General features: G+C 65.1%; 52 protein-coding genes and 1 pseudogene (2 of these 53 running past the window's edge). 32 read left to right on the top strand and 21 right to left on the bottom strand.

Going from position 1 to position 55,972, the window contains the following annotated elements:
* The 5 genes from fliR to VWN43_RS10075 all read left to right on the top strand — a co-directional run.
* On the top strand, nt 1-780 hold the 3' portion of the coding sequence (gene fliR / locus VWN43_RS10095; protein WP_320181842.1) for a flagellar biosynthetic protein FliR. Its footprint begins 6 nt before the window's first position; only the last 780 of its 786 coding nucleotides appear in the window; its start codon lies beyond the left edge, outside the window; its stop codon occupies nt 778-780.
* On the top strand, nt 777-1,937 hold the full coding sequence (locus VWN43_RS10090; RefSeq protein WP_320181843.1) for an EscU/YscU/HrcU family type III secretion system export apparatus switch protein: 1,161 nt from the start codon (nt 777-779) through the stop codon (nt 1,935-1,937). The genes fliR and VWN43_RS10090 overlap by 4 nt, the downstream gene beginning before the upstream one ends.
* The gene (fliD, locus tag VWN43_RS10085; protein WP_320181844.1) at nt 1,934-3,352 is read left to right on the top strand and encodes a flagellar filament capping protein FliD; all 1,419 of its coding nucleotides are present in this window, start codon (nt 1,934-1,936) and stop codon (nt 3,350-3,352) included. Before VWN43_RS10090 ends, fliD begins: the two co-directional genes overlap by 4 nt.
* Nucleotide 3,353: 1 nt before the next feature.
* Nucleotides 3,354-3,746 (top strand): flagellar protein FliS, encoded by a 393-nt coding sequence (locus VWN43_RS10080; RefSeq protein WP_253522533.1) that lies wholly within the window; start codon nt 3,354-3,356, stop codon nt 3,744-3,746.
* Nucleotides 3,747-3,923: 177 nt separating this feature from the next.
* Nucleotides 3,924-4,592: a response regulator transcription factor gene (locus VWN43_RS10075; protein WP_320181845.1), complete on the top strand. Its 669-nt coding sequence runs from the start codon at nt 3,924-3,926 to the stop codon at nt 4,590-4,592.
* Between the two features lie 22 nt (nt 4,593-4,614).
* Here the strand turns inward: VWN43_RS10075 and VWN43_RS10070 are convergent, their stop codons facing one another.
* The 9 genes and pseudogenes from VWN43_RS10070 to VWN43_RS10030 all read right to left on the bottom strand — a co-directional run bounded on the left by VWN43_RS10070 (nt 4,615) and on the right by VWN43_RS10030 (nt 11,278).
* Complete coding sequence (locus VWN43_RS10070; RefSeq protein WP_320181846.1) at nt 4,615-5,019, bottom strand: hypothetical protein; 405 nt, start codon at nt 5,017-5,019, stop codon at nt 4,615-4,617.
* A 138-nt stretch (nt 5,020-5,157) separates the two neighbouring features.
* Nucleotides 5,158-5,883, bottom strand: coding sequence for a sigma-70 family RNA polymerase sigma factor (locus VWN43_RS10065; RefSeq protein ID WP_320181847.1), 726 nt, complete (start codon nt 5,881-5,883; stop codon nt 5,158-5,160).
* Nucleotides 5,880-7,915, bottom strand: a pseudogene (locus VWN43_RS10060) (flagellar biosynthesis protein FlhA). The gene VWN43_RS10065 and the pseudogene VWN43_RS10060 overlap by 4 nt, the downstream one beginning before the upstream one ends.
* 65 nt (nt 7,916-7,980) lie before the next feature.
* On the bottom strand, nt 7,981-8,835 hold the full coding sequence (locus VWN43_RS10055; RefSeq protein WP_320181848.1) for a transglycosylase SLT domain-containing protein: 855 nt from the start codon (nt 8,833-8,835) through the stop codon (nt 7,981-7,983).
* Between the two features lie 77 nt (nt 8,836-8,912).
* Complete coding sequence (locus VWN43_RS10050) at nt 8,913-9,248, bottom strand: hypothetical protein (protein WP_253522547.1); 336 nt, start codon at nt 9,246-9,248, stop codon at nt 8,913-8,915.
* Nucleotides 9,245-9,532: a flagellar biosynthesis anti-sigma factor FlgM gene (locus tag VWN43_RS10045; protein ID WP_320181849.1), complete on the bottom strand. Its 288-nt coding sequence runs from the start codon at nt 9,530-9,532 to the stop codon at nt 9,245-9,247. Before VWN43_RS10045 ends, VWN43_RS10050 begins: the two co-directional genes overlap by 4 nt.
* A gap of 79 nt (nt 9,533-9,611) precedes the next feature.
* Complete coding sequence (locus VWN43_RS10040; RefSeq protein ID WP_320181850.1) at nt 9,612-10,127, bottom strand: flagella basal body P-ring formation protein FlgA; 516 nt, start codon at nt 10,125-10,127, stop codon at nt 9,612-9,614.
* 54 nt (nt 10,128-10,181) lie between these two features.
* Nucleotides 10,182-10,625 carry a hypothetical protein gene (locus VWN43_RS10035; protein WP_320181851.1) on the bottom strand — a complete coding sequence of 148 codons (444 nt, stop codon included), beginning with the start codon at nt 10,623-10,625 and terminating at the stop codon, nt 10,182-10,184.
* Complete coding sequence (locus VWN43_RS10030; RefSeq protein WP_320181852.1) at nt 10,622-11,278, bottom strand: MotA/TolQ/ExbB proton channel family protein; 657 nt, start codon at nt 11,276-11,278, stop codon at nt 10,622-10,624. The genes VWN43_RS10035 and VWN43_RS10030 overlap by 4 nt, the downstream gene beginning before the upstream one ends.
* 184 nt (nt 11,279-11,462) lie before the next feature.
* Between VWN43_RS10030 and flgB the strand changes: the two genes are divergently transcribed.
* From flgB to VWN43_RS09965, 13 genes are read left to right on the top strand one after another with little or no spacing between them, the layout of a single operon-like run.
* On the top strand, nt 11,463-11,810 hold the full coding sequence (gene flgB / locus VWN43_RS10025) for a flagellar basal body rod protein FlgB (protein WP_253522563.1): 348 nt from the start codon (nt 11,463-11,465) through the stop codon (nt 11,808-11,810).
* A 2-nt stretch (nt 11,811-11,812) separates the two neighbouring features.
* On the top strand, nt 11,813-12,217 hold the full coding sequence (flgC, locus tag VWN43_RS10020) for a flagellar basal body rod protein FlgC (protein WP_320181853.1): 405 nt from the start codon (nt 11,813-11,815) through the stop codon (nt 12,215-12,217).
* Nucleotides 12,214-12,495 (top strand): flagellar hook assembly protein FlgD, encoded by a 282-nt coding sequence (locus VWN43_RS10015; protein ID WP_253522568.1) that lies wholly within the window; start codon nt 12,214-12,216, stop codon nt 12,493-12,495. Before flgC ends, VWN43_RS10015 begins: the two co-directional genes overlap by 4 nt.
* A gap of 15 nt (nt 12,496-12,510) precedes the next feature.
* On the top strand, nt 12,511-13,323 hold the full coding sequence (locus VWN43_RS10010) for a flagellar hook-basal body protein (RefSeq protein WP_253522571.1): 813 nt from the start codon (nt 12,511-12,513) through the stop codon (nt 13,321-13,323).
* 5 nt (nt 13,324-13,328) lie between these two features.
* Complete coding sequence (locus tag VWN43_RS10005; RefSeq protein WP_253522574.1) at nt 13,329-14,069, top strand: flagellar basal body rod protein FlgF; 741 nt, start codon at nt 13,329-13,331, stop codon at nt 14,067-14,069.
* Between the two features lie 18 nt (nt 14,070-14,087).
* Nucleotides 14,088-14,876, top strand: a complete 789-nt coding sequence (flgG, locus tag VWN43_RS10000; RefSeq protein ID WP_330767264.1) for a flagellar basal-body rod protein FlgG — start codon at nt 14,088-14,090, stop codon at nt 14,874-14,876.
* Between the two features lie 11 nt (nt 14,877-14,887).
* Nucleotides 14,888-15,541, top strand: a complete 654-nt coding sequence (locus VWN43_RS09995) for a flagellar basal body L-ring protein FlgH (RefSeq protein WP_253522580.1) — start codon at nt 14,888-14,890, stop codon at nt 15,539-15,541.
* A gap of 11 nt (nt 15,542-15,552) precedes the next feature.
* A complete protein-coding gene (locus VWN43_RS09990; protein WP_253522583.1) occupies nt 15,553-16,650 on the top strand; it encodes a flagellar basal body P-ring protein FlgI in 1,098 nt (365 codons plus the stop codon).
* A complete protein-coding gene (locus VWN43_RS09985) occupies nt 16,647-16,952 on the top strand; it encodes a rod-binding protein (protein WP_320181855.1) in 306 nt (101 codons plus the stop codon). The genes VWN43_RS09990 and VWN43_RS09985 overlap by 4 nt, the downstream gene beginning before the upstream one ends.
* Nucleotides 16,952-18,292, top strand: a complete 1,341-nt coding sequence (flgK, locus tag VWN43_RS09980; protein WP_320181856.1) for a flagellar hook-associated protein FlgK — start codon at nt 16,952-16,954, stop codon at nt 18,290-18,292. Before VWN43_RS09985 ends, flgK begins: the two co-directional genes overlap by 1 nt.
* A complete protein-coding gene (flgL, locus tag VWN43_RS09975) occupies nt 18,289-19,206 on the top strand; it encodes a flagellar hook-associated protein FlgL (protein ID WP_320181857.1) in 918 nt (305 codons plus the stop codon). The genes flgK and flgL overlap by 4 nt, the downstream gene beginning before the upstream one ends.
* 26 nt (nt 19,207-19,232) lie before the next feature.
* On the top strand, nt 19,233-20,096 hold the full coding sequence (gene motA / locus VWN43_RS09970) for a flagellar motor stator protein MotA (RefSeq protein WP_320181858.1): 864 nt from the start codon (nt 19,233-19,235) through the stop codon (nt 20,094-20,096).
* A 1-nt stretch (nt 20,097) separates the two neighbouring features.
* Nucleotides 20,098-20,925, top strand: coding sequence for a flagellar motor protein MotB (locus VWN43_RS09965; RefSeq protein ID WP_320181859.1), 828 nt, complete (start codon nt 20,098-20,100; stop codon nt 20,923-20,925).
* Here VWN43_RS09965 and VWN43_RS09960 read toward each other — a convergent pair.
* Entirely contained in the window at nt 20,922-21,575 is a 654-nt protein-coding gene (locus VWN43_RS09960) for a TetR/AcrR family transcriptional regulator (RefSeq protein WP_320181860.1), read from the bottom strand. The genes VWN43_RS09965 and VWN43_RS09960 overlap by 4 nt on opposite strands.
* 71 nt (nt 21,576-21,646) lie before the next feature.
* Here VWN43_RS09960 and VWN43_RS09955 point away from each other — a divergent pair, with 71 nt between their 5' ends.
* Genes VWN43_RS09955 through VWN43_RS09940 form a run of 4 tightly spaced genes read left to right on the top strand, consistent with a single transcriptional unit; the run spans nt 21,647 to nt 25,914 of the window.
* Nucleotides 21,647-22,780: an ABC transporter permease gene (locus VWN43_RS09955; RefSeq protein WP_320181861.1), complete on the top strand. Its 1,134-nt coding sequence runs from the start codon at nt 21,647-21,649 to the stop codon at nt 22,778-22,780.
* Nucleotides 22,780-23,523 carry an ABC transporter ATP-binding protein gene (locus tag VWN43_RS09950; RefSeq protein WP_263605083.1) on the top strand — a complete coding sequence of 248 codons (744 nt, stop codon included), beginning with the start codon at nt 22,780-22,782 and terminating at the stop codon, nt 23,521-23,523. Before VWN43_RS09955 ends, VWN43_RS09950 begins: the two co-directional genes overlap by 1 nt.
* A 1-nt stretch (nt 23,524) precedes the next feature.
* Nucleotides 23,525-24,508, top strand: coding sequence for an efflux RND transporter periplasmic adaptor subunit (locus tag VWN43_RS09945; protein ID WP_320181862.1), 984 nt, complete (start codon nt 23,525-23,527; stop codon nt 24,506-24,508).
* The gene (locus VWN43_RS09940; protein WP_320181863.1) at nt 24,505-25,914 is read left to right on the top strand and encodes an efflux transporter outer membrane subunit; all 1,410 of its coding nucleotides are present in this window, start codon (nt 24,505-24,507) and stop codon (nt 25,912-25,914) included. The genes VWN43_RS09945 and VWN43_RS09940 overlap by 4 nt, the downstream gene beginning before the upstream one ends.
* Before the next feature lie 10 nt (nt 25,915-25,924).
* Here the strand turns inward: VWN43_RS09940 and VWN43_RS09935 are convergent, their stop codons facing one another.
* The 5 genes from VWN43_RS09935 to VWN43_RS09915 all read right to left on the bottom strand — a co-directional run bounded on the left by VWN43_RS09935 (nt 25,925) and on the right by VWN43_RS09915 (nt 36,239).
* Nucleotides 25,925-26,689 (bottom strand): SDR family NAD(P)-dependent oxidoreductase, encoded by a 765-nt coding sequence (locus VWN43_RS09935; RefSeq protein WP_320181864.1) that lies wholly within the window; start codon nt 26,687-26,689, stop codon nt 25,925-25,927.
* Between the two features lie 79 nt (nt 26,690-26,768).
* Nucleotides 26,769-29,741, bottom strand: coding sequence for a TonB-dependent receptor domain-containing protein (locus VWN43_RS09930; protein ID WP_320181865.1), 2,973 nt, complete (start codon nt 29,739-29,741; stop codon nt 26,769-26,771).
* A 276-nt stretch (nt 29,742-30,017) separates the two neighbouring features.
* The gene (locus VWN43_RS09925) at nt 30,018-32,795 is read right to left on the bottom strand and encodes a TonB-dependent receptor (RefSeq protein ID WP_320181866.1); all 2,778 of its coding nucleotides are present in this window, start codon (nt 32,793-32,795) and stop codon (nt 30,018-30,020) included.
* Nucleotides 32,796-32,956: 161 nt separating this feature from the next.
* Nucleotides 32,957-34,993, bottom strand: coding sequence for a 3-hydroxyacyl-CoA dehydrogenase NAD-binding domain-containing protein (locus VWN43_RS09920; protein ID WP_320181867.1), 2,037 nt, complete (start codon nt 34,991-34,993; stop codon nt 32,957-32,959).
* A gap of 10 nt (nt 34,994-35,003) precedes the next feature.
* Nucleotides 35,004-36,239 (bottom strand): serine hydrolase domain-containing protein, encoded by a 1,236-nt coding sequence (locus VWN43_RS09915; protein ID WP_320181868.1) that lies wholly within the window; start codon nt 36,237-36,239, stop codon nt 35,004-35,006.
* Between the two features lie 179 nt (nt 36,240-36,418).
* Here VWN43_RS09915 and VWN43_RS09910 point away from each other — a divergent pair, with 179 nt between their 5' ends.
* Together VWN43_RS09910 and VWN43_RS09905 are read left to right on the top strand one after the other, a co-directional pair.
* A complete protein-coding gene (locus VWN43_RS09910) occupies nt 36,419-38,155 on the top strand; it encodes a class I adenylate-forming enzyme family protein (protein ID WP_320181869.1) in 1,737 nt (578 codons plus the stop codon).
* On the top strand, nt 38,152-39,378 hold the full coding sequence (locus VWN43_RS09905) for a TetR/AcrR family transcriptional regulator (RefSeq protein ID WP_320181870.1): 1,227 nt from the start codon (nt 38,152-38,154) through the stop codon (nt 39,376-39,378). Before VWN43_RS09910 ends, VWN43_RS09905 begins: the two co-directional genes overlap by 4 nt.
* Here the strand turns inward: VWN43_RS09905 and VWN43_RS09900 are convergent.
* The 4 genes from VWN43_RS09900 to VWN43_RS09885 all read right to left on the bottom strand — a co-directional run bounded on the left by VWN43_RS09900 (nt 39,370) and on the right by VWN43_RS09885 (nt 44,493).
* A complete protein-coding gene (locus VWN43_RS09900) occupies nt 39,370-40,590 on the bottom strand; it encodes an MFS transporter (RefSeq protein ID WP_320181871.1) in 1,221 nt (406 codons plus the stop codon). The two genes, VWN43_RS09905 and VWN43_RS09900, sit on opposite strands and share 9 nt — an antisense overlap.
* Nucleotides 40,591-40,667: 77 nt before the next feature.
* Nucleotides 40,668-41,738 (bottom strand): acyl-CoA dehydrogenase family protein, encoded by a 1,071-nt coding sequence (locus VWN43_RS09895; protein ID WP_320181872.1) that lies wholly within the window; start codon nt 41,736-41,738, stop codon nt 40,668-40,670.
* Nucleotides 41,739-41,756: 18 nt separating this feature from the next.
* Entirely contained in the window at nt 41,757-42,968 is a 1,212-nt protein-coding gene (locus VWN43_RS09890) for an acyl-CoA dehydrogenase family protein (protein ID WP_253522636.1), read from the bottom strand.
* 25 nt (nt 42,969-42,993) lie between these two features.
* Nucleotides 42,994-44,493, bottom strand: coding sequence for an MFS transporter (locus VWN43_RS09885; protein ID WP_320181873.1), 1,500 nt, complete (start codon nt 44,491-44,493; stop codon nt 42,994-42,996).
* A 255-nt stretch (nt 44,494-44,748) separates the two neighbouring features.
* Between VWN43_RS09885 and VWN43_RS09880 the strand changes: the two genes are divergently transcribed.
* Nucleotides 44,749-45,642 (top strand): HpcH/HpaI aldolase/citrate lyase family protein, encoded by an 894-nt coding sequence (locus VWN43_RS09880; protein WP_330767257.1) that lies wholly within the window; start codon nt 44,749-44,751, stop codon nt 45,640-45,642.
* Between the two features lie 23 nt (nt 45,643-45,665).
* Here the strand turns inward: VWN43_RS09880 and VWN43_RS09875 are convergent, their stop codons facing one another.
* Nucleotides 45,666-46,397, bottom strand: a complete 732-nt coding sequence (locus VWN43_RS09875; protein ID WP_320181874.1) for a 3'(2'),5'-bisphosphate nucleotidase CysQ — start codon at nt 46,395-46,397, stop codon at nt 45,666-45,668.
* A gap of 198 nt (nt 46,398-46,595) precedes the next feature.
* On the opposite strand from VWN43_RS09875, the gene VWN43_RS09870 reads away from it, so the two are divergent.
* The 7 genes from VWN43_RS09870 (at nt 46,596) to VWN43_RS09840 (ending at nt 53,267) form a co-directional block, all read left to right on the top strand.
* Nucleotides 46,596-47,186, top strand: coding sequence for a flavin reductase family protein (locus tag VWN43_RS09870; protein WP_253522648.1), 591 nt, complete (start codon nt 46,596-46,598; stop codon nt 47,184-47,186).
* Nucleotides 47,187-47,247: 61 nt separating this feature from the next.
* A complete protein-coding gene (locus tag VWN43_RS09865; protein WP_253522651.1) occupies nt 47,248-48,225 on the top strand; it encodes an NAD(P)H-dependent flavin oxidoreductase in 978 nt (325 codons plus the stop codon).
* 14 nt (nt 48,226-48,239) lie between these two features.
* Nucleotides 48,240-49,382, top strand: a complete 1,143-nt coding sequence (locus VWN43_RS09860) for an acyl-CoA dehydrogenase family protein (protein WP_320181875.1) — start codon at nt 48,240-48,242, stop codon at nt 49,380-49,382.
* Between the two features lie 13 nt (nt 49,383-49,395).
* Nucleotides 49,396-50,133, top strand: a complete 738-nt coding sequence (locus VWN43_RS09855; protein ID WP_320181876.1) for an SDR family NAD(P)-dependent oxidoreductase — start codon at nt 49,396-49,398, stop codon at nt 50,131-50,133.
* A 31-nt stretch (nt 50,134-50,164) separates the two neighbouring features.
* Nucleotides 50,165-51,187, top strand: a complete 1,023-nt coding sequence (locus VWN43_RS09850) for an aldo/keto reductase (protein ID WP_320181877.1) — start codon at nt 50,165-50,167, stop codon at nt 51,185-51,187.
* Between the two features lie 104 nt (nt 51,188-51,291).
* Nucleotides 51,292-51,969 (top strand): response regulator transcription factor, encoded by a 678-nt coding sequence (locus VWN43_RS09845; protein ID WP_253522663.1) that lies wholly within the window; start codon nt 51,292-51,294, stop codon nt 51,967-51,969.
* A 113-nt stretch (nt 51,970-52,082) separates the two neighbouring features.
* Nucleotides 52,083-53,267 carry a GAF domain-containing sensor histidine kinase gene (locus tag VWN43_RS09840; RefSeq protein WP_320181878.1) on the top strand — a complete coding sequence of 395 codons (1,185 nt, stop codon included), beginning with the start codon at nt 52,083-52,085 and terminating at the stop codon, nt 53,265-53,267.
* A 132-nt stretch (nt 53,268-53,399) separates the two neighbouring features.
* Here the strand turns inward: VWN43_RS09840 and VWN43_RS09835 are convergent, their stop codons facing one another.
* A protein-coding gene (locus tag VWN43_RS09835) for a TonB-dependent receptor domain-containing protein (protein WP_320181879.1) crosses the window boundary here: on the bottom strand, nt 53,400-55,972 show its 3' portion. It continues 178 nt past the right edge of the window; 2,573 of the gene's 2,751 nt are visible here — the last part of the coding sequence; its start codon lies off the right edge, out of view; the stop codon is at nt 53,400-53,402.

Raw genomic sequence — 55,972 nt, 5'->3', positions numbered from 1 at the left:
GGCCTCGATCTCGGCCTTGGTGCGCTGGAGCAGGACATGTGGCGCGTCGTCTTCCTGATGACGCGGCTGGGTGCTGCGCTGCTTGCCGCACCCTTCTTCGGCGCAACCTCGGTGCCGATGTCGGTGCGCGTCGCGATTACTGGCGCGCTGGCGATCTTCGTGTCCTCCTGGATGCCGGCAGTCGAGACCCCCGAAGCCCTGCTCTCGCTTGAGGGATTGCTCGCAGTGGCGGGTGAGGTCATCATCGGGCTGGCGCTCGGCTTCGTGCTCCAGCTCGCCTTTGCCGCGCCGACCGTGGCCGCCGAACTGATCGGCGGCGGCATGGGTATGAGCATGGCGGTATCGCAGGATGCGATGGGCGGCGGGACCACCACCTCCTTCGGCCAGTACTTCGTCATCGTGCTGACCCTGATCTTCCTGGCGACCGGCGCGCATCTGCACTGGATTGCGCTGGTTACCGAAAGCTACAACGCTTTCCCGCCGGGCCAGACCTGGCTGGGGGCAGAACGGTTCGCGGCAATCGCGGGTTTTGCCAGCTTCATGTTCGAAACCGCGCTGAGGATCGCGCTGCCGGTCACGGTGATCCTGTTGCTGGTGCAGGTGCTGACGGGCATCCTGAGCCGCTCGGCGCCGTCGCTCAATCTCTTCGCGCTCGGCCTGCCCGCTGGCGTGCTTGCCGGACTGGCCGCGCTGATCATTTCCGCACCGCTGATTTACGACCAGTTCACCGGCCTCGTCGGCGACGCGCTCGACCAGACTGAAAGCGTGATCGCGCGATGAGCGAGACTGCCGGCGAAAAGACCTTTGCCCCAACCGAGAAGCGGCTGGCGGACGCGACCAAGAAGGGCGACGTCCTGCGTTCCAAGGACGCGGGCACGGCTGCCGTCATGCTGTTCGGCGGCGCTTGGCTGGCGATTGCGGGGCCGTTGCTGCTCGAAGGGCTCGCACAGCTGACACGCGAAGCCTTCCTGTTCGATGCGCGCGATATTCGCGATTTCAGCGTCGGGGGCCTGCTGATGCAAGGCCTGCTGCTGGGCGTGCCTGCAATCCTCACGCTGGCGGTGCCTGTCATCCTGGTCACGTTGCTTTCGCAGCTGGGCTTCGGCCGCGGGCGCTGGGTGGCGGCCAATCTCAAGGCCAAGGGGCAGCGGATCAATCCCATGTCCGGCCTCAAGCGCATGTTCGGCCCGCAGGGGCTGGTCGAAATGGGCAAGGGCCTGCTCAAGGTCGCGCTGCTGGGCAGCATTGCGGCGTGGTGGTGGTGGACCAGCATGGAAACGGTCATCGGGCTGGGGCGGGGCAATCTGTCGGCCCAGCTGACCGCTGCCTGGCATGCCATCGTTTCGCTGATCTTCGCGCTGGGTGCCGGGCTGGTGGTAATCGCTTTCGTCGATCTGCCGATCCAGTGGCTGCGCCAGCAGAAGCGGCTGAAGATGAGCTATCAGGAGCTGCGCGACGAAAACAAGGAAACCGAAGGCTCACCCGAAATGCGCGCCGCGCGGCGGCAGCGCCAGCGCGATATCGCCACCGGATCGGTTGCCGGGGCAATGCGCGAAGCACAGTTCGTGATCACCAATCCGACCCATTTCGCGGTCGCCATGACCTATGATCCGGACAAGGCCTCGGCCCCCATCGTCCTCGCCAAGGGGCGCGGCGACAAGGCGATGGCGATGAAGGAACTGGCGCGCGAACTCGACCTGCCGACGCTCGAAATCCCGCAGCTGGCCCGCTCGGTCTATTACACCACGCGCGAACGGCAGATCATTTGCGAAGACCTGTATGGCGCAGTCGCCTCGGTGCTGGCCTATGTCTTCTCGCTCAAGCGCGGCGAAGCGCCGCCGCTCCCGGCAATCGAGGTGCCCGCCGCGCTGCGGTTCGACGCCGATGGCCGCGTGCCGGTTAATCCGCCGCGCAATGCGTCGTTATCAGGGCGATGAGTATTTCCAGTTCCTCGATCGCCACCTCGCTCGGTATCGGCAGCGGCGTAGACATGACCGGTTTGGCCGAGCAATTGGCCGAGGCGCAGTTCGCCGGGCGCAACCAGCGGCTGGCCGACAAGTCGGAAACGCTCGAGCGGCGGATCTCGCTTGCGGGATCGATCCGCAGCAGCCTCTCCACCTTTGCCACGGCGCTGGGCGATCGGCTGCGGACCGGCGATCTCGCGCCCCTGCCGACGATCAGCAACACCGCGGTCGCCGCAGTCTCCACCCCGCTGGGGGCGGTGGGCAAGGGCAGCTATTCGCTCGAAGTCACCAAGCTGGCGAACAACCAGATCCTCACCGGGCCTACCTATGCCAGCGCAAGCGACACGGTCGGGGCCGGCACGCTTACCATCCGTTTCGGCACGACGAGCAATGCGAGCTTTACCGAGAATACGGGCAAGACACCGCTGACGATCGACATCGCCGCCGGAGCGACGCTGTCGCAGGTGGCCGCCGCGATCAACGGGAAGAACGCCGGGCTGAACGCCTATGTCGCACAGACCGATGCGGGCGCACAGCTGGTGGTCAAGGGGGCCGACGGTGTGCAGAACGGCTTCACCATCGAAGCCACCGAAGATGGCGCTAATCCGGGGCTGTCGGCACTGGCCTGGCAGCCGGGCGACGACCCCGCGCGGCTGGTCAAGACCTCCGCCGATGCCGAATTCCTCCTCGACGGCCTTGCCCGCCGCAGTGCGTCGAACACGATCGACAGCATTGCGCCGGGCCTGTCGCTGACATTGACGGGCACCAATGTCGGCGCCCCTGCGACGATCGGCTTCAACAGCGCCACCAGCGCGATCTCCGGCATGATGCAGGACATTACCGGCGCGCTCAATGAAATCGCCGCCGAACTGAGCAGCGCGGTCGACCCGCTGACGGGAGAGCTCTCGCGCGACACCGGTGCGCGCGCGCTGCGCCGCGATCTGTCCGCACTCGGCTCCACCGTGATCATGCCCAATGCGGCGGAAGGCGCTCCGAAAACGCTGGCCGAACTGGGCCTGGCGATCGAGCGTGACGGCAGCTTCCGCTTCGACGAGGCCAAGCTGGTCGATGCGCTGGCGCGCGATGCCTCGGGCGTGGCCGCCATGTTTACCACTGGCATCAACGGCATTTATGCCACGATCGACCGGATGGCGCGTGCGAACAGCATGGCGAGCGATCCGGGAACGCTGGCCGGATCGGTGGCGCGCTACCAGTCGCAATCGGACCAGCTTACGCGCGATCTCGAAAAGCTCGCCGAACAGCAGGAAACCTTCCGTTCGAACATGGTCGCGCGTTTCGCCAAGTCCGAAAGCCGGATCACCGCGTCGCAATCCACCCTGTCCTTCCTCCAGTCCCAGATCGACATCTGGAACAACCAGGGGAACTGACATGCTGGCCCGTGCCCGACCCGGCGATGCCTACCGGCAAAGCAATTTCGAAGCCCGGCTGATCGCCAGCGGGCGCGACGACCTCGTCTTGTTCTGCCTCGACGATCTGATCGACAATCTGGGCCTGCTCGAAATCGCCGAATCGCGCCACGACCGCGCCGCGCGCAGCCGCGTGCTGACGCGCTGCGTCACCGCGTTGACCGCTTTGGAGATCGGGATCGACCGCGAAGCCGAAATGGCCGAGAGCCTGGCGCAATTCTACGGTGCGGCGAAAAGCATGCTGCTCGATTCGATCCGCGCCATCGATCTGGAGCAAATCGCGCAGCTACGCGGCGATCTGCGCGAAATTTCCGCTGCCTTCCGGGCTGCGAAACAGGGCACGATGCAGGCCTGACCGGCGTCACGCGCGATCTCCGAAACGGAGAACGTCGCAATCGCAAACCGCGCAGAGCAATTGTATCGTGGCCGCGGTCTCGATGGATTCGCGCACCTTGTGCATCCCAAGCGAACCCCGAGACCCGCGCCAGTTGGGGCTGGCCGGATCGTGCGTTTGTTTCCTGGGACTTCCTGAATGTTGAAGGTTTTCGTGATCGACAGTGCCGCGGCGCGCAGGGCGCAAGTGTGCCGCCTGCTGATGGACTGCCGGATTCACTCAGAACCGTTCGAGACCGTGGCGGAGTTTGCCGAGCACATGCCCTCGCAGGGGCTGGTTCTGTACTGCGACGAGCGCGGCGATATGGCGCAATTGGTCGAGGCGCTGGAGCAGCGTTCGTGGCTGCCGGTGATCGCCTATGCCCACCAGCCGGACATCCAGCGCGTCGTCCGGGCGATGCAGGCGGGAGCCGCCTCCTATGTCGGCTTTCCCATCGACCCGGCGGAGATCATGGCCGAATACGGCAAGCTGCAGGGCAGTTTCGCGGCCCGGCTCGCGCAGCGCAAACGCGCCAGCACGGCGCGGCGGCGGCTCGACACACTCAGCAATCGCGAACGCCAGGTACTCGGTTGCATGCTGGACTATGGCACGAGCAAGGAAATCGCCCGCTATCTGGGTATCAGTCCGCGCACCGTCGAGGCGCATCGCGCCAATCTGATGGTTCGGCTCGACGTGCGTACTGCGACGCAGGCGATCCGGGTGGCGGTCGAAGGCGGCGCTTGCGGAGCAGCGCAGGCCTTTGCGAGCCCATCGGGCCGCGGGGGCGAAGGGGGCAATAGTCCCGCTCCTGCTCGGGTCCTGCAATAGCCCGTCTTCCGATAGGCCAGGATTAGCTGTCGACGTCGCTGGGTATGGTGCCCGAGGTCATGACCGAAACCAGCGCCCGGCCATAGGCCCCAAGCAGCGCCACCGCCGGATCGGCGGCAAAGAAATTGCCTTCCTCGACCTCGTCGACGATCTTCACCAGTCCCGAGGACGAGCCGATCGGCGAGCGGGATACGAGGATTCCGCAGAGCGGGCCGACAAGTTCCATGGCGGCGCAGATATGCGCATCGACCTCGATCAGCTGGATCAAGCGCTCGCGGCTGGCGCGGGGCGAGATGATCGGCGCGACTTCCTCGGGGGCTTCATCGAGAATATCGGCCAGGGCCAGGATCGCTTCGTTAGCGGCTCCGAACCCACCGACCGAACAGGCCTCGACAAAAGTCAGGATCCTGGTTTCCCAGAGTGACATTTCTTGCTTCCCCAACGGACGAGCCCTGAAGAGGGCGCGACGCGGTGTCATTACACCTTCACTAAGACCCATGTCACCGGCTGGACCCCAAATTCCGCACCGATTTCGCGGCGGTAGCCATACACCGTTTAGCAATTGTTAATCGCTGGAGCGTTCGACAATGGCGAGTTGGAGCTTCGCCAGCGCGGATGATTTGAGCTGGTGAACACGCGGAACGCTGACATCGAGCACCGTGGCAATTTCGGTCAGGTTCAGCTCCTCGATGAAATGGAGCTTCACGATCAGCTGCAACCGCTCGGGGAGCTGTGCGATGGCTTCGGCGAGCGCCGTCCGGTCATCGGCTTCGAGCAGCCGCGCCTCGGCATCGGGCTCGGTCGAACCGAAGGCCGGATTGGAGTCCGAATAACAGTCCTCCAGATCCACGACCCGCGTCGCCAGTTGTGTTCGCATATCGTGATATTCCCCCACTGAAACATGCAGTTCCTGCGCCATCTCCTCGGCCGAGGGATCGCGCCCCAAGGCGCTGCGCAGGCGGTCCATGGTCGCATCGATCCGCCGGCGCTGCGCTGCTGCACCGCGCGCATGCGGCGATTGCCCGCGCAACAGGTCGATCATCGCCCCCCGCACGCGCATCTTGGCATAGGCGGCAAAGCCATCTTCGCCCGGCCGGTCGTGGCGCTGCGCGCATTCGGTCAGCGCGATCATTCCCGCCTGGAGCAAATCGTCGACATCGACCGATGCGCCGCAACTGCCTTCGTAATACCAGGCCAGCTTGCGGACCATCGGCAGGAAGTTTCCGATCCGCTCGTTGATCTCGCTCGCATAGGCGCGCTGCGCTTTGAAATGGGAGTGGTCGTACTTCATGCCGCGAGGGCCTCCGTTTCATGGCCGAGTTGGGCAGGTTGGGCGGGTGCTTCGTCGCCGACCACCGCGATCACTTCGATCGGCTGGGCAGCGGGGAGTTCGTTGATCGACAGCACCAGGCAGTGCGGTGCGCGCAGGCGCAGGAGCGCGGTCAGCGCGCGGCGGGCGCGCGGCTGGACGATCAGCGCGGGCCGGGTTGCGGCAGGATCGCGCTGTGCCACGATGGTGGCGATACGCTCGCCGATCGAGCGGGCGAGGTCGGGTTCGATCACGATTTCGCCCGAAGCCGGGTCCTGCAGCCCGCCGACGACCATGTCTTCGAGCTGGGCGGCCAGCGTGATGACCGGCAATTTGGCATCGGGCGGGCAGGCTTCGGCGACGATCATCGCACCCAGGTCGGCACGGACGATATCGATCAGGCGGTCGTGCTCGGTAGTCTGCTGCGCCGCGAGCGAAAGGCTCGAGAGAAGACCCGCAGCGAATGACGCAGCGAAATTCCGTCGGCGAGCAGCGCCTTGAGCAGCCGAGTCACCGCCGCGAGCGACAGCGGCTGCGGGGTGATCGTTTCGATCAGCTGGCCATGGCGGCCACGCAAATGGTCGATCAGGTCGCGGACCTGGTCGGGGCCGAGCAAATCCTGCGCCCTGACGGCGAGCAATTGGTGGATCTGCGTGGCGATGACGCTTTCGGGATCGACCGCGAGATAGCCCTCGGCCACCGCAAGGTCGCGCGAGCCCGCGTCGATCCACAGCGCGGGGCAGCCGAAGCTGGGGTCGATCGTCGCTTCGCCGGGGACCGCCTGCGAGTGCATGACATCGCCCGTATCGATGGCGAGTAGATGGTGCGGCTTGATCTTGCCGCCGCCGATCGCCGCGCCGCCCAGCGTGATCCGGTAGCTGTCGGGATCGACTTCGAAACTATCCTCGATCCGGAACTGCGGCACGATGAAGCCGAAGGTCTGGCACATTTGCTTGCGCAGCCCGGTCAGCCGCGCGATCAGCGTGGCGCCATGTTTCTCGTCGGTCAGATGGATAAGGCCATAGCCAAGCTGGATGGTAACCAGCGTCTGGTCGGTGACCTCGTCGATCGCGATATGCGCCGGATCGGGGATGACCACCGCCTCGGGAACGTTGAATTCCGCCTCTTCCCGCTTGCGCAGGCTGTGCCACAGCCAGAACGCCCCCGCCGCCAGCGGCAGGATGATCGATTGCGGCATCGCGGGAATGCAGCCGATGATGAACAGGATGCAGGCGACCGGCAGCCAGATCTTCGGATCGGACAATTGCCCGCTGATCTGGTCGGTCAGGTTGCGCGCATCGGAAACCCGCGTGACGATAACCGCGGCGGCGATCGACAGCAGCAGTGCCGGGACCGAAGCGACCAGCGCATCGCCGACCGCCAGCGTGATGTAGAAGCTGGCTGCGTCGCCCGCCGAAAGATCGTGGGTGGACATGCCCAGCACCAGGCCTGCGATCACATTGATCAGCAGGATCAGCAGCGCGGCGACCGCATCGCCCTTCACGAATTTGCTGGCACCATCCATCGAACCGTAGAAATCGGCCTCCGTGGCGATTTCGCGGCGGCGGGCCTTGGCTTCGTCGGCGGTGAGCAGCCCGGCGGCGAGATCGGCGTCGATCGCCATCTGCTTGCCGGGCAATGCATCCAGCGTGAAGCGGGCGGAGACTTCGGAGACGCGCCCCGCGCCCTTGGTGACGACCATCAGATTGATGATCATCAGGATCAGGAAGACGAAGATACCGACCGCGAAATTGCCGCCGATGAGAAAGGCGCCGAAGGCCTCGATGACCTTGCCCGCGGCAGCGCCGCCTTCATGCCCGTTGAGCAGCACGATCCGCGTCGATGCCACGTTGAGCGCGAGCCGCAGCAGCGTGGCGAACAGCAGGACCGAGGGGAAGGAGGAGAAATCGAGCGGTTTCTGCGCGTTCATGGCGGCCATCAGGACCGACACCGACAAGGCGATGTTGAGCACGAAGAAGACGTCGAGCAGCATTGCCGGGATCGGGACGACCATCAGCAGGATGATCGTCAGGATCCCGATCGGCAGCGCGAGGCCGGGGTTGATGAAGCGGAGCGGGTTCACAGGCCGAACGCCCTGAACTTGCCGTAGGCGGCGGCGATATGGTCATTCGCGCGGCCTGCGCCGGCGCCTCCTTCGCCAAAGGTCGTGCGCAGCGTGTCGGCCATCGACGGGCGCGGGCCGCCGGGTCCGGGCAGGGCGGGCAGCGCAAGGCTGCCGCGGCTGGGCCGGCTGGTACTGGCGGGCGCATGGGCGGCAAAGCGGGCCGGGTCGAATTCTACGCGATTGCCGCCGGTGGGCATCGGCATGTCGCCATAAGCTGCCGATACCTTGTCGCGCATCAGCGTCATGACTTCGCCGACCGAGCGCGGCGATCCGCCGCTGTAGAAGATCGAGCGGTTGGCACGCGCGGCCTGGGGCATCAGCGCCGCGGCCGACTGGTCGGGATTGCTGCCCAGCGCGCCGAGGAATTTCTGCGCGCCGCCAAGCCCGAGGAAATGCGCGAGATAGAGTTCCGCCGGTTCGGCGTCGCGCCCCAGGCTGGAGCGCAGGCCCGCGGCGTTTTCGCGCGTCAGCTCCGCCGCCATCAGCGACGAGGCATCGGCATCGTAGCGCAGCGAGAGGAGTTGCTGGCGCGTGGCGGTATCGGCCACGCGTCCATTGGGCGCGATCGCCGCATCGGCCCAGTCCATGCCATGTTTGGCGCCATGCCGGTCGAGCGTGCGCAGCCAGGTGGAATCGATAAACTGATAGAGACCCGACGCGCTCGAGGTCTGGGCCTTGGCGCTGGGGTCGAGCCCGGATTCGAGCCGCGCCTGCGCCAGCAGGTAATCGAAATCGACACCCGTCCGCGTCGCGGCGCGGGCGATGGCACCCTGCACATCGGCATTCTGGACTGGACTGACTGTAGGCACGAAACCTCCGGGAATTGCGTTCCCGGTTGTTCAGCAAGGTCCGTGCCAAATTTCCTGGCTAGGAATTGGCGCCGCTATCAGGCGAGCGCGACGCTGATGCCCTGGCGGGGCAGCGCGGCGTAGGGTTCGCTACTGCCGGCCAGTGCGCCGAGGCGATTCTGGACATTGCTGGCGATCAGGTTGCGCAGGCGGCGGTTGATCTCGTTGAGGCGGCGCACCGCGTCGAGCACACCGAGGCATTCTTCATCCAGGCTGTCCTGCTCGACCACGTCCAGTTTGGCGCACAGGTCGAGCTTGCCATTGGTGCAGGCGACGATGCGATCGAGGTCGAGAGCGGCAAGCGCCTGCCGCTCACCCTGCAAAAGTGCGAGCATCTGTTGCAGGGTAGCCAGTGTCTGCTGTTTGCGGGTCATTTCCCGACCTTTCCGTACATGCCCGCAGCGATGATCGCATCGGCGATCTCGGTCGGGATCAGCGGGTAGGAATTGCTTTCCAGCGCCTTGCGGATATCGGCCACGCGGTCGTGGTCGACAGGGCCCTCGAGGCCGGCGGAAACGCGCGATGTCGCTATGGGGGCTTCGGTCTGTTGCGCTTCGGTGGCCACCTTCTGCGCGGGAGAGACCTTTCCGGCAGGGGTAATGGCTGCGCCTGGACGCACCACTGCTCCCGAGAATTCCGGCAATCCGACAATACGCATCGTTTCGCTCCATAAGCTGGTTGACCAACAGAACGGCGATCGATGCGCGGGTTTAACTCCCCGGCAATAATTTTGCCGCTTACGGCAAATCGATGCCGACCTGGCCCGGGCGGATCACCATGGCGCGCAGCGTTTCGGTGCGCTGCCCAGTGGCGCGGACCTTGATCCATTCGCCGCGCGCGCCGTCCTCGACGGCAGCCCCCTGCCGGGTGAGGGTGAACCCCTTGCCGCGCACGAGGATGCTGACGTTCTCGCCGCGCGAGATGATCGTTTCGCCATATTCGGGGGCGGCGGCGTAGCGGCCGCTGCCCGAACCGCCATCGACCGCTACATAGATGCGCCAGCCGGCAGTCGGACAAGCGATCTGGACCGAGCGCTGGTCACGGCCGAACCATTGCAGGTCGAGCGGCGCCTGGCAGGCGGTCAGCCGAAGGCGGCGGTCGACGGGCAGCTTGGCGCCTCCTGGCTGGCCGACATCGGCGCCAGTGAAATCGGTGACCGCGCGGTCGATGATCGACAGGTCCATCGGCGCTGCGGCGGCGGCGGCGCTTGCAAAAAGCGCGGCGGCGAGTGTTAGGGGCAATGTGTGACGCATGGTCGATCCTGACTCCGGTTCGCGAAACCACCCCCGGCATGGGGGTCTTCGCGGTTATGGAGCAAGGTTCGTGCCATCCGGCGCCGGACGGAGGTAATCGACCGACACCAGGATGTCGTCGGAGCTGTTCGGCATGGCAATCAGCCGGGCGGCGACGCCTGCGGCCTCGGCTTCGGCCAGCAGACGCTCGCCCTCGGCAAGGGCCTCTTCACGCTGCCCGGGTGCATAGCCGATCGAAATCGTCGCCACCTGCCGCTCGTCGGTGACCGCGGCGAGCAGCCATTCCTCTACGCTTTCGCCCTTGGCAGGCTTGTGCAGCGCAAGCGCGGAGGATGCCACCGGCGCGGGTTCCGCGGTATCGGCCTCAGCCTCGACCTCGGTCTCCTCCTGCGGCGACGGAGCGGCAGGCTCGCGCACCGCCTGTGCCGTGATCAGAAACAGGATCAGCGCGAGGTCCGCAGTTACCGTCTGCCAGCCCGAAGCCGCGCGCAGGATCATGCCGCTTCGCGTTCGCTGTGCGGGGTGCCGCCGGCCACGCCGGTCTGGCGGATCCCGCGGGCGAGCCATTCGAGAACCGCATCGCGGTCGCGCTCTTCCTGCCGCGACTTGCGCGCAACTGCGGCGCCCAGCGGGGCGAAAAGGAAATTCGCGGCGAGGAGGCCGTACAGCGTGGTGACGACCGCCATGGCGATGGCGCCGACCAGGCCGGTATCCTGCGCTGCCGCGCCCTGCGCCTGGCCCAGCGCAATCAGCGTGCCCGCGAGACCCAGCACCGGCGCCAGTTCCGCCGCACAGTCGAATACGCGCACTGCGGTCTGCGCATTGGCCAGCCGCGCTTCCTTGAATTTCTGGTGTTCGCCGTGAAGCGACTGGATCGAGCGCTGGCTGATGATCAGATCGGACAGGCTGTCGAATTCGCTATCGCCGAAATGATGCGGTTCGGCACGGATAAAGCCGTCATCGGCAATCTCGCGGATCTGCAGGGCCAGTTCGCTCTTGGCGCGCGTCACGTCGAACGCCCGTTCGAACAATCCGCGCAGTGCGGCGATGGCGATGCGGCTGTCCGCCACACCGCAACGCAGCAGCGTGGCGACGAGCGTGCCGACGAGGACGATGGCGATCGCTGCGGGATCGAACCAGGTTTCCAACATGGGGTAGCTACTCCTTGCCGACCCAGAACGGCGCGAACCGGGCAGGATTTATGCGGCAGCCGAACTTTGCCGCTTTCCGGCAAGGCCTTGCCACATCCTGCCGGTTTCGCCTGCCGGGGCCCGGCAATCGGGTTTTGGCACGCCCCTTGCTGAACATCTCCCGTATATTTTTGCGGAGGCTCACATGAGCGAAGGTTTGTTCGGCATTCACGGGGCGGCACTGGAGATCCGGTCGCAGCGCATGGGTGTGCTCGGTTCGAATATCGCCAATGCGGCGACACCGGGATACAAGGCCCGCGACGTGGACTTTGCGGCCGCGCTGCAGGCACGCCTTGGCGGCGCGCAGGCCGACCGCGCGACCGATGGCGCGATCCAGTACCGTATCCCGACCATGGCCAGCCTCGACGGCAACACCGTCGAGATGTCGACCGAACAGGCGGCCTTCGCCGAAAACGCGGTGGCCTATACCGCCACGCTCAACTTCCTGCGCGGACGGGTCGAAACCGTCACTCGCGCGATCCGGGGCGAATGACGATGGCGGGCCCCACATCCTTCTTCGAGGTTGGCCACCGCGCCATGTCCGCGCAGCTCGTGCGGATGAACACCGCGGCGTCGAACCTGGCCAATGCGGGTTCGGTCTCGGGCAGCGAGGAAGAAGCCTATCGCCCGATGCGCACCGTGTTCGAGCAGGAGCTCGACCGTGCTTCGGGCCTGTCGTCGGTCCGCGTCGGCGGGGTGGTGCGCGAAGATGTCGCGCCGATCCGCCGCCACGATCCGGGCCACCCGCTCGCCGACGAGAACGGCGATGTCTGGGAAGCCCCCGTCGATGAGAACGCCGAGATGGTCGAGATGCTCGAAGCCTCGCGCCAGTACCGCAACATGGTCGAGGCCATGTCGACCGCCAAGCAGCTCATGCTCGAAACGATGAGAATGAAATGACCACCATAACCACCCAGACGACCTCGCCGGTCGCTTCCACCACTTCCACATCCGGCCGCGGCATGGACGCGCTGGGGCAGGGCGATTTCCTGCGCCTGCTGACCGTCCAGATGCAGCAGCAGGACCCGTTCGATCCGGTCGATAACAAGGAAATGCTCGCCCAGATGGCGCAGTTCTCCTCGCTCGCCGGCGTGTCGGAAACCAATGCCATGCTCGAGCAGATCGCGGACAAGCTCGACCAGCTGATCGTCACCACCCAGACCGCCACCGAAATCTGACCAGGGAGACATTCGATGTCCTTCTATACCTCGCTCAACGGCATGAAGAATGCGCAGACCTCGCTTGGCGTGATCGCGCATAATATCTCCAACTCGGAAACCTACGGCTTCAAGCGCAGCCGCACCGAATTTTCCGAAATCGTCGCCGGTTCGGCGCTGACCAACCCGCGCATGATCCAGGGGATCGGCGCCTCGGTGGAATCGATCACGCAGAACTTCTCGCTCGGCCCGGTCGAACAGACCGGTTCGGCGCTCGATCTCGCGCTGACCGGCGATGGCTTCTTCACCATGCGCTCGCCCGCCGACGGCTCGACGCTCTATACCCGCGCAGGCTCGTTCACGATGACCGAGACCGGGCATATCGCCGACAGTGCGGGCAACCGGCTGCAGCTGTTCGCGGTCGACGCCAATGGCGCAGTGACGGGCAACGCGATCAGCGATGCCGCGGTCCCGCAGACCAATGCCGCGGGCGCCGAATTCGCCGGGGTTACCATCTCCAGCACGGGCGTGGTCCAGGCCTCCTATACCGACGGTTCGGTCGAGCCGGTCGGCGGGGTCGCGCTGGCCAACTTCATTTCGCCTACCGGCCTCAAGAAGGTCGGCTCGGCCAACTGGGAAGGCACCGGCCTGTCGGGTCCGGCAAGCTACGGCTCGCCCGGCTCGGGCGCCAATGGCTCGCTGCTCTCGGGCGCGCTCGAGCGTTCGAACGTCGACATCGCCGAGGAACTCGTCGGGCTGATTACCGCCCAGCGTAACTTCCAGGCAAATGCCAAGGCGATCGACACCGCGACCCAGATCTCGCAGACCGTCATCAACCTGCGGACCTGATCGCGATGGACCGCCTCATCCATACCGCGCTTTCGGGCATGCGGGCGTCGATGGACAGCCAGCGCGTCATCGCGAGCAATATGGCGAATGCCAACACGCTCGGGTTCCGTGCCGAAATGCTCGACCAGCGCGCCGTCACCATCGAGGGCCAGCCCAACGAGGCGCGCGCGATGCAGACCGCCCGCGTGCGCGGCGCGAATATGGCCGCAGGCGAAATCGTCCAGACCGGGCGCGATCTCGATATCGCGATGGCGACCGATGCCTTGATGGCGGTGCAGGCGACCGACGGGACCGAAGCCTATACAAGGCGCGGTGACCTGTCGGTTTCGGCCACCGGCCTGCTCGTCAATGGCGAGGGGCTGCCGGTGCTCGGCGATACCGGCCCGATCACCATTCCGCCGACCGGCTTTCCCGCGATCGCGCCCGACGGCACGATTACGCTGGCCGATCCCGCCACGCCCGACCAGCCACCCGCCGAAATCGGCCGGATCAAGCTGGCGGCGTGGCAGGGCTCACCGATCAGCAAGGGGCTCGACGGCCTCTTCCGGGTCGAAGGCGGCGGCATCCTGCCGACCGACGAAGCGGCCACCGTCACAGTCGGCGCGGTCGAAGGCTCCAATGTCAAAACCACCGAAGTGCTGGTCGAGATGATCGATGCCCAGCGCCTCTTCGCCATGCGCAGCAAGGTCATCGCGACCGCACGCGAAATCGACGAAAGCGGCGCGCAGCTCATGCGCCTCGGCTAATCAGGGAAAGGATAGACCATGCCCACTTCAGCCCTTCAGGTCGCCCGCACCGGGCTCGAGGCCCAGGATCTGCGCATGCGCGTCATCGCCAACAACCTCGCCAATGTCGGCACCACCGGCTTCAAGCGCGACCGCGCCAATTTCGCCACGCTCGCCTATCAGGATGCGCGGGTCGCGGGCCAGCGCTCGTCGGGCGAAACCGCCTATGCCGCCGGGCTCAACCTCGGTACCGGCGTGGCGGTCCAGTCGACCAGCCAGATCATGACGCAGGGCGCGCTCAGCACCACCGGAAACGCCTATGACCTCGCGCTCGACGGCGATGGCTATTTCCAGGTCGAACTGCCCGGTGGCCGCATTGGCTACACCCGCGCAGGCAACTTTACCCAGTCCGCCGAAGGGCAGCTGGTCACCCAGCAGGGCTATGCCGTCCAGCCGGCGATCACCATCCCCGAAGGCGCGACCGCGGTCGCGGTTTCGCCCGACGGCACCGTGTCGGCAGCGATCCCCGGCGAGGCCGAACCTGCCGAGCTCGGCCAGATCCAGGTGGCCCGCTTTACCAATCCCGCAGGCCTGCAGGCGATCGGCGACAACTTCCTCGTCGAAACCGCTGCCAGCGGCGCAGCCGAACTGGCGCCGGGCGGCGAGAACGGTCGCGGCAATTTACGCCAGGGCATGCTCGAAGCCTCGAACGTCAATATCGTCGAGGAGCTGGTCGAGATGATCGAATGCCAGCGCGCCTATGAAATCAGCTCGAAGATGGTTTCCGCCGTCGACGAAATGCTGCGCAACGCCAACCAGACGCTGTGAGGACGTTCGCCATGAAATCCGCTTTCTGTCTTGCCCCGCTGACACTCGCCCTGGCCGCCTGCGGCGGCGGCGCCTCGCGCCCCGAAGGGTTCGCTGCGGTCCTTCCGCCCGCACCCCAGGCCGCGCCGGCGCGCCATCACGACGGGGCCATCTACCAGGCCAGCCACGGCTATGCGCCGCTCTATTACGGCAACCGCGCAGCGCGGGTTGGCGACATCGTCACCATCGTGTTGGTCGAGCGGACGCAGACGTCCAAATCGACCAGCGGTTCGACCAAGCGCGATGGCAGTATCGGCCTGTCGCTGCCCGAATTCGTCGGCATCGACGACAGCGACCTTAATGCCTCGGGCCGCGCGTCGTTCAAGGGATCGGGCGATGCCTCTCAGGCCAGTTCGATCCGGGCCGACCTGACCGTCACCATTGCCGAGGTCCGTCCCAACGGAACGGCATTGGTGCGCGGAGAAAAGGTCATGCAGCTGAGCCAGGGCGAGGAATGGGTGCAGCTTTCGGGCATCATCCGCCTCTCCGATATCGATCAGGACAACCGGATCCCGTCGATCCGCGTGGCCGATGCGCGGATTTCCTATTCGGGCGCCGGTTCGGTCCAGCGCGCCAGCCGCGAAGGCTGGCTGTCGCGCTTCTTCGGCGCGATTTCGCCCTTCTGAGGATAGTCACCATGATCCGCCGTTTCGCTCTCTTCTTCGTCGCCCTGCTCGCGCTGCTGCCGGTTCCGGCAGCTGCCGAGCGCGTGCGCGACCTCGGCCAGTTCCAGTCGGTCCGTTCGAACCAGCTCACCGGCTATGGCATCGTCGTCGGGCTCGACGGGTCGGGCGATGACAATTTCGCCTATGCGACCCAGGCCATGCGCGGCGTGTCGGGCCGTCTCGGCCTGCAGCTTCCGCCAGGGGTCAATCCGGCGCTCAAGAACGCGGCCGCGGTGATCATCACTGCCGAATTGCCTGCCTTCGCCAAGCCCGGCCAGCGGATCGATGTGACCGTTTCGACCATGGGCAAGGCCAAGTCGCTGCGCGGCGGCGCGCTGGTGATGACCCCGCTCTATGGGGCCGACGGACAGATCTACGCGATGGCGCAGGGCAACCTCGCGGTCGGCGGTCTGGGTGTATCGGGGCAGGACGGATCGAAGCTGACGGTCAATGTCCCGACCGTGGGCCGCATTGCCGACGGCGCGAGCGTCGAACAGGCGGTGGCGAGCAATTTCGATTTCACCGAAGTGCTGCGCTGGAACCTCTACCAAGCCGATTTCCTCACCATCTCGCGTGTGCGCGATGCGATCAACGCCGTCTATCCCGGGATGGCGCTGGTCGAGGACGGCGTCACGCTGGCGCTGATGTTGCCCCCGGGCGCCAACACGCGCGCGCAAATCATGGCCGATATCGAAATGCTCGACATCAACCCGGCCGAACGCGCGGCCAAGGTGGTGATCAACAGCCGGACCGGCACCATCGTCATCTCCAGCGCGGTACGGCTGGCGCCGGCGGCGATCAGCCATGGCAGCCTGGTGGTGCGGATCGACGAGAACCCGCTCGTGGTCCAGCCCGAACCCTTTACCCGCGGCCAGACCGCGCTCGAACCCGACAGCACGATCACCGCGCGCCAGGAGGGCAGCGTCGTGTCGCGCGTCGGCCCCGGTGCCTCGCTCGCCGAAGTGGTCGATGCGCTCAACGCGCTCGGGGCCAGCCCGGCCGATCTGGTCGCCATTCTCGAAGGCCTCAAACAGGCCGGGTCGCTGACCGCGGAGCTCGTGATCATATGACGACTTACCCCATCAATCTGGCCGGTGCGACGCCGCTGCCCGAACGCGAAGCCTCGCCGATCCGCGAGGAATTGCGGCAGGCCGCGCAGCAGTTCGAAGCGATCCTGCTGCGGCAGATGCTGTCGAGCGCGCGCAGCACCGATTTCGGCGGCAACGATCTGTTCGGCGGCGAAGGCGAGGAAACCTTCCGCGAGATGCGCGATGCGCGCTTCGCCGAAGTCACGGCCGAATCCGGCCAGCTTGGCTTCGCCCATGCGATCGAACAGCAATTGGCGCATTTCCTCCCGCAGGGTGACCGCTGATGGCCTCCGATCTCCTCTCTATCGCCGCCAGCGGCGCGCGCGCGGCGCGTGGGGCGCTAGACGTTACCGCTCAGAACATCGCCAATGCGTCGAGCGACGGCTATGTCCGGCGCAGCCTGCGGATCGAGGAAGTCTCGGCCTCGGGCGGGGCGGGGCGGATCGGCGATATCTCGCTGTCGGGTGCGCGTGTCGCGGAAATCCGCCGCAATGCCGATGCCTTCCTCCAGGGCGAAGTGCGCCGCACCTCGGGCGATCTCGCGCGCGCCAATGTCGAGCTAACGGGCCTGAGCAATATGGAAAGCGCGCTCGAACAATCGGGCGTGTTCACCTCGATCGTTGAATTCGAAGCCGCGCTCCAGCAGCTTGCCGGCGATCCGGTCGATCCCTCGCGGCGTGCCGCAGTGGTCGCCGAAGCCTCGACGCTGGCGAACAAGTTCAACATCACCGCCTCGGGCTTCGATGCGGTGGGCGATGGCCTGCGCTTCGATGCCGAAGCGCAGATATCCGATGCCAACATCATCGGCGGCGAACTGGCGCGGGTGAACCTGCGGCTGACGCGCGCCGGCAGCGGCAGCAGCGACCGCGCGGCACTGCTCGACCAACGCGACCAGTTGCTCGAACGCCTGTCGGGCTTCACCGCGCTCACGACGAGTTTCGCTGCAGACGGAACCGTCGCGGTTTCGCTGGGCACCAATCCCCCGCGCAGTTTCGTCCAGGGCGGCAATGCGGGGACCTTGTCTTCGGCCACGGCTGCCGACGGAACGCTCAGCTTCGCAGTCGACGGCCAGGCGGTGAGCCCGGGTTCGGGCAGCCTCGCGGGCGCATCGCTCGCGCTGACCGAACTGGCGGCGGTCCGCACCCGTCTCGATACGGTCGCGGCGACCATTGCCGATGCAGTGAACAATGCGCAGGCCGCGGGCGTCGCGCTCGACGGCACGCAGGGGCAACCGATCTTCTCTGGTAGTACCGCCGGAACGCTGCGCGTCGTCATGAGCGAGGGCCGCGGTCTGGCGACGGCGCCCGCAGGGGCGGGGGCCTCCAGCCGCGATGATGCCAATCTCAACGCGCTGCGCCAGTCGCTGGCCGCGCTCGATCCGGCGCAGGAGCTCAGCGGGATCCTGTTCGACGTGTCGAGCAAGGTCGCGGGGCGCAATGTCACGCAGAGCGCGCTCGAAACGATCGCGTCCTCCGCGCGCATCTCGCTCGAACAGCAATCGGGCGTCGATCTCGACTCCGAAGCCGCCAATCTGATCCGCTTCCAGCAGGCCTTCCAGGCCTCGGGGCGGGCGATGCAGGCGGCCAGCGATATCTTCGACACTCTCCTGGGGATCGGGCGATGATCAATCTCAGCACCGGGGCGTTCTACGAACGCAGCACCCGCCAGATCGGCAGCCTGCGCGCGCAGGCCGAAACGCTGCAGCAGCAGATCGGGACAGGCGAACGGCTCGAACGCTCGTCGGACGATCCGGTGGCCGCTGCGCGGTTGCGGATGCTCGCGCGCACCGAACGCATTACCAGCGTCGACACGCGCAATTCGGAGCTCGCCGAGGCCGATCTCGCGCTTACCGACCAGACACTCAGCTCGATTGCCGATATCGTCATGCGGGTGCGGGAACTGGCCGTGCAGGCGACAGTGAGCACGCTCAACGATGACCAGCGCGCCGCCATCGGCGTGGAAGTGGCGAGCCTGCGCGAAAACCTCGTGCTGCTCGGCAACAGCCGCAACATCACGGGGCACGCGCTCTTCGGGGGGCAGGCTGCGGGCCAGGCCTATGTCGACAATGGCAGCGGCAATGGCGTGCAATTCGTCGGCACCGCCGCCGTCACGCCGCTTGAAATCGGCGAAGGGCAATCGGTGATCCCCGGATTGACCGGGCCGGAAATCTTCCAGTTCGACGCCGCCTCCGGGCCGACCGATCTGTTCGCAGTGCTCGATGGCCTCGCGATTGCGCTGGCAGGCGGCGGCCAGGCGGCAGCCGATGCCAGTTCGGCGGCGCTCGCCGATCTCGACCGGGGGCTTGAAAAGGTGACTACGGCGCAGACCGTCGTCGGCTCGCGGCTCAACTGGATCGACCTCATGACCGAGCGCCGCGAAATCAACACCGAACGCATTGCCGACGAACGCACGAGCGTCGGCGGCGCGGATATCGCGGTGACCATGAGCCGGCTGCAGGAAACGCTGACGGTTCTCGAGGCGACCCAGGCCAGCTTCGTGCGCCTCGCCAATCTCTCGCTGTTCTCAATGCTGCGCTGATCGCGCCTTCGGAAGGAATTTTTCAAATGTACGCGATTATCGGCATCGTTGTTCTGCTCGTCATGGTGTTTGGCGGCTTCATGCTCAGCGGCGGCGCGCTCGGCCCGGTGATGGCCGCCATGCCCTATGAAATGCTGATCATCGGCGGCGCCGCGATCGGCGCGATGGTCGCGGGCAATTCGCTCGACGGGCTCAAGGCGATCGGCCGTGCTTTCGGGAAGATCTTCAAGGGGCCCCAGCACGACAAGCAGGACCATATCGATGCGATCGCCCTGACCACGCAGCTGATGCGCATGCTCAAGAACGATGGGCCCGTGGCGCTCGAAAGCCATCTCGAGGAACCCGAAAATTCCACCGTGTTCAGCGCCTATCCCAATTTGCTCAAGAATACCGCGCTCATCGCGCTGATCTGCGACACGCTGACGCTGCTGGTGGTGTCGTCGGGCACGCTGGAAACTCATGCGGTCGAAGAGGTGATGGACAATGCGATGAAGACGCATTTCCACGAATTGCGCGAACCGCAGCACAATCTTGAAACGCTGTCGGATGCGCTCCCCGCGCTGGGCATCGTCGCGGCGGTGCTGGGCGTGGTGAAAACCATGGGCTCGATCGACAAGCCGCCTGAAATCCTCGGCAAGATGATCGGCGCGGCGCTGGTGGGCACCTTCCTCGGCGTGTTGCTTGCCTATGGTATCGTCGGCCCGCTCGCCGGCCGGCTCAAGCAGGTGCTCGAGCAGGACGAACAGATCTTCCACGCGGTCAAGCAGGTGATCATCGCCTCGCTCTACGGCCATCCGCAGCCGCTGGTGGTGGAAAGCGCGCGGTCGGGTCTGGGCCATACGGTGCGGCCGGGGCTGAACGAACTCCTCGACGCGCTGCGGGGTAGGTAGGATGGCCAGCTCCGCCGCGGGTCGCAACGATCCGGCCCCGATCATCGTCAAGAAGGTGACCGTCGTCGAGGCGGGTCATCATGGCGGCGCCTGGAAGGTCGCCTATGCCGATTTCGTCACCGCGATGATGGCGTTCTTCCTGCTGCTCTGGCTGCTCGGTGCAACCACCGAGGACCAGCGCAAGGGGCTGGCGGACTATTTCACTCCGACGCTGGTGAAGACCAAGGAACAAAGCGCGGGCGCCGACGGCGTGTTGGGCGGGTCGTCGCTCGTCGACGTCGATAACTACCCGCATGCCGCGGGGCAGACGGGGACCCAGACGCTGACCGTTCCGCGCGATGCCACGGGTGGGCCCAAGGAAGGCGCGGCGAGCATCAAGCGTATCCAGCAGCGCGTGACCGAAGCGGTCGCCGACCGCGAACGGCTCAAGCGGCTGATGCGCCAGGTGCGGATGATCAACACCACCACCGGCATTAGGATCGACCTGGTCGATGATGCCGATTTCTCGATGTTCTCGCTCGGCACGACGGTCCTCACCACCGATGCGCGCGACCTGCTCGATCTCGTCGCCGAAGCGATCGCGCCCGAAGGCGGCAAGATCACCGTGCGCGGCCATACCGATGCGCTCAAATATCGCGATCCGACGCGGGTCAACAATTGGTCGCTGTCGGCCGGGCGCGCGGAAACGACGCGGCAGGATCTCATCCGTCACGGGATTGCGCGCGAGCGCTTCCGCCGGATCGAAGGGGTCGCGGATACCGAACCGCTGATCGCGGGCGATCCCACCGATCCGCGCAACCGCCGGATCTCGATCTCGCTGGAGAACTAGCTCCCCGCCTCGGTCTCGCAGGACGGGTCGCGGGCATAGGCGCGGCAGAATACCTCGACTGCGCCGGCGATCCGCTCGCGATTGCGCTGCGGGTCGGCGGGCGCGCCGAAGCGGCGTTCGAGATCGCCCATTCCCTTGCACATGCCGGCGAACTGCTCGGCGGCGAGCGCGGGGTCGGCGACATCGACTTCCCCCGTTTCGTGCATCGCGGCGATCAGCGCCGCGAAAGACTCCTTCATGCGATGCGGGCCGGCCTCGAGGAAGGCTGCGCCAACCGCCGGGTCATGCTCGGTCTCGGCCGCGATGCGCCGTTCGAACTGGACCATCTTGGGCCGCGACGTGAACGCGACCATCGCCTCGCCCACCGCGGTCAGCCGATCGCGCAGACTGCCCGAGGCGACCTCGGGGACTTGCAGGCTGCCCCGGATCTGTTCGCATTCGACCTCGACTGCCGCCGCAAACAGCGCGCGCTTGTCGCCGAACCGGTTGTAGATCGTGACTTTCGAAACGCCCGCATCAGCTGCGATCTGCTCGATCGAACTGGCGGCAAACCCGTGCTCGAAGAAGCTGGCGGCCGCGGCGGCCAGGATCGCCTCGCGTTTGGCCTCGTCGGCCGGACGCCCGGTGCGCTTCGGTTCGTTACTTGACAATCTGAACGCCTCCGTTCAATTGAACGTCCTCGTTCAATAATGGACGAATGGTCAGGCGAAGGCAAGCGAACGTGCTCTGGATCGCGATCAGGATGCTCACCGGAGATGCCCAGAAGTTCTATGGGCTGGTCTTCGGAATCGCTTTTTCGACGCTGCTGATCACCCAGCAGCTGACCATTTTCGTCAATCTGATCGAGCGCGGCGCCAGCGGCGTCTACAATGTCTCCAGCGCCGATATCTGGGTCATGGACCCGGTCAGCCGGACGACCGACGTCGCCTATGCCATGCCTTCCACTGCGCTCGACAAGGTGCGCAGCGTGCCCGGGGTGGGCTGGGCAGTGCCGCATATCCGCGCGCAGGCCAGCGTACGCACTAAGGATGGCGATCTCGAAGGGGTCGCGGTGATCGGGGTCGATGATGCCACGCTGATCGGCCTGCCCAAGCGCATGATCGAAGGCTCGCCCGATGTCCTGTCGCAGCCCGACAGCGTCATCATCGACGATGTCGGCACCACTCGCATGTTCCCCGGCCAGTCGCCGATCGGCGAACGGCTCGAACTCAACGACCAGCGCGCGGTGATCCGCGGGATCGCCGATGCCACGCCCAGCTTCACCAGCACGGTGGTGCTTTACACAAAATACAGCCAGGCGCTGAATTACGTCCCCGGAACGCGCAACCGCCTGTCCTTCGTGCTGGTGGGCGCCGAAGATCCGCTGCAGGCCAAAGCCCTGTCCGAACGGATCGAACGCGAAACCGGGCTGAAAGCGCAGACGCGCGACGAATTCGCGCAGGACGGGATCGACTTCATAATCGAGAATACGGGCATCCCGCTCAATTTCGGGATCACCGTCCTGCTTGGCTTTATTGTCGGCGTGGCCATTGTCGGGCTGACCTTCAGCCTGTTCATCCGCGACAATATCAAGCAGTTCGGCGCGCTCAAGGCGATCGGGGTGACCAACCGCAAGATCCGCCGGATGGTGGCGGTACAGGCGGGGCTGGTCGGGCTGATCGGCTATGGGCTGGGCGTGCTCGGTACGGTGTTCTTCATCTGGGGCTTTTCCGCCAATCCGACCTTCAAGGGATTCTATATTCCCTGGCAGATTCCGCTGATCAGCATGGTCGCGGTGTTCCTGATCCTTGCGCTGACCGGCTGGCTGGCGCTGCGCAATGTGCTGCGCACCGAACCCGCTTCGGTGTTCCGCTGATGGGGACGATCTTGGACACCAGCGCCATCGGCGGCTGCAAGCCCGACGCGGCAATCTGCACGCGCGGCGTCACGCGCGATTTCCAGGCGGGGCAGCAGACGATTACCGTGCTGCACGGCATCGACCTCGATATCCGCGCGGGCGAGCTGACTTTCCTGGTGGGGGAAAGCGGGTCGGGCAAGACCACGCTGATCTCGATCATGTGCGGCATTCTGTGGCCGACACTGGGCGAGGTGAAGGTCTTCGGCACCGACATTTACGAACTCGACGACACCGCGCTCGTCGAATTTCGCCTGCAGAACATCGGCTTCATCTTCCAGCAGTACAATCTCATCCCCTCCATCGATGCCGCCAGCAACGCGGCCGTCCCGCTGATCGCGCAGGGAATGGACCGGCTGGAGGCGCGGGCACGGGCGGTCGCCATGCTCGAGAAGCTCAACATCGGCGATCAGGCTGACAAGCTGCCGCGCCAGCTTTCAGGCGGCCAGCAGCAGCGCGTCGCGATCGCCCGCGCGCTGGTGCACGAACCGCGGCTGGTGGTGTGCGACGAACCCACCGCCGCGCTCGATGCCTCTTCGGGGCGCCGGGTGATGGACCTGCTGCGCGAAGTTGCCGTCGCGCCCGATCGCGCCTGCATCATCGTCACCCACGACAACCGCATTTTCGACCTCGCCGACCGCATCCTCGTGCTCGAAGACGGGCGGATCACCCACGACGGCAGCGATATGCCCGAAGGACACTGACATGGCTCTCGACTGGAACAACCTCAGCTTCTCGCGCCAGACCCTGCCGGTGGTCGCCTTGGTCGGCCTGGTTGCCGCAGTGATCTTCATCCTGGTCGGCCTGCCCGACCGCGAGCTGTCCGAACCGGGCCGCGAACCGCCGCATGCACCGGCAAACCTCGCCGCCGAGGCCCGTGTCGCAGGCGCCGGGGTGGTCGAGCCGTCGAGCGAAACCATCCAGATCGGCTCGGCGCTGTCGGGACTGATCACCGGACTGCTGGTCGAGCCGGGTGACCGCGTCGAAGAAGGCGACGTGCTGTTCACGGTCGACGACCGGGCGGTCCGCGCGCAATTGCGCGAAGCCAATGCCGCGATTGCCGAAGCCCGCGCGGCGATTTCCGAAGCGCAAAGCGCACGCGCCACCGCCGCGCGCCAGCTTGCGCTGTATCGCAATGTCGAGGATCCCGCCGCGGTCAGCCGCGCCGAAGTCATCCGCGCAGAGGGGGAGGCAGCGTCGGCCAATGAACGCGCCCGGCTGGCGCAGGCACGCTTGCAGGCCGCGCAGGCGCGTGCGGGTTCGGCGCAGACCGAAATCGCGCGGCTGACCGTTCGCGCACCGATCGCGGGCGAAATTCTCGCGGTGAATATCCGCAAGGGCGAATATGTCAGCACAATGGGCGGCGGCGGCTCGCAGCCCTTTATCGAGATGGGCCAGACCCAGCCGCTGCATGTGCGCATCGACATCGATGAGGAACAGGCCCCGCGGCTCCAGCTTGGCGCCCCTGCCACGGTCAGCCCGCGCGGCGCTGCGGACCGGCAGGTCGAGGCCGAGTTCGTCCGCGCCGAACCGCGGGTGGTGCCCAAGCGCTCGCTCACCAACAGCGCGGCCGAACGCGTCGATGTTCGCGTGTTGCAAGTGATCTACGAACTGCCGGAGGCGGACGGGCTGTTCCGCGTGGGCCAGCAGGTTGATGCCTATATCGCCGCGCGGGGAGCCGAAGAATGAAACCCCGCGCGCTCCTGATGGTCGCCAGTGCGTTGTCGCTGGCCGCCTGCGTCGGCGGGCCGCCGCGCGAAGTCGCAACTCCCGTTCCGGTCCTGCCCGACAGCTTCCTGTTCGCTCCCGAGGCGCCTGTCGGCACCGCGCTGGCCCAGCTTTTGCCCGTCGGCGATCCGGCGTTCGATACGCTGGCGGCGCAGGCGCTCGCGTCGTCTCCCACGCTCGCCGAAGCCGCGGCTCGCGTCGAGCAGGCCCGCGCCGGGGCCGACCGCGCGGGAGCCGAGCGCCTGCCCGCCGTGGGCGTAGAAGCTTCGGTCACCGGTACGCGGACCAATCCCAATTCCTTCGGCGGAAGCCTGCCGACCGGGGTGAGTTTGGAGACCGAACGCGTGTCCTATGCGGCCAATCTGACCACGCGCTGGGATCTCGACCTGTTCGGCCGCCTACGCGCGCAGGAGCGCGCCGCACTGGCACGGGTCGATGCCGCCGATGCCAGCGCACGCGCTGTGCGCAGCGCGCTGCTCGCCGAAATTGCCGCGACGGTGATCGACTGGCGCACGCTGCAGGCGCGCGAGGCGGAAGTGCGCAACGATCTGGACTCGGCGGAGGAACTGGCGCGGCTCGCCGGTGTGCGCGAGCGTGCGGGCATTGCGCCCGGTTTCGACCGGGTCCGCGCGGAAAGCTCTGCCGCCAGTTCGCGGAGCCGTCTCGCCGCGCTGGAAAGCGAACGCGCGCGGCTGCTGGGCCGGTTGGTGACACTGACCGCGCAGGGCGGGGCGCAGGTCCGCAGCGCATTGGCGCTGGGTGAGCCTGTCACCGATGTGCCCGCACCGCCTGCAACCTTGCCTTCCGCGCTGCTCGCCAATCGGCCCGACGTGCTCGCCGCCGCCGCCACGCTGGTGGCGCAGGATGCCGAACTGGCTGCGACCGCGCGCCGCCGCTTCCCGGTGTTCGACCTCTCGGGCGCGATCGGCCTGCTCGCCTTCGGAATCGGCGATGTTTTCGACAGCGAATCGGTCGTCGGCTCGCTGGCCGCGACGATCGCCGGACCCTTGCTCGACTTCGGGCGGGTGCAGGCCGAGATCGACGGCGCTGCAGCGGAAAAGCGCTTGGCCTTCGAGAGCTATCGCGGCGCGGTCTTTACCGCCTTCGGCGATGCCGAGGCGGGATATGGGCTGGTCGCGGCAGCCGATGGCGAAGCCGCAGCGGTGGCGCAGGAAGCGGCCAATCTGCAACGCGCCGCGCGTCTCGCGAATACCCGCTACGAAGCCGGGCTCGCCGATTTCCTGACAGTGCTCGAGGCGCGCCGCGCCGCTGATGCCAGCGGCGAGCGTGCGGCGGCAGCGCGGGGCCGGGCGCAGCGGGCGCGGGTGGTGCTGTGGCAGGCGCTCGGCGGCAGCGAACTACCCTGATGCCACCGCGCTAGATCGTCGCCCCGCCATCGACAACGATGGTTTGGCCGGTGGTCCACCGGGCGGCGGGCGAGGACAGGTAGACCGCGGCGCCGGCAATATCGCCCGGCTCCCCAATCCGGCGCATCGGCAATGCCTTTTCAGTCGCGGCCAATGCCTGCGGATTTTCCCATAGCGCCTTGGCAAAATCGGTTTTGACCAGCCCCGGTGCGATGCCGTTGACGCGGATGCCGTGCTTGCCGTTCTCGGCGGCGTAATTGCGCACCAGCTGGAAGTCGGCCGCCTTGGAGATGCAATAGGCGCCGATCTCGGTCGAGGCGCGCAAGCCGCCGATCGAACTGATGATCACGATCGCCCCGTCGCCCTTTTCGCGCATATGGGGCAGCGCAAGCTGGATCAGCCAGTGGTTCGACAGGACATTGTTGTCGAGGATCTTGCGGAACTGCTCGTCGGCGATCCCGTCCATCGACCCGTAATAGGGATTGCTCGCGGCATTGCAGACGAGGATATCGGCCGGGCCGAGCTGGGCGGCGGTCTGCACGAACAGATCCTCGAGCTGTGCCTTTTCCGAAATGCTGGCTGCGATCGCGACGGCGCTGCCATCGCCATGCGCGGCGTTGATTTCGGCGGCGACCGCCTCGCAGGCATCCTGCTTGCGGCTCGAGATGACCACGCGCGCGCCCTGCGCCGCGAGGCCCTCGGCAATGGCGCGGCCGATCCCGCGGCTCGATCCGGTGACGATGGCGACTTTCCCGGTCAGGTCGAATGGCGACATGGTGGTTTCCTTTGTGAGCAATGGGAAGGGCCCGAAGCTTGCGCCCCGGGCCCTTCGTAACTGGTGGTGCCGGAACCGCCTAGAAGCGGGTCCGGATACCAAGACGATAGTTGCGGCCGATGGCATTGCCGATGAACGGGTTGTAGCCCAGCGGCAGCTGCGCCTCGGCCGGTTCGGCATCGGTGAAGTTGTCGACCGATGCCTGCATTTGCACATCCGCACCTGCAAGCTGGAGGTCGTAGGTGACCGAGAAATCGTGCTGCGTGTACGAGCCGCTCTCGACACCGAAGTTGGTCCCCACACCGCCGGCCGTGCTGAAGCAGGGATCGCGGGTAAGGCAGCGATCGTCGGTCACGCCGTCGATATGCTGGACCGAATAGCGCGCATTGAAATCGCCGAAACCAAGCCGGACAAAGGCATTCGCGCGCCATTCCGGCACCGTGTTCGGATCGCGGAAGTAATTGCCGAAACCGACCGCATCATAGGCCGGCTGGACGTTGACATCCTGCACGATGAAATCGTCGAAGCTGTAATCGAGATTCCACACCGCATTGGCACCGAAGCCCAGCTCGGCATTGTCGCCCAACGGGAATTCCGCATCGAAGGCGAAATCGAGACCGGCGATCTTGACGTCCGGACCATTGACGAAATCGGTCCGCACGCGGCTGATGTCGATCCCCAGCGTGGTGCCCTGGATACACTGATTGTTAGAGAAGGTAACCAGATTGACCAGCGGGCTCGAACAGTCGACCTCTTCCTGACCGGTGGTCTGGAAATTGCCCACATAGCTCGCGATCGCATTGCCCGGCGTGATCGTGATGCGGTCTTTTAGATCGATCGACCAGTAGTCGACCGAGAGGGTCAGATCGCCGCCGCCGACTGGCGCCGAGAAGATTGCGCCGATGTTGTAGGTGAAGGCGGTTTCGGGATCGAGGTCGGTCGGATTACCGTAGATGTCCTTCGACTTGTAATTGCCGCCTGCCGCAGTGAAGCCTTCGAGTGCGGTTACGAAGTTGGGCGACACGTTCGATGCCAGCGGGCCGCGGAAGGTGGTGCCTACCGAACCGCGCAGGGTCAGCCAGTCGGTCACTTCGAAGCGCGCCGAGCCCTTGGGATTGATCGTCGAACCGATCGGGCTGCCGTAATCCTCGAAGCGGACGGCCGCCGACAGTTCGAGCCGGTCGGTAATCGGCGCGTTTACTTCGGCGAAGAACGCATAGACGTCCTGCTTGAGCTTCACCGGGCGCGAACCGCCGAGGAAGATGAACGGGCCGACCCCTTCGGTGGTGGTGCCGACACAGCTCTGGTCGCCCTCGACGAAGCACGGATTGATGTCGAGATTCGATTCCGGGATGATCGGATCGCTGGAATAGCGCGTATCGCGGAACTGGGTGCCGACGGCGAAGGCCAGCGGACCGCCGCCCAGCTGGATTCCGGTTTCGCCCGCGAGGACCATGTCGAACACGAATTGCGATTCCTGTTCGCGGGTGCCGTTGGGTACCTGCAGCCAGCCGACCAGCTCCTGGCTGTTCTCGTTACCCGGGACGTAGAACGGATTGTCGATGTTGAACGTCCCGTTGCCGGGGCCGGCATTGGCAAAGGGATTGAACCACAGGCAGCCATTCTCGCCCGCTGTGCTCCCGGTACAATCGGGACCGCCGAAGCCGTTCAGCGCGGCCTGCAGGCGCGAGCCGATGATGCCGGGGGCATAGGCTTCGCGATCCGATTCCCAGAACGTGCCATCCACGTTCAAAGTGAGCGTATCACTGAGCGCGAATTCGAAGCCGCCGCTGAAGCGGAAGGCATCGTTGACCGCACCACCGGTGCCGGCACCGCGATCCGGGTCGAGCGGATTGCCGAGAAAGCCGAACGGGCGATAGAGCACGTTGGTGACGGCGACGATCGGGGCCGTGGGCGAGCTCTGCGGCAGGCCGACCTGGTCGAGGAAGGCCGCCACGCCCGGGTTCGCGGGCGAGGTCGTGAACGCGCTGACGAAGCCCGACCCGCGCGGCCCCTGCGTCGGTGGGAATGCCGGCGAATAGTTGAGCGAGGTAAGCTCGCTCCGCGAATAGAGCGCGTCGGCCTGGAAGCGGATCGTATCGCTGAGGTCGATCGTGAGTTCGCCGAAGACCTGATAGCGGTCCTCGTCCTCGGTAATGTTGTCGAACGGGACATAGGTGAAATAGCAACGACCGATGTCGACCGTCCCGCCGAGGTCTTCGCACCCGACGTCGGGCCTGACCTGCGTGTTCACCGTGCCGGTGCCGGTATCGAAATAGCTGACCGCGAACAGCCCCGGAGTAGCCAGCGCCGAATAGGCCGAGGGATTGGTCTCGTAGCCGACATTGGCGAAGTCGCGCTCGATCGAGCCCAATTCGCTGCGGTGCTGCCAGCCTGCGCCAATCACGAAATTCGCTGAATCGGCGAACTCGAAGCCGGCCAGCGCGCTGAGGCTGTAATTGTTGTCCGAACCGTCGATGAAATTGTAATCCCCCTGCAGTTCGAAGCCGGTGAAGGTCGAGCGGGTGATGAAGTTTGCGACGCCGGCGATCGCATCCGAACCATAGGTCGACCCGGCACCGTCCTTGAGCAGTTCGATCCGTTCGAGCGCGAACAGCGGCATCAGCTGCGTATCGACGAACCCGGCGCCCGGCGTCAGGATCGTCCGCTTGCCATTGAGCAGCACCAGCGTGCGCTGCGGGCCGAGGCCGCGCAAATTGAGCGAACCGACGCCCTGGAAGCCCTGCGCGTCGGTGGAGAACTGGTTGGTGTCGCCCAGCGAGGCGCCGACCGAGGGCAGTTCCTTGATGAATTCGAGCGGGCTGTCGACGCCCTGCTCGGCCAGATCGTCGGCGGTAAAGACGTCCACCGGCAGCGCCGCATCCTCGGGCGTGCCGCGGATATAGGAGCCGGTAACGATGATGCGGTTGTCGTTCTGGTTCGCCGCTCCGGCAGTTTCGACCTCCGCCTGGGCGAGGGCAGGGCCCGCCGACAGAGCCGAAATCGCAAGTGCGCCGAGCGCGCAACTGTGGCGTAAAGTGAATCTGGTCATTGGTCTCTCCCTCGGGGGTACGTCTTTTGTCCGCGTACCTTCCAATCGAAATTCAATGCCCTCTTTGCCTTTATGTCAAGGGATAGGGGTAAATATTAGGAAATCTGTCGCGCGTGCTCGTACCGCTTTTTCGAAATTGCTCAATGATATCGGTGCCGTAGCGGAAACCGGAAAATCCATTGTTTTCCAGCCTCGTCAGACGCTTAGGTGGCATCCACGCAAAAGGGGCCCGGCATCGCGTGATGCCGGGCCCCTGCTTGTCGCGATGAACGCGGTTTAGAAGCCTGCGCGCACCGTGATCCCGTAGGTCCGCGGCTCGGCGAGGAAGGCCGAATAGGTCTGCTGCGGTGCCACGAACGGCGTGTTGAACGCGACCTGGGTGTAATCGACGTCGAACAGATTGTTCGCCCACAGCTCGAGACCCCAGCGACGGTCCGGCCCGGTGATCCCGATACGACCGTTCACGATCGTATAGGCATCCTGTTCCTTGCCATGCAGCAGGTCCGACCCGGTGTTGTAATCGTCGGTCGTGCGGGCATTGATGAAGAACAGGCCCGAGAGACCCGAATTGCCGATCGGCGGGGTCCAGCTCAGCGACGCGGTGGCGGTCACTTCGGGGGCGTTCGACAGATTGTCGCCCGGAAGCAGCCGCAGCGCGGGATCGAGCGGCGACCCATTGTCCTGGCCCACGAGATTGTCCTCGTAGCTGGTGTCCGAATAGGTGACGCCCATGGTCATGGTCAGGTCGCGGATCGGGCTGAGCGAAGCCTCGAACTCGAAACCCTGGGCGATGACGCCCGGGGCAACGTTGTCCGCGGCGCAGGCGCCGGTGGTGCCATCCGCATCGCGGTCGGCCCCGCCAAGGTCGCTGTCGCAGCCATTGATGTTCTGCACCAGGAAGACCGAACCATTGAACGTGTTCAGCTGGAAGTTCGAGAACTCCTGGCGGAACCCGGCAATGCTGAAGCCCCAGTCGCGGGCGGCATATTTCACGCCCACTTCGAAGGCATCGACGGTTTCGGCGTCGAACTGCAGCGCGGTCGGGTTGAGCGTGGCGGCATCGAAAGCCACCGGCACGGCGAGCGCCGACCGATCGAGGTTGAAGCCGCCGGCCTTGTAGCCCTTCGAGAAGGAGCCATAGACCAACCAGTCGGGATCGGGCTTCCAGCTGAGGATGGCCGTGCCGGTGAACTCGTCTTCGTCACGTGTATCGGCCAGCGTCACACCGTCGAGCTCGGCGGTCGAATTGCCCTGGCAGGACAGCGAGATCAGGCCGCCTGCGAGCCCGCCAAGCGGAGCAAGGTCGGCCACACCGTCACCGTCGGTATCGACCGACGGTACGAGCAACGGGTTGAGGATCGCACGGCTCTGCGGGCAGAACACGTTGTCATTGCTGAATGCGGCGCGGAAATCCTTGGTTTCGTTGGTGTAACGAAGGCCAAGCGTCAGATCGACCGTGTCGGTGACATGCACGATATTATGCGTGAAGACGGCGAAGTTCTCACTTGTCTGGTTGTACCGATCGCCCGTGCTGCCGATGTCGCGGACCTGTGCGAGATTGTTCATTCCCGCGATGATCAGCGGCGTCGCCGCACCGAACGCGCCAGCGCCGCCATTGGCACCCGTCAGTGCAGCGACATTGGCGCCCAAACAATTGTCTGCCGACGGATTGGCCAGTGCCGGATTGATCGCCAGCACGATCCGGCAATTGGCGAAGGTGCCGTAATCATTGCCGAAGCGCAGATTGTCGCGCGTTTCCAGCTTCTCATTGGCGTAATAGGCGCCGACGAGCCAATCGAGCGTATCGTTGAAGGCCGTGCCGTTCAGGCGCAGCTCCTGCGTGAAGGTCTTGAATTCACGTGCGCCGGCATCGGGTCCGGGGGCGCGATACAACAGGTCGACCTGCGTGTAGTCGGTGTCGGAGGCCTGCGTGTTCGAATACTGGCGATAGCCGGTGATCGAAGTCAGCGTGACATCGCCGAAGTCCCAGTTGACCTCACCCGAGATACCCCAGTCCTCGGTTTCGCCCTGATAGGTCCGGCCCGGCGTGACGTAGATATCGCGGTTGAACGTCGACTGCGTCAGCGCACGCGGATCCTGGCCCAGACCCAGAAGGATCGGGACGATCGGATTGTCGGTGCTGGTCAGTGCGGGCCCGCCATTGGGACGCGCGAAGGAATCGAGCCCGGGCGATACGCGCGCCAGCGGCGCGAATTCGGGCTGGACGAAGGTTGCGGCGCAGCAGGCCTCGTCCTTCTTCGAATAGTCGCCGACGAGGCGGATGCTGAGATCGCTGGTCGGTTCGAACAGCAGCTGGCCGCGCACCAGATAGCGGTCGCGGTCATTGATCCGCACATCGTTGACGACATCGTTGTAGAAACCGTCGCGCTCGAAATAGACGCCGTCGATCCGCGCGGCGACCGTATCGCCGAGCGGTGCGTTGATCCCGCCCTCGACCTTGATCGCGTCGTAATTGCCATAGGTGAAGGCGCCGTAGCCCGAGAATTCGAACTCGGGCGGGGCGGTGTAGATGTTGATCAGACCGGCCGAGGAGTTGCGGCCGCCCAGCGTACCCTGCGGGCCGCGGAGGATTTCGACCCGGTCGAGCGGTCCGAGTTCGGACAATGCGTTACCCGAGCGCGAGCGATAAACCCCGTCGACGAAGACCGCGACAGAGCTTTCGAGGCCGGGGTTGTCGCCGACCGTACCAATGCCACGAATACGCGCGGAGCCATTGGCTTCGTTACCGGTCGAGGAGACCAGCAGCGACGGGGCCACCTGGTTGAGGTCGCGAATGTCGGAGACGCCCGATTTTTCGAGCATTTCGCCGGATACCGCGGAGACCGCCACCGGGACATCGGACAGCGCCTGGTCGCGGCCCTGCGCGCGGACGATGATGACATTGCCGCTATCGATATCGGCATTGTCGATTAGGTCCGCTTCTTCGGAACTTGCGGTCGTCGTATCCTGCGCCTGGGCAATGGCCGGGGTGAGGGCCAGTGCGCAGGCGAGCGCGCCGAAGGCGCATTGGTGGCGTAAACCGAACTGTCTCATATTTTCTCCTCTCACCGGACCCGGCCCCTGCCGCGCCCATTTATGTTTTTTTCGTTTCAAACCCGCCATCCGTGCGCTGTCAAGACGCAGCGGACGAACGACTTGCCCGTTCGACGGATTTGCATACCGGCGTTTCTAAATTGTCGCAGATTCCTGGTTAATCAGGCGAACTTTCCGCTGCCTCCCGCGGCCGACCGCAGATGGGCGCTGACCGGCAGGTCATAGCGCTCCAGCCCTGCCACCACCGTGTCCAGGCCGATCGTCTGCGCCCAGAACATCGGCCCGCCGGTATAGAGCGGCCAGCCGTAGCCGTTGATCCACACGACATCGATATCGCTGGCGCGCTGCGCCATGCCTTCTTCGAGGATTTTCGCGCCCTCGTTGACCATCGGATAGAGCAGCCGCTCGCGGATCTCGTCCTTCGAGATGTCGCGCTGCTCCTTGCCTTCGCGCGCGGCGAAATCGGCAATGATCTGCTTGACCTCGTCCGACGGGGTGCGGTTGCGCGCCTCGTCGTAATCGTAAAAGCCCTTGCCGTTCTTCTGCCCGAAACGGCCTGCCGCGCACAGCGCCTCGCGGATCGTGGTGACCTTGCTCGGGTCGCGGTGCCAGCCGATGTCGATCCCTGCGAGGTCGCCCATCTGGAACGGCCCCATGGGAAAGCCGAAATCGAGCAGCACGTCATCGACGTCCCAGTAATTGGCGCCTTCCATGATCAGCGCATTGGCCTGTTCCTGCCGTTTCGAGAGCATGCGATTGCCGATGAAGCCCGGGCACACGCCCGACACGGCGGCGACCTTGCCGATCTTCTTGGCCAGCTTCATCACCGTGGCGAGCACATCGTGCCGGGTTTCCTTGCCGCGCACGACCTCGAGCAGCTTCATGATGTTCGCGGGCGAGAAGAAATGCAGGCCGACCACATAGCCCGGCCGCTTGGTCGCGGTGGCGATCTCGTCGACATCGAGATAGCTGGTGTTCGACGCCAGGATCGCGCCCTGCTTCACCACGCTGTCGAGCTTGGCGAAGACCTCTTTCTTGACGTCCATGTTCTCGAACACGGCTTCGATCACGAGGTCGCAATCGGCAAGGTCGTCATAGGACAGCGTCGGGGTCAGCAGGCCCATCGCCTGTTCGACCTGCTCGCCGGTCATGCGGCCCTTCTTGGCGGTGTTTTCGTAATTCTTGCGCATCACGCCGGTACCGCGGTCGAGCGCGTCCTGCGCCATCTCGATTATGGTTACCGGGATGCCGGCGGACAGGAAATTCATCGCGATCCCGCCGCCCATCGTGCCCGCACCGATAACGCCGACCTTCTTGATCGGGATCAGCGGGGTATCCTTGGGCACGTCATCGATCTTGTTCGCCGCGCGTTCGGCGAAGAAATAATGGCGCATGGCGGCGCTTTGCGTGCCGCTCATCAGCTCCATGAACAGCTCGCGCTCTTTCTTGACGCCGTCCTCATAGGACAGCTCACCCGCCGCCTTGACCGCGGCGATCGCGGCATTGGGGGCATCGAAGCCGCGGATCTTGCGCGCCTGCGAGGCGCGGAAGCGGTCGAACAGGTCGGGATCGCGCACGCCGTCTTCATTGGCCTTGCCTTCCGACGAGCGCGGGACCGGCTGGCCGATCTTCGACTTGGCGAAGGCGATCGCATCGGCTTCGAGGCTGTCCGCGCCGACGAGCGCATCCACCAGCCCGATCGCTTCGGCTTTCTTGGCCGGGATCGGATTGCCGCCCACGACCAGCGGCAGCGCGGCTTCGGCGCCGACCAGCCGGGGCAGGCGCTGGGTGCCCGCCGCGCCCGGGATCAGGCCGAGCTTGATCTCGGGCAGGCCGAGCTTCGCGCTCGGCACGGCGACACGGTAGTGACAGGCCAGTGCGACTTCGCAGCCGCCCCCCAGTGCAGTGCCGTGGATTGCCGCGACCACCGGCTTGTCGCTGGCTTCCATCGCGTCGAGCGTTTCGGGCAGATTGGGCCCGACCGGCGGCTTGCCGAATTCGGTGATATCGGCGCCGGCAAAGAAGGTCTGCCCGTCGCAGCGGATCACCACCGCCTCGACGGCGTCGTCCGACAGCGCTTCCTCGATTGCGTCTTTTAGTCCGGCGCGGACGGCCTGGCCCAGCGCGTTGACCGGCGGATTGTCGGAAATGACGACCAGGACATTGTCATGGCGTTCGGTGCGGATGGGGGAGGTCATGGGGTTCTCCTCAGGCGTGGGTTTGGGTGAGGGCGGAATAGATCAGCGTCTTGAGCTGCCGCCGGATGGGATAGGTCGACGAGGGGTAAACCTGCGTCATGAAAACCATGGTGATACGTTCCACCGGATCGACGAAGAAGGCGGTCGAATGCGCGCCGCCCCAGTAGAATTCGCCGAGGCTGGAGGGCATCAGCGTCTTTGCCGGATCGATCACCATCGCAAAGCCAAGGCCGAACCCGGTGCCGGCATTGTTGGCTTCGGAAAACAGGCTGCTCGACATTTCGGTAAGGTCGGCATTGCCCGGCAAATGGTTAGTCCGCATCAGCCGCAATGTCTTGGGGCTGATGATACGCGCGCCGCCCAGTTCGCCGCCATTGAGCAGCATGGTCGCGAAACGGTGGTAATCGGCAATGGTGCTGATCAGCCCGCCGCCGCCGCTGTCGAACGTGCCCGCTCGGTTGAGCTTGCTGGTTGCGCCTGCATTGATCATCTTGGGCGCCTGCCCGGGGCGATAGGCATAGGCATCGACCAGTCGCTCGCTCTGCCCCTCGGCAACACCGAAATGCGTATCGACCATGCCCAGCGGGGCGAAGATGTGCTTGGCGAAATAGTCGCCCAGCCGCATCCCGCTGATCCGTTCGACCGCTATGCCGAGGACATCGGTCGACACCGAATAATTCCACCCTTCGCCGGGGGCGAATTCGAGCGGGAGCTTGGCCAGTTTCGCAATGAAGCCGTCGCTGTCGAGATGGTCGCGGGCGAAGTCGAAATTATGCTCGCGGTAGACCGCATCGATATTGTTGCGGTTCTGCAATCCGTAGGTGAAGCCCGACATATGCGTCAGCAGATCGACGAAGCGCATCGCATGCGTCGGCGTGCCGGGCGCAAAGGGGATCGACCCGCCGCCGCCGGCATAGACCGCGAGGTCGGCGAATTCGGGAAACACCTTGGTGACCGGTTCCTCGAGCGCGACGAGGCCCTGTTCGACCAGCTGCATGAAGGCGATGGAAGTGACCGGCTTGGTCATGCTGGCGATGCGGAACAGCGCATCGTCGCGCAGTTCGCGCTGGTCGTCGCCCATCACGCCAAGCCTGGTGTAATGCACCGGCTGCCCGTCGCGCGCGACCAGCAGCTGCGCATTGGGCAAGCGGCCATTGTCGATATAGGTCTTGGCCAGGAAGGGCGCGATTCGGCCCAGCCTGTCGGCGTCGAAACCCAGCGCCCCGGCATCTGCCAGATCGAACATCCTGCTCTCCTCTCCGCGCATACCTATGCTTCGGTTTTGCACGAATAGCGAATTCATCTGTTCTTGCCACCCTCATACCTTAACTTCGAAGGCGGCTTGCGTGGCAGGGGCAAGCGGGGTTAGACCGATGCGAGAGAGAAAAGAGTCGCCCGTGGAGGCGAGAAACGAGGGGGAGTGCAATGAGCGATCTCGCGCGCGCGATCGGGTTCGTGCCGCCGGCTGACTGGCCGGCAAGGACCAGGGCCGAATGTCACGACTACCTCACCGCTCCGGGTGCCCGGTTCGAAATGGATACGGTCGACATCCGCGGCGTCCCCACGAGGGTATGGAAGAACGCGCCCGCCAACCTGCGGCAGGTCGCCATGGTGGGCCGCGCGCATGGAGAGCGCCTGTTCGCGATCTACGAGGACGAGCGGGTCACTTATGACGCGTGGTTCCGCGCGGTTGCGCAGCTGGCGGGCGAATTGCGCGCCCGCGGGGTGGAGAAGGGCGACCGTGTCGCGCTGGCGATGCGCAATCTGCCCGAATGGCCGGTGGCCTTTTTCGCCGCGACGACGATCGGGGCGATCTGCGTGCCGCTCAATGCCTGGTGGACCGGACCCGAGCTCGCCTTCGGCCTGGCCAATTCGGGCGCCAAGCTGCTGGTGTGCGATGCCGAGCGCTGGGACCGGATTGCGCCGCACCGGGCCGAGCTGCCCGATCTCGCGACCGTACTGGTGTCACGTAGCGATGCCGCGCCCGATGGGGCGGAGCGGCTCGAGGATGTCCTCGGCACGCCGCATGATTACGCCTCTCTGCCGCAGGCCGAACTGCCCGAGGTCGAAATCGAGCCCGAGGACGAGGCGACGATCTTCTACACCAGCGGCACCACCGGCCAGCCGAAGGGCGCATTGGGCACGCATCGCAATCTGTGCACCAATATCCTGTCGAGCGGCTACAATGGCGCGATGGCCGCCTTGCGGCGCGGTGAGGAACTGCCTGCACCGGTGCAGAAGGTCGGCCTGACCGTCATCCCGTTGTTCCACGTCACCGCCTGTTCGGCGGGGCTGATGGGCTATGTCGCGGCGGGTCATACGATGGTGTTCATGCACAAATGGGACCCGGTGAAGGCCTTCCAGCTGATCGAGCGCGAGCAGGTCAATCTGACCGGCGGCGTGCCGACCATCGCCTGGCAATTGCTCGAACATCCCGAGCGCGCGAATTACGATCTCTCCAGCCTCGAGGCGATTGCCTATGGCGGGGCGCCCGCCGCGCCCGAGCTGGTGCGCAAGATCCACGAGGTCTTCGGCGCGCTGCCCGGCAATGGCTGGGGCATGACCGAGACCATGGCGACGGTGACCGGCCATTCGTCCGAGGATTATCTCAACCGGCCCGACAGCTGCGGCCCCCCGGTGGGGGTGGCCGACCTCAAGATCGTGGGCGACGACGGCGAGACCGAGCTTCCCGTGGGCGAGGTTGGCGAACTGTGGGCGCGCGGGCCGATGGTGGTGAAGGGCTATTGGAACCGCCCCGAGGCGACCGCGGAAACCTTCGTCGACGGCTGGGTCCGCACGGGCGACCTCGCCAAGCTCGACGAGGAAGGCTGGTGCTATATCGTCGACCGCGCCAAGGACATGATCATCCGCGGCGGCGAGAACATCTATTCGTCGGAAATCGAGAACGTGCTCTACGACCACCCGGCGGTGACCGACGCGGCGCTGATCGGACTGGCGCATCCCACTCTGGGCGAAGAACCGGCAGCCGTCGTCCACCTCGCCCCCGGAATGTCCGCCACCGAAGACGAATTGCGCGAATGGGTCGCGGCGCGGCTGGCCAAGTTCAAGGTGCCCGTGCGCGTGGTGTTCGTCGAGGACACGCTGCCGCGCAACGCCAATGGCAAGATCCTCAAGAAGGATCTCGGGGCGTTCTTCGCATGAGCCGCCCGACAGCGACCCGCAAGTTCGGCGAAAAGCGCGAGGCGATCGTCCATGCCGCGGCAGTGCTGATCAACGAGGTGGGGGTGCAGGCGACCACCTTGGCCGAAGTCGCGCGTGCGATCGGTCTCAACGCCACCAGCGTGACCTATTATTTCCCGCGCAAGGAACAGCTGGTCGTCGCTGTCTACGACCAGACGCTGTCGCTGATGGAGGAGATGGCGAGCGAGGCGCTGGCGCAGCCCGATCCGGCGGCGCGATTGCGGCATCTGATCGGCGCGCATGTCGCGCTGCGGAAGCGGATCCGCGCGGGCGAGCGCGGGCTGACGGTCGCGCTGTCCGAAATCCGCACGCTCGATCCCGAAGTGCAGGATCCGCTGATGGCGCATTACCTGCGCGTGGTCGATCTGGTGCGCCGTTTCTTCGGCGAATGGCAGGATAGCGACGAGCGAGCGGTGTTTTCGGCGCGCGCGCATATCCTGCTCGAGGCGGTGATGTGGTGGCCGGTGTGGTCACTGCGCTATTCGGTGCTCGACTTCCCGCGCATCGAGGAACGCCTGTTCGATGTGCTCGCCAACGGCTTGCCCGCGCAGCAGGGGACCTTCGCGCCGCAGCCGCTGGCGGGCAACTGGCGTACCCCCGAAAGTGACGAGACCAACCAGAACGAGGCGTTCCTGCGCGCCGCGACAGTGACCATCAACGAGCGCGGCTATCGCGGTGCCTCGGTCAATCGCATCGCCGAAAGCCTCAATGTCACCAAGGGCAGTTTCTACCACCACCACGAAGCCAAGGACGACCTCGTGCTCGCCTGCTTCCAGCAGAGCTACGACCGCATGTCGTCGGTGCAGATGGCGGGGCAGGCGATCGAAGCCGATTACTGGACCCGCCTGACCAGCGTGCTGGCCGAGCTGGTCGATGTTCAGTTCTTCGACCGCACCCCGCTATTGCGCACCACCGCGCTGCAGGCGCTCGATGCCGGGCAAAAGGTCGATGTGGTCACGCGCTCGAACCGGCTGGCGCGGCGGTTTGCGGGGATGTTGATCGACGGTATTGCCGATGGTTCGGTGCGCGCGATCGATCCGCTGATTGCGGGGCAGGTGATGATGTCGACGGTCAATTCGGCCTATGAAGCGCGGCACTGGGCGGCACGGTTCGAGCGGCCCGAACAGGCGATCGCGACCTATCTGTCGGTCATGTCCGCGGGAATGCTGGCGCCGTCACGCTAGGCTGCGCGGTTCGCGCACGCGCCAGATCATCAGCGCGAGGCTGGCGATCAGCGAGGCGAAGGCCGCAACGATCAAGGGCGCATAGCCCAGCGCCGCGATGCTCAGCCCGACGAGCACCGGCCCGATCGAGGACACGCCGCCCTCGACCGTGGTGGTCAGCGCCAGCCGCATCGGAATATCCTCATGCTCGCCGAATTCGAGCACCAGCGTCACCGCGGCCATCATCCAGCCGGAAAAGCCAAACCCCAGCGCAGCGAAGCTGGCGTAGAGCAGCCAGCCATCACCGAACACCATCAGCGCCATGCCCGCGATGCTACAGGTCAGCGCGCCGAGATAGACCGCGCGGAAGCCGACCCGGTCACCCAGCGCGCCCCAGACCAGATTGGATAGGGTATCGGCGGCAAGGAAGGCGAGGCTGAGCGAACCGATCAGCGCCCCGTCGAGCCCCAGCCGGTCCCCCACATACAGCGTCCAGAACGGCAGCCCGACTCGGGCGATCGCGGCCAGCCCGTGCGCGACGAGGAAGGCGCGGAAATCGCGGTGCTGGAGCAGTTCGCCGAACTGCCCGATCCGCTCGCGCCATGGCAGTAGCGGGCGTAGCCGCGGCGCATCGGGTTCGCGAATGCCCAGCCGCAGCACCACGAGACCGATCGAGGTCAGGATGAAGGCCAGCAGGAAGGTCGTGGCATAGCCATTGCCGAGCCATTCCTGTTCGATGAAATAATGCCCCGCGACCCACGCGAGCCCGGCGGCGATCAGCCCGCCGGCCATGTTGCGGATCCCCTGCAACCGCCCGCGCCGATCGAGCGGGATGAGCTTGGCCATCAGCATCTGGAACGCCACCCGCTGCGCACCGCTGAAGAAGCCCAGCAGGAGGAACGCGGCGAGCGTGACGACCAGCAGCGCCGTGCCTTCGAGCATCCATGCGGCGATAGCGAGCACCAGCACCATCACGCGCATCATCGAACCGACGGTGATCGCATAGGGCAGGATGCGCTTGCGGCTCTCGACCTTGGCACCCGACAGGATCGGCGACACCGTACCGCCCAATTGCAGCAGCGCGGTGCCGAGGCCGACCGCGGCGGCGCTGCCGGTCAACAAATAGAGATAGGCGGGGATGATCGTGGGCGCATAGATCAGGCGGAAGCCGGTCATCCCGAACACGCCATGCGTCAGATTGGTCGCGTAATTGCGCCGGAGGTTGTCCTCCATGAAAGCACGATGGCGCCCCCAGACATCCGTGTCCGGGAGCGCCTCCGTTGTTTCGCCTGAAGGGTCGAAGGTCTTGCTCAATAGCTACCCAGCTTGGCGAACCGGTCCTTGAGGTAGCTCGTCGAACCCCAGCTTGCCTCGAGCACGCGCGCGCGTTTGACGTAGAAGCCGATGTCGTATTCATCGGTCATGCCGATGCCGCCATGCAGCTGGATGCCCTGGTTGCTGATCACGTGCAGCACGCGATTGGCCTCGGCCTTGGCGACCGTGGCCGCGCGGGCCACGCCAAAGCCGCCATCGACCGCCTGGAGGCCAGCTTCCACCGCCGAGCGCATCTGCGCGAGGTCGGCGAACAGATCGGCCATGCGGTGCTGGAGCGACTGGAAGGTGGCGAGCACTTGGTTGAACTGCACGCGCTGCTTCAGATAATCGAGCGTGGTGTCGAACACCTGCTGCGCCATGCCGAGCATTTCGGCAGCCGCCAGCACGCGCGCCCGGTCGAGCACATCGTCGAGCAGCGTGTCGCCGCCGCCTTCGAGTTTCTCCGCCGCGGCGCCGTCGAACGCCACATCGGCATGGCTGCGCTGGTCGGTCAGCTTGCGCGTCGTCAGCGAAACGCCGTCACCCTTTTCGACCAGATAGAGCCCGTCCTTGGCGGCGACCACGAACAGATCGGCGCCATGCGCTTCGTGGACGAACGCCTTCTTGCCCGACAGCTTGCCGCCCGACACGCTGGCTTCGATCGCGGAAGGATCGTGGTGGGCGCCTTCATCGACGGCGAGCGTCGCCACGGTTTCGCCGCTGGCGAGCTTGGGCAGCCATTTGGCCTTCTGTTCGTCACTGCCGCCGAGGATGATCGCGCTCGCGGCGATCGTCGTTGCGACCAGCGGGCTGGCGGTCAGCGTCTTGCCCAGTTCCTCGACCACGAGGCCTGCCGACATGAAGCCGAAGTCGGAGCCGCCCTGCGCTTCGGGGATGATCACCCCGGCCCAGCCCATTTCCGCCATCGTGGCATAGGCATCGGTATTATAGGCCTGCGGCTCGCCGGCCGCACGGACCTTGCGAAATTCGGCCACCGGGCTTTCATTGGTCGCCCAGTCGCGCGCCATGTCGCGCAGCATTTCCTGTTCTTCGTTGAGAACTGCCATTGTCTGTGCTCCCCTCTCTTACTGGTGATCGAGCATGCCGAGCACACGCTTGGCGATGATGTTGTTCTGGATTTCGGTCGAGCCGCCGTAGATCGTGGTGGCCTTGCCGAAGAGCCAGCCGCGCACGGCTTCGAGTTCACCCTTGGTGAATTCGTCGCCTTCCCAGCCGAGCCCCTGCAGGCCGCGGATTTCGATCAGCAGCTCGCTGCGTTCCTGGCTCAGTTTGGTGCCGAGCTTCTTGAGCACCGAGCTGATTTCGGACACGCCGCCTTGCGCCTTGCTTTCCTCCACCGCGCGGCGCGCAGTGAGCAGGAAGCTGTTCCAGCGGATTTCGAAATCGGCGATCCGGTCGCGCAGGACCTTGTCGGCCAGTTCGCCCTGGGCGTCGGTTTCGCCGTATTTCTTGGCGATATCGCCAAGGCTCTGGCCCATCATGCTGGCGAGGCGTCCGCCGCCCGAAATATTGGTCCGCTCGTGCTGGAGCAGGCGCTTGCCGATGGTCCAGCCCTGGCCTTCCTCGCCGACGAGGTTTTCCTTCGGCACCTTAACATCGGTGAAGAAGGTCTCGCAGAACGGACTGGTGCCGCTGATCATGGTGATCGGGCGGACTTCGACGCCGGGGGCATCCATGTCGATCAGCATGAAGCTGATGCCGCGGTGCTTGTCGCTCTTGTCGGTGCGGACGATGGCGAAGCACTTGTCCGCCCACTGGCCGCCGCTGGTCCAGGTCTTCTGGCCATTGACGATGTAATGGTCGCCCTTGTCTTCGGCGAAGGTCTGCAGATTGGCGAGGTCGGACCCGGCATTGGGTTCGCTGTAGCCCTGGCACCAGCGGATTTCCCCGCGGCAGATCGGCGGGATATGCTCCTGCTTCTGCTTCTCGCTGCCATATTCGAGCAGCGTCGGGCCGAACATCATCACGCCCATGCCGCCGATCGGGTTGTAGGCGCCGGCCTTGGCGAATTCCTGGTCGACGATCTTCGCCTGCGCCTTGGTCAGGCCGCCGCCGCCATATTCCTTGGGCCAGGTCGGGGTGCCCCAGCCGCGTTCGCCCACCGCTTCCCGCCATTTGGTCTGCGCAGGCGTTTCGTCGGTCGGGCCGTCGACCCCGGCCAGCGCATTGGCGCTGCCCTTGAGCTCGTCGGTGAAATGGGCGGCGAGGAATTGCTGCACTTCGGTGCGAAACGCCTCCTCGTCGGCGTGGACATCGGGTTCTAGCTGGGTTGCCATGGGCCTCTCCTTTTCTTGTGTCATCCTACCGGGCAGGGCCGCCCAGCGGGGTATTGCTTTGCACCTGGTCGCGCGCTTCGGCTTCGCGGGCGCGCAGGATTTCGACATTGCGCTCGTGGCGGGCGCGGCTGATCGGATAGAACAGCAGGATCAGCGCGCCGACAATCCACAGGCAAAGGATCGTGGGAATGTAAAGGACAAGCAGCCTGTCCACCAGCCCTTCGGCAATCGTTGCGGGGTCAGCGCGTTCGGGAAACTCCGCCGCCGCCAGTAGCCAGCCGGCAAAGAACAGGCCGAGCGCGGTGGAACATTGCTGCATGAAGCTGGATGCGGCGAAGAACGTGCCCGCGGTATGCTTGCCGGTTTCGATCGCGCTGTCCTCGACCACATCGGCCAGCATGGCGCTGGTGTTGATCAGGCTGATCGCGATCATCGCCATATAGATCGCCCCGATGGTGAACAGGACGGGCACCAGCAGCGCGTCGCCGGGCACCCAGAACAGGTCGAAATAGGACAGGTACAGCGGTGACAGGCCGATGGTGATGCCGGTGATGGCGAAGATGATGCTGGAGTTGCGCTTGCCCATCCGCCTCGAGAACCAGGGCGCCAGCGGGGCGGCAATGGTCGCTGCCAGAAAGCTGTCGAGCGTCAGCAGCGCCAATTGTCCTGCGTTGAGCTTGAACAGATAGGTCCCCCAATAGAGGTTCATCGCGCTGTAGAGGCCGACCGCGGTGTATTTGAGGACGCCGAAACCGAAGATGATCAGGAACGCCCGGTTGCGGAATGCCGCGAACATTTCGCGCAAGTGCTGGCTGGCGGGCATCGGCGCGCTGTCTTCGGCCTGCCGCAGATAGGGGACGCGGTTGTGCGTCCCCAGCGTGCTGAGCGTCATCGCGAGGAAGATCAGCACGGCGCCCAGCAACGCGAAATTCTCGTAGCTTGCCGGATTGAGCTGGCCGCGCGGGAAAGCCTCGCTTTCGACGAAGATGAAGGCGAGCGAAAAGGCGGTGAAGCCATAGGCGCCCGAATAGCCGAACCAGTAGCGCAGCGAAAACAGCCGGGTGCGCTCGGCATAATCGGTGCTCAGTTCGGGGGCCATGGCGGAAGAATTGATCTCGAACGCGCTGATCGCGGCGCGCGTCCCCGCAGCGAAGGCGAAGATCCACAGGCCCAGCTGCATGTGACTCATCCCGTCGGGCGGAAACCAGGCACAATAGAACAGCAGGACGGTGGGCACGATCGCGGCATACATGAATGGGTGGCGGCGCCCCCACCGCGTCCGCGTGACATCCGCCCAGCGGCCGAGGAAGGGATCGACGATCGCATCGACCAGCAGCGTGCAAGCGAGCGCGGTACCGACGATCCCTGCGGGCACGCCGATCACCTGGTTGAAATAGAGCATCAGATAGCTGGAGAAGGCCGCGCTCTTGACCCCGTTGGCCATCGCCCCCGTGCCATAGGCCAGGCGGGTCGCCGCCGAGAGGCGCGGCACGGCAGGCGCGGCTACGGGATCGGCGCGGTTCACTGCCGCGGACCCGATGCAGGATACCCGATATTCGGAAAATGCGCCGTATAAACGCAATCCCTGTGGCGGGGCTGGTGCCGCACCTCTTGCTCTCCTCTCCACACCCCGCGCGTTCGCCAATCTGTGGGAATCGCGCGCTCTCCGGGTGGTTGCAGCATACCGGACAACCGAAAGCGGGCAAGCACTACCGCATGGACGCTACGGCACGGCGCTTTGCGCTTGACGCAGCGGGCGGGTTTCGCCTCAAGCACGCGGATGACTGAAGCATCCCAACCGCAAATCCGCATGCGCAGCTGGCTGTTCGCCCCGGGCGACAGCGTGAAGAAAATGACCAAGGCCGCCGAGGGCGACGCCGACATCGTCCTGTTCGATCTGGAAGATGCGGTGGTCGAGAGCGGCAAGGCCAGCGCGCGCGCCGCAATCGCCGAATTCCTCGCCGGCAAGAGCGCGGAAGAGCGCGCGCGGCTTTGGGTGCGGATCAATCCGCTCGACGGCGGATGGACGGCGGACGACCTCGCCGCGATCATGCCCGCGCGGCCCGGCGGGATCATGCTGCCCAAATCGCGCGGGCGCGGCGATGTCGAGGAACTCGACCGGCAGATGACCGCGCTCGAGGTGGAAAACGGCATCGCGCCCGGATCGACCCCGGTGATCGCGCTGGTCACCGAAACCGCCGCCGCCATGTTTACCACCGGCGATTACGGCGGTGCACCGCGGCTTGCCGCAATGACCTGGGGCGCGGAAGACCTCGCCGATTCGCTCGGTGCGCAGAGCAATAAGGATTTCGACGGCGATTTCGCCTTCACCTACAAGCTGGCGCGCAGTCTGTGCCTGCTGGGCGCGGCGGCGGCCGAAGTGGTCCCGGTTGAAACCATCGACACCAATTTCCGCGACCTCGAAGCGCTGCGCAAGCGCGCGATCGAGGTGCGCCGCCAGGGCTATCGCGGCATGCTTGCGATCCACCCCGCGCAGGTGCCGGTGATCAACGAAGCCTTCACTCCGAGCGAAGAAGAGATCGCCGAAGCGCGCGAGATCGTCGAGCTGTTCGAAGCCGATCCCTCAGCGGGGACAATCGGCTGGAAGGGCGGCATGCTCGACCGTCCGCATCTGTCGCGCGCCCGCCAGCTGCTGGCGCAGGTCGAGGACTGACACCCCGGCAGGTCGGCAATCGTTCAGCCGAGCTTGCCGACCTCTTCCAGTACCCGCTCGGCCCATTCGGGGCGGCAGATCAGCAGGTCGGGCATGTAGGTGTCGGCATTGTTGTAGACCAGCGGGCTGCCGTCGATGCGGCTGGCGTGCAGGCCGTGCGCGAGCGCGACCGCGGCCGGGGCGGCGCTGTCCCATTCGTACTGGCCGCCGGTGTGGAGGTAGATTTCCGCTTCGCCGCGCACCACTGCCATCGACTTGGCGCCCGCCGAACCCATGCCGACCAGTTCTGCGCCGATGGCTTCCGACACCGCGACCGCTTCGGCAGCGGGGCGCGTGCGGCTGACGACCATGCGCGGCGTTTCCGCCGCTGCGGGCACCTTGACCGGCGCATCGGTGCGCAGGACCACGTCGAGACCGGGCAGCGCGACCGCGCCGATTTCGGGCTTGCCGTTCACGCATAGCGCGACATGCACCGCCCAGTCGGTCCGCGCCTCGCCATATTCGCGCGTGCCATCGACTGGGTCGACGATCCAGACGCGCTCTTTCGACAGGCGTTCGTCGGTGTCCTTGCTTTCCTCGCTCAGCAAGCCGTCCTCGGGCCGCTGTTCGCGCAGTGCATGGACGAGGAACTGATTGGCGGTCTCGTCGCCGGCCTTGCCCAGCGCCTTGCCCGCGAACATCCCGCTCTCGCGTACCTCGATCAGGATCTTGCCCGCCACGTTGGCGAGGTGGGCGGCGAGTTCGGCGTCGGTCATCGTGGTAAATTCCCCAGGTCCAAAAATCTGGCGCCCGACATGGCAGAGACGGGCAGCCTTGCGAAGCCCCGATATGTTGCAGTTGCGAAATCGGCCGACAGCAATGCTGCAGGGATGCGTTCCCGAGCGACAAAAGTCTGCGCAATGACGCGTGCCGATGCTTGCCCAAAGCGCGGGGCGGGACTAGCTGGGTCGGGCATGTTCGATCCTCAGGCATTCCGCGATGCGCTCGGCAGCTTTGTCACCGGCGTCACCATCGTGACCGCACGCGACGCAGAAGGGCGCCCGTTCGGGCTGACCGCGAACAGCTTCAATTCGGTGAGCCTCGATCCCCCGATGGTGCTGTGGAGCCTGTCGCTGCGCTCGGGGACGCTGCCGGTGTTCCGCGACGCATCCAGCTGGGCGGTCCATGTGCTGGCCGCCGACCAGCAACCCATGTCCGATCTGTTCGCCCGCCCCGGCGAGGACAAGTTTGCCGGGATCGATTGCCCCGACGGGCCCGAGGGCGCCCCGCAACTGGATGGCTATGCCGCCCGCTTCGGCTGCACCGCACGGTTCGAATATGAAGGCGGCGACCATGCGATCTTCCTCGGCGAAGTGGTCGATTTCGACCGCCGCGAGGTCGAGCCGCTGATCTATCACGGCGGGCGCTATGGCCGCGTCATGCGCGCGCCCACCGGTGACGACCTCGAGCGCGAGGGCCTGGCCGAGCGCAGCGGCGAGGAACTTTCCCTTACGGCGAGCGGTGCCCAATTGCTGGCCGCGCTCGAAGCCTTGGCGAAGCGCTAGAACTCAGCGCGCTCGCGCCGATACCCGTTGCGAAAAGCAACCAAGGGAAGAGGCACAGCGCATGAAAACCCGCATCACCGAAATGTTCGGTATCGAGCATCCGATCATCCAGGGCGGCATGCACTATGTCGGCTTTGCAGAAATGGCCGCGGCGGTCTCCAATGCGGGCGGACTGGGCATCATCACCGGGCTGACGCTCGGCACGCCCGAAAAGCTCGCCAACGAAATCGCGCGCTGCAAGGACATGACCGACAAGCCCTTTGGCGTGAACCTGACCTTCCTGCCGACGGTCAACGCGCCCGATTATCCCGGCCTGGTCAAGGCGATCATCGACGGCGGCGTCAAGGCGGTCGAAACCGCGGGCAACAATCCCGCGCAGGTGCTGCCTTTCTTCAAGGACGCCGGGGTCAAGGTGATCCACAAATGCACCAGCGTGCGGCACAGCCTCAAGGCGCAGTCGATCGGCTGCGATGCGGTCAGCGTCGACGGCTTCGAATGCGGCGGGCATCCGGGCGAAGACGATATTCCCAACATGATCCTGCTGCCGCGCGCGGCGGATGAACTCGACATTCCTTTTGTCGCCAGCGGCGGCATGGCCGATGCGCGCAGCCTCGTCGCCAGCCTCGCGATGGGCGCCGAAGGCATGAACATGGGCACGCGTTTCATCGCCACCCAGGAAGCGCCGGTGCACGAGAATGTGAAGAAGGCGATCGTCGCGGCGAGCGAACTCGACACGCGGCTCGTCATGCGTCCGCTGCGCAATACCGAACGCGTGATGACCAATGACGCCGTCGAACGGCTGCTGGAAAAGGAACGCAAGCTGGGCGCCGACCTCAAGTTCGAGGACATCATCGAGGAAGTCGCGGGCGTCTATCCGCGGATCATGACCGAAGGCGATATGGATGCCGGTGCGTGGTCGTGCGGCATGGTGGCCGGGCTCATCAACGACATCCCGACCTGCAAGGAACTGATCGACGGCATCATGGCCGAGGCCGAAAGCCTCATCCGTCAGCGTCTCACCGGTTTCCTGGATAGCTGAGGAGGGAGATGGACATGCTCGATACCAGCCATCGCACTGCCTATAACGACGATCACGAGGCGTTCCGCGACACCGTGCGCAAGGTCTTTGCCGAGCACATGACGCCCTATCTCGACCAGCACGAGGAAGAGGGGATCGTCCCGCGCAGCGCATGGAAAGCGCTCGGCGAAGCGGGCATGCTGTGCCCCACGGTAAAGGAAGAGAACGGCGGGCTCGGCCTCGATTTCGGCTTCAATTGCGTGTTGTGCGAGGAGCTGTCCTATCTTGGCAGCTCCGCCGGTTTCACGCTGCAGAACGATATCACTGCGAATTATATCGAGCGTCTCGGCACCGAGGAACAGCGCGCCAAATACCTGCCCGGCATGGTTTCGGGCGATGTGATTTCGGCGATCGCGATGACCGAACCCGGCGCGGGCAGCGATCTGCAGGGCATCCGCACCACTGCGATCAAGGACGGCAATCACCTCGTGGTGAACGGGTCCAAGACCTACATCACCAATGGCCAGAACGCCGATGTCGTCATCGTGGTGGCCAAGACCGATCCCGCGCAGGGCGCCAAGGGCACCTCGCTGGTGCTGGTCGATGCAGGCACCGAAGGGTTCGAGCGCGGGCGCAATCTCGACAAGATCGGCCAGCATTCGGCCGACACGTCCGAACTGTTCTTCAACGATGTGCGTGTGCCGATGACCAATATCCTCGGCGGCGAGGGGCGCGGCTTCATCCATCTCATGGAAGAACTGCCGCAGGAACGGCTGGGTATCGCGGTGGGCGCGCAGGCCGCGGCGCAGCGCGCTTTCGACGAAGCGGTCAAGTTCACCAAGGACCGCAAGGCATTCGGCAAGACGGTGTTCGAGTTCCAGAACACCAAATTCGTCCTCGCCGATCTCAAGGCGAAGATCCAGGTCGGCTGGGCTCATCTCGACTGGGCGATCAGGAAGCACCTTGCGGGCGAGCTCACCACCGACGAGGCAAGCGCGGCCAAGCTGTGGCATACCGACCTGCAATGGGAAGCCTGCGACATGGCGCTGCAACTGCATGGCGGCGCGGGTTACATGAACGAATATGCGATCGCCCGGCTGTGGCGCGATGCGCGTGTCACGCGCATCTTCGGCGGCACCAACGAGATCATGAAGGAAGTGATCAGCCGTTCGATCTGAGGAGCAATACCGCATGACCGATCCGCTCGACTTCTCCGGTAAGACCGTCCTCGTCATTGGCGGGACGAGCGGGATCGGCAACGGCATTGCGCATGGTTTCCGCCAGCACGGGGCGCTGGTCCATGTCACCGGAACCCGCGCTGCGGCATCCGATTATGCGGCCTCCGAAGGCAGCGATCTGGCGGGGCTGACCTTCCACCGGCTCGACGTGTCGGACGCCTCCGCCACTGCCAGCTTTGCACTGCCCGAGCGGCTCGATGTGGTCGTGCTGTGCCAGGGCACTGTCCGCTATCGCCGCGAGGAGTTCGAGCGCGAGGGCTGGGACGCGGTGATGGAGGTCAATCTCAACTCGCTGATGGATTGCGCGCGGATCGTCCGCCCCCGGCTGGCCGAGCAGGGCGGATCGCTGATCGTGGTCAGTTCGGTGGGCGGCTATCACGCCATGCTGGGCAACCCGGCCTATGCGGCGAGCAAGGCGGGCGCGGTCAGCCTGGTGGGCAGTCTCGCGCAGGCCTGGGCGGGGGAGGGCATCCGCGTCAATGGCATCGCGCCGGGCCTCGTTCCGACCAAGCTGACCAAGGTCACGACCGAGAACGAGCAGCGCGCGGCAGGCGCGGTGGCGCGTATACCGGCCGGCCGGATGGGCACCCCGCAGGACATGGCCGGGGCGGCGCTGTTCCTTGCCTCGCCGCTGGCCGATTATATCGTCGGGCAGACCATACGGGTCGATGGCGGAATGACGCTCGCCTGAAACCGGCCTGCTCCTGAAAGGGGATACGATCATGGACTATGTCAATCTCGGCCCGTCGGGCCTCAAGGTGTCGCGGCTGTGTCTTGGCTGCATGAGTTATGGCGACACCAGCAAGGGCTGGCACGGCGACTGGGTGCTGTCCGAGGATGAAAGCCGTCCCTTCATCCGCGAAGCGGTGGAGGCGGGGATCAACTTCTTCGATACGGCAAACATGTATTCGCGCGGCGCCTCGGAAGAGGTGATCGGGCGCCTGCTGCCCGAATTCGCGCGGCGCGACGAGATCGTGGTCGCGACCAAGGCCTTCCTGCCCTGGCAGCAGGCCCCCAATGCGGGCGGTCTGTCGCGCAAGGCGCTGATGCAGGCGGTGGACGACAGCCTGACGCGGCTGGGGATGGACTATGTCGATCTCTACCAGATCCACCGCTGGGACGATGCCACGCCGATCGAGGAAACGATGGAGGCGCTGCACGACATCGTGAAGGCGGGCAAGGCGCGCTATATCGGCGCCTCGTCGATGTTCGCCTGGCAGTTCGCCAAGGCGCAGGAAGTGGCCCGCGCGAATGGCTGGACGCGGTTCATCTCGATGCAGAACCACGTCAACCTGCTCTATCGCGAGGAAGAGCGCGAAATGCTGCCGCTCTGCGCCGATCAGGGCGTGGGGGTCATCCCCTGGAGCCCGCTGGCGCGCGGCAAGCTTGCCCGCGCATGGGACGAAACCACCGTGCGCAGCGAGACCGACGGCTTCGGCAAGATGCTTTACCGCCAGCAGGAAGACGCCGATCGCGCGATCGTAGACACCGTCGGCGCGATTGCCGCAGACCGCGGTGTATCGCGCGCGAGCGTCGCGCTGGCATGGCACTTCGCCAAGGATGTGACCGCTCCGATCATCGGCGCGACCAAGGACGGCCATATCGCCGCAGCCGTGGCCGCGATGGACCTTAACCTGACCGATGACGAGGTCGCGCGGCTCGAGCAGCCCTATCTGCCCAAGACCCTGGTTGGCGTGGTCTCCACCGTGCCGCGCAACTGGTCGCTATCGCAGGTCGCCGAATAGGAAATCGCGCGCTTTTCCCAAAGTGTTACAAACACGCAAATCGGGTCACAAACAGGTCACATGACTGCGGCATCGCTGCCCTTGACTGGGTGGGACACTGCAGCGTGCGAACGATCAATATCTTCCTGACAGACCCGATGGCAGGCGACCTTCCCGATTTCGACAATGGGGACATTCGCTATGCCTTCGCGCGGCTTTATCCCGATGGCCCGCGGCGGCTTGTCGAAGGGCCGGTCTGTGCCTTCGTCGACTGGGTCATGGCCGATATGTCGGGGCTCGAAATGTGCCGCCGGCTGCGCTCCGATCCGCGTATGGACGACGCGCATATCACCATCGTGCTCGAAGAGGACGATGCCGAGGACAAACGCCGCGCACTGCGTGCCGGGGCGGATGACTACATCGTCGGCCCGATCGATCGCACCGTGGTGCTCGACCGGGTGATGGCGCTGCAGGTCGGCGGTGCGCAGCCGCGCGTCAACGAACGGCTCGAACTGGGGGCGTTGCTGGTCGATCTCGCAGCCCTGCAGGCGCGGTGGAACGGGCAGGCGCTCGACCTGCGCCCCAATGAATTCCGCCTGCTGCATTTCCTGGCACAGAACCCCGACCGCGTGCTGTCGCGCGGCGATCTGATCGCAGCACTGGGCAAGCAGGAACCGCCGATCGACGAGCGCACGGTCGATGTCTGGATCGGCCGCCTGCGCCGCGCGCTCCGCAAGGTGGGCGCGGGCGAGCGCGTGCGGACGGTGCGCTCGCTGGGATATGTCTACGACAGCTACGACTGAGCTAACGGCCTCTTTGCGCTCATGTCTGCTTGCATCGCCGGTGCGCACTAAGGCGCACATTACTCTTGCTTTTCGAGCATGACTCTGCGCGGCACTCAATCTAGTAAAGTCTCATGGACCGAGAATTCGCCAACGACATCAGCATGGTAAACGCGATCGATGTCGTCCCGTCGATCCTGGAAGTGATCTGTCAGGCGACGGGAATGGGTTATGCCGCGGTGGCCCGCGTCACGGAAGATCGCTGGATCGCATGCGGTGTGCGCGACGAAATAAATTTCGGGCTCGAACCGGGAGGCGAGCTGCCAATCGAAACCACGATCTGCCACGAAATCCGCGCGCATAGGAACCCGGTTCTTATCGACGACGTCGATTGCGACCCGCAATATCGCGATCATCACACACCAAAAACTTACCGACTGAAGAGTTATATTTCCGTACCGATCATCCTGTCTGACGACAGCTTCTTCGGCACGCTGTGCGCGATATCTCCCGAGCCTGCCGAAGTGAGCAAGCCGGAGATCCTGGGAATGTTTACGCTGTTTGCCCAGATGATCGGGTATCACATCGAGGCGAGCCAATCGCTCGTCGAGAGCAAGACAGCGCTCCTTACAGAACAGGAGACGTCCGCCCTGCGAGAACAGTTCATCGCGGTGCTGGGTCACGATCTGCGCAACCCGCTTGCCGGCATCAAGGGCGGGATGCGCATGCTCGGGGCCGAGGAACTGAGCGACAGGGGCAAGGCTGTGCTCGATATGGTCGATGCGACTATCGATCGAATGAGCGGCCTGATCGATAATGTGATGGACTTCGCGCGCGGGCGTCTTGGCGGCGGCATCACCCTCGATCCTTCACTAAAGCGAATAGATGCCACCGTGCAGCAGGTCGCCGATGAATTGCGTTTGACCTATCCGGACCGGGAGATCGTCCTTGATCTGAAGCTCGAAACGGACTTGCACGCCGACCATGACCGGCTGGGGCAGTTGTTTTCCAATCTGCTAGGCAACGCTCTGATGCATGGCGATCCGGATCAACCGATCCATGCCGTGCTGGGGCGCGATGGCGATCACCTTACATTCGAAACGAGCAATTTCGGCGAGCCCATCCCTGCCAAAGCGATGGAAAGCCTTTTCTCCCCGTTCGAGAGGGGGGAAGCTCGATCAAGCCTTCAGGGGTTGGGTCTCGGCCTCTACATATCCTCGCAGATCGCGCAGGCGCATGAGGGTGAGTTAACTGCGAAATCCGAAGGGCGGGAAACCACGTTCACATTCCGGATGCCTATTGTCCGGAAGCAGCTCTGACACTGGCGGAAGGGCACAGCCTGTACCCGAAAGGTCCGCTTTCCAAAAACACGGCCCCCCCCACATTCAGCCCACCATCAACGAAAAAGGGCCGCCCGAAGGCGGCCCTTTCCGAGGGATATGCTGGTGTGATCAGAACTCGGCCGATACCGACAGGCTGAAGCTGCGGCCCACATCGTAGCTGTTGTTCTCGATCCGCGTGGTGCCGGTGGTCTGGTATTCGAAGTGGTCGCGCCCCGTCAGGTTGCGCGCCTCGAACTTCACTTCCATGTCGGTCCCGGCCAGTTCGAAACCCTGCCGCGCGACGAAATCGATCGTCAGGCCGGGGTTTTCGAGAATGTCCGGGCGCGACAGCGTGCTGCGGCTGATGACGCGCTTGCTGCCGTAATTGAACAGGAAGGTCACCTGGCTCACCCGGTCGAGATCTTCCAGGCCCAGCTGCACATTGGCGATATGGTCGGACTGACCCGTCAGCGCGGTACCGTCTTCGAAGAAGTTGGTCGCCGCCTGCAGGCCGCCAAGCTCGGGCACGTTGACCATGTCGCTCGACTGCACGCTGATTTCGGACTGGGTGTAAGTGTAGTTGGCAATCGCGACGAAGCGCTTGCTGTCCCACCATTCACCCAGCGAATAGAGGTCTTTGTTCCACTGGACTTCGACTTCCGCACCGTAGAGTTCAGCCTGCGGCGCATTGGCGAAGCGGCTGACCACGGTGTTGTCGTTGAAGCTCGAGAACACCTCGATCGGGTTCTCGATGTCCTTGTAGAACCCGGCGAGGCTGAACTTGCTGCCCGAGCCCCAGTAATATTCGACGCGGGCCTCGTAATTGGTCAGCTCGCTGTCGATCAGGCCGGGGTTGCCGGTGAACTGGCGGTTCGATTCAGGATCGTAATAGGTCTGCAGGATCAATTCGCGGAACTGCGGCCGCGCAATCGTTTTCGACGCGTTGAAGCGCGCCTGCAGGCTGTCGGTCAGTTCCCAGGTCAGCGTCGCCGCGGGGAGCCAGTAGTCATTGTTCAGCAGCGTGGCATTGGCCGAACCGCTGGGCAATCCGTCGAGGCCGAGCGGCACGACTTGCTGCGTGGCGTCTTCGTAGCGCACGCCGACATCGAGCGACAGCCGATCGACCGGGGTCACGCGTGCCTGTGCGTAGCCCGCCTTGATCTCGAGCCCGGCGGAGAAGGCCGGGTCGGCTGCGGTCGTTTCGATGATGGTGTAGGAGAACGGCCCGATCCCGCCTGCGGCTTGCGCTTCGGTGTCGTAACCCAGTTCGATCAGCGCATCGCCGAGCAGATTATCCGGGCGGAAGGCGCCGAATGCCAGCGGGTAATCGCCGGTGGTACGGATATCGAACTCGCGGCGACGCGACAGGCGGTCGGTATCGGTATAGGCGCCGCCCACCGTCACGCCGAGCCAGTTGGCCAACTGGTAGCTGACGTCCACGCCGCCGTAATAGAGGTCTTCGGTCAGGTCGGAGAAGGCGACCGTGGTCCGGCCCCGCTGCCCGCCGTTCTGCAGGTTGAGGTAGATGTCGTCGAACCCGCCGGTCGGATTGAGATCGCGCGAATAGATGAATTCCCATTCGTTCGGGGCTTCGCGCTGCGTCTGCGCATAACCGCCGCGCAGGTCGATCGACAAATCGCCGAATTCGAGCTCGCCGACAAACTGCGTGTCGATCAGCTCGCGCTCGTACCAGCCGGTGTTCTGGAACAGATCGTCATCGTCGTCGGTGAGATCGGAAATCTGCGCCAGCGATGCGCGCTTGAGCGAATCACGGATGTAGAGGTTGGTGAGGCGGAAGCGGTGCTCGCCCACTTCGAGCCCGAAGCCGAGCATGGCATTGGCCAGGATCCGCTGGTCGGTCTGGAACTGGTTGCCCGTCTGGTCGAGGTCGAGATCGCCGTTCAGCGCGGCCTGCCGCGTGATGTAGCGATTGCGGTACTTGTTGCTCAGCGAAGCCGTCGCGATCACGCCGAAGCGGCCATCGGAAAAGACATCGACGCTGGTGCCCGCAGTGATGCCGCCCGACCAGTTGACCGGCAGTTCGTCGGTGCTTTGCAGCAGGATCAGATTGGGATCGCCCAATTCGGTCAGGATCGCCTGCTGGTCGACGCCTTCGTCGTTGATCGCCTGCCCGCTGTCGAAGAAGCTTTGCAGATTGGGGCCGGGGTCGCGGCGCCCGTCGTCGAAGCCGAACCAGTCGTAGTCCGAACCGTAATAGGTGTAGCCCGTGCCGAAGGCGGTTTCGGTATCGCCCGAAATGCCCGCGCTGATCTTGAGGAAACTTTCTTCCGGCACCGCGCGGGTGGTGAGGTTGATCACGCCGCCGCCGAATTCGCCGGGGAAGTTGGCCGAATAGGTCTTCTGCACCAGGCTCGATGCGATGACGCTGGTCGGGAAGATGTCGAGCGGGACCACGCGGCTGAGCGGCTGCGGCGAAGGCAGCGGCAGGCCGTTGAGCAGCGCGAGCGAGTAGCGATCGCCGAGGCCGCGGACATAGACGAGGCCGTTGCCCACGGTCGACAGGCCGGTGACGCGGGTCAGCGCGCCGGCGATGTCGCCTTCGCCCGTCCGCGCAATGCTGGCGCTGTCGAGCACCGAGACGACCTGCGACGAGGCGCGGGTGACGTCCTGGCGACGGCGGCCGGTGACGACGATCGCGCCGCCGGGAACCGAGATCTCGGTTTGCTCGAACTCTTCTTCCT

This window comes from Qipengyuania sp. HL-TH1 (assembly GCF_036365825.1).
Lineage (GTDB): Bacteria > Pseudomonadota > Alphaproteobacteria > Sphingomonadales > Sphingomonadaceae > Qipengyuania > Qipengyuania profunda.
This window is presented reverse-complemented; position numbering and strand designations above follow the sequence as displayed.

Excerpts from the sequence above, each read along its gene's own strand:
- VWN43_RS10030 (WP_320181852.1), bottom strand. The coding sequence starts at position 11,278 with ATGTTGGAAACCTGGTTCGATCCCGCAGCGATCGCCATCGTCCTCGTC.
- VWN43_RS09875 (WP_320181874.1), bottom strand. The coding sequence starts at position 46,397 with ATGACCGACGCCGAACTCGCCGCCCACCTCGCCAACGTGGCGGGCAAG.
- VWN43_RS09860 (WP_320181875.1), top strand. The coding sequence starts at position 48,240 with ATGCTCGATACCAGCCATCGCACTGCCTATAACGACGATCACGAGGCG.
- VWN43_RS09915 (WP_320181868.1), bottom strand. The coding sequence starts at position 36,239 with ATGTTCGATCTGGCAGATGCCGGGGCGCTGGGTTTCGACGCCGACAGG.
- VWN43_RS09930 (WP_320181865.1), bottom strand. The coding sequence starts at position 29,741 with ATGACCAGATTCACTTTACGCCACAGTTGCGCGCTCGGCGCACTTGCG.
- VWN43_RS10045 (WP_320181849.1), bottom strand. The coding sequence starts at position 9,532 with ATGCGTATTGTCGGATTGCCGGAATTCTCGGGAGCAGTGGTGCGTCCA.
- VWN43_RS10075 (WP_320181845.1), top strand. The coding sequence starts at position 3,924 with ATGTTGAAGGTTTTCGTGATCGACAGTGCCGCGGCGCGCAGGGCGCAA.
- flgC (WP_320181853.1), top strand. The coding sequence starts at position 11,813 with ATGGCGGGCCCCACATCCTTCTTCGAGGTTGGCCACCGCGCCATGTCC.
- VWN43_RS09890 (WP_253522636.1), bottom strand. The coding sequence starts at position 42,968 with ATGGCAACCCAGCTAGAACCCGATGTCCACGCCGACGAGGAGGCGTTT.
- VWN43_RS09850 (WP_320181877.1), top strand. The coding sequence starts at position 50,165 with ATGGACTATGTCAATCTCGGCCCGTCGGGCCTCAAGGTGTCGCGGCTG.
- VWN43_RS09950 (WP_263605083.1), top strand. The coding sequence starts at position 22,780 with ATGGGGACGATCTTGGACACCAGCGCCATCGGCGGCTGCAAGCCCGAC.
- VWN43_RS09995 (WP_253522580.1), top strand. The coding sequence starts at position 14,888 with ATGAAATCCGCTTTCTGTCTTGCCCCGCTGACACTCGCCCTGGCCGCC.
- VWN43_RS09935 (WP_320181864.1), bottom strand. The coding sequence starts at position 26,689 with ATGTCGCCATTCGACCTGACCGGGAAAGTCGCCATCGTCACCGGATCG.
- VWN43_RS10070 (WP_320181846.1), bottom strand. The coding sequence starts at position 5,019 with ATGTCACTCTGGGAAACCAGGATCCTGACTTTTGTCGAGGCCTGTTCG.
- VWN43_RS09840 (WP_320181878.1), top strand. The coding sequence starts at position 52,083 with ATGGACCGAGAATTCGCCAACGACATCAGCATGGTAAACGCGATCGAT.
- VWN43_RS10005 (WP_253522574.1), top strand. The coding sequence starts at position 13,329 with ATGGACCGCCTCATCCATACCGCGCTTTCGGGCATGCGGGCGTCGATG.
- flgK (WP_320181856.1), top strand. The coding sequence starts at position 16,952 with ATGGCCTCCGATCTCCTCTCTATCGCCGCCAGCGGCGCGCGCGCGGCG.
- flgG (WP_330767264.1), top strand. The coding sequence starts at position 14,088 with ATGCCCACTTCAGCCCTTCAGGTCGCCCGCACCGGGCTCGAGGCCCAG.
- VWN43_RS09910 (WP_320181869.1), top strand. The coding sequence starts at position 36,419 with ATGAGCGATCTCGCGCGCGCGATCGGGTTCGTGCCGCCGGCTGACTGG.
- VWN43_RS09920 (WP_320181867.1), bottom strand. The coding sequence starts at position 34,993 with ATGACCTCCCCCATCCGCACCGAACGCCATGACAATGTCCTGGTCGTC.
- VWN43_RS10010 (WP_253522571.1), top strand. The coding sequence starts at position 12,511 with ATGTCCTTCTATACCTCGCTCAACGGCATGAAGAATGCGCAGACCTCG.
- VWN43_RS10015 (WP_253522568.1), top strand. The coding sequence starts at position 12,214 with ATGACCACCATAACCACCCAGACGACCTCGCCGGTCGCTTCCACCACT.
- VWN43_RS09865 (WP_253522651.1), top strand. The coding sequence starts at position 47,248 with ATGAAAACCCGCATCACCGAAATGTTCGGTATCGAGCATCCGATCATC.
- motA (WP_320181858.1), top strand. The coding sequence starts at position 19,233 with ATGTACGCGATTATCGGCATCGTTGTTCTGCTCGTCATGGTGTTTGGC.
- fliD (WP_320181844.1), top strand. The coding sequence starts at position 1,934 with ATGAGTATTTCCAGTTCCTCGATCGCCACCTCGCTCGGTATCGGCAGC.
- VWN43_RS09900 (WP_320181871.1), bottom strand. The coding sequence starts at position 40,590 with ATGGAGGACAACCTCCGGCGCAATTACGCGACCAATCTGACGCATGGC.
- VWN43_RS09895 (WP_320181872.1), bottom strand. The coding sequence starts at position 41,738 with ATGGCAGTTCTCAACGAAGAACAGGAAATGCTGCGCGACATGGCGCGC.
- VWN43_RS10040 (WP_320181850.1), bottom strand. The coding sequence starts at position 10,127 with ATGCGTCACACATTGCCCCTAACACTCGCCGCCGCGCTTTTTGCAAGC.
- VWN43_RS09870 (WP_253522648.1), top strand. The coding sequence starts at position 46,596 with ATGTTCGATCCTCAGGCATTCCGCGATGCGCTCGGCAGCTTTGTCACC.
- VWN43_RS10065 (WP_320181847.1), bottom strand. The coding sequence starts at position 5,883 with ATGAAGTACGACCACTCCCATTTCAAAGCGCAGCGCGCCTATGCGAGC.
- VWN43_RS09965 (WP_320181859.1), top strand. The coding sequence starts at position 20,098 with ATGGCCAGCTCCGCCGCGGGTCGCAACGATCCGGCCCCGATCATCGTC.
- VWN43_RS09855 (WP_320181876.1), top strand. The coding sequence starts at position 49,396 with ATGACCGATCCGCTCGACTTCTCCGGTAAGACCGTCCTCGTCATTGGC.
- flgB (WP_253522563.1), top strand. The coding sequence starts at position 11,463 with ATGAGCGAAGGTTTGTTCGGCATTCACGGGGCGGCACTGGAGATCCGG.
- VWN43_RS10080 (WP_253522533.1), top strand. The coding sequence starts at position 3,354 with ATGCTGGCCCGTGCCCGACCCGGCGATGCCTACCGGCAAAGCAATTTC.
- VWN43_RS09925 (WP_320181866.1), bottom strand. The coding sequence starts at position 32,795 with ATGAGACAGTTCGGTTTACGCCACCAATGCGCCTTCGGCGCGCTCGCC.
- VWN43_RS09990 (WP_253522583.1), top strand. The coding sequence starts at position 15,553 with ATGATCCGCCGTTTCGCTCTCTTCTTCGTCGCCCTGCTCGCGCTGCTG.
- VWN43_RS09985 (WP_320181855.1), top strand. The coding sequence starts at position 16,647 with ATGACGACTTACCCCATCAATCTGGCCGGTGCGACGCCGCTGCCCGAA.
- VWN43_RS10090 (WP_320181843.1), top strand. The coding sequence starts at position 777 with ATGAGCGAGACTGCCGGCGAAAAGACCTTTGCCCCAACCGAGAAGCGG.
- flgL (WP_320181857.1), top strand. The coding sequence starts at position 18,289 with ATGATCAATCTCAGCACCGGGGCGTTCTACGAACGCAGCACCCGCCAG.
- VWN43_RS10035 (WP_320181851.1), bottom strand. The coding sequence starts at position 10,625 with ATGATCCTGCGCGCGGCTTCGGGCTGGCAGACGGTAACTGCGGACCTC.
- VWN43_RS09940 (WP_320181863.1), top strand. The coding sequence starts at position 24,505 with ATGAAACCCCGCGCGCTCCTGATGGTCGCCAGTGCGTTGTCGCTGGCC.
- VWN43_RS09905 (WP_320181870.1), top strand. The coding sequence starts at position 38,152 with ATGAGCCGCCCGACAGCGACCCGCAAGTTCGGCGAAAAGCGCGAGGCG.
- VWN43_RS09880 (WP_330767257.1), top strand. The coding sequence starts at position 44,749 with ATGACTGAAGCATCCCAACCGCAAATCCGCATGCGCAGCTGGCTGTTC.
- VWN43_RS09945 (WP_320181862.1), top strand. The coding sequence starts at position 23,525 with ATGGCTCTCGACTGGAACAACCTCAGCTTCTCGCGCCAGACCCTGCCG.
- VWN43_RS10050 (WP_253522547.1), bottom strand. The coding sequence starts at position 9,248 with ATGACCCGCAAACAGCAGACACTGGCTACCCTGCAACAGATGCTCGCA.